This is a genomic window from Bacillus sp. LQ16 (assembly GCF_057784645.1).
In genome coordinates this window covers 3,018,316-3,075,986 of sequence record NZ_CM173491.1, presented here as the reverse complement: position 1 = coordinate 3,075,986, position 57,671 = coordinate 3,018,316, and the positions used below count along the sequence as shown (strand labels likewise).

51 protein-coding genes and 4 pseudogenes (2 of these 55 only partly in view) are annotated in these 57,671 nt (G+C 34.8%); 41 read left to right on the top strand and 14 right to left on the bottom strand.

Annotated features, from left to right (window positions below):
• Positions 1–388: the 3' portion of a quorum-quenching N-acyl homoserine lactonase AiiA gene (gene aiiA / locus AC3EMB_RS15465; RefSeq protein WP_440607091.1), read on the top strand. The gene continues 365 nt to the left of window position 1, outside the view; only the last 388 of its 753 coding nucleotides appear in the window; its start codon lies off the left edge, out of view; the stop codon is at positions 386–388.
• Between the two features lie 231 nt (positions 389–619).
• On the opposite strand, the gene AC3EMB_RS15460 is transcribed toward aiiA, so the two are convergent.
• Positions 620–2,050 carry an IS4 family transposase gene (locus tag AC3EMB_RS15460; protein WP_488517114.1) on the bottom strand — a complete coding sequence of 477 codons (1,431 nt, stop codon included), beginning with the start codon at positions 2,048–2,050 and terminating at the stop codon, positions 620–622.
• A gap of 233 nt (positions 2,051–2,283) precedes the next feature.
• On the opposite strand from AC3EMB_RS15460, the gene AC3EMB_RS15455 reads away from it, so the two are divergent.
• Positions 2,284–3,204, top strand: coding sequence for a Nif3-like dinuclear metal center hexameric protein (locus AC3EMB_RS15455; RefSeq protein ID WP_088119836.1), 921 nt, complete (start codon positions 2,284–2,286; stop codon positions 3,202–3,204).
• Between the two features lie 382 nt (positions 3,205–3,586).
• On the opposite strand, the gene AC3EMB_RS15450 is transcribed toward AC3EMB_RS15455, so the two are convergent.
• Positions 3,587–4,132: a dihydrofolate reductase family protein gene (locus AC3EMB_RS15450; RefSeq protein WP_488517113.1), complete on the bottom strand. Its 546-nt coding sequence runs from the start codon at positions 4,130–4,132 to the stop codon at positions 3,587–3,589.
• Positions 4,133–4,481: 349 nt separating this feature from the next.
• Here AC3EMB_RS15450 and AC3EMB_RS15445 point away from each other — a divergent pair, with 349 nt between their 5' ends.
• From AC3EMB_RS15445 to menA, 6 genes are all read left to right on the top strand, one after another.
• Positions 4,482–4,991: a DinB family protein gene (locus AC3EMB_RS15445; RefSeq protein ID WP_053564035.1), complete on the top strand. Its 510-nt coding sequence runs from the start codon at positions 4,482–4,484 to the stop codon at positions 4,989–4,991.
• Positions 4,992–5,503: 512 nt separating this feature from the next.
• Positions 5,504–5,809 (top strand): arsenical resistance operon transcriptional regulator ArsR, encoded by a 306-nt coding sequence (gene arsR / locus AC3EMB_RS15440; RefSeq protein ID WP_000046016.1) that lies wholly within the window; start codon positions 5,504–5,506, stop codon positions 5,807–5,809.
• A 60-nt stretch (positions 5,810–5,869) separates the two neighbouring features.
• The gene (locus tag AC3EMB_RS15435; RefSeq protein ID WP_089171391.1) at positions 5,870–6,307 is read left to right on the top strand and encodes an ArsI/CadI family heavy metal resistance metalloenzyme; all 438 of its coding nucleotides are present in this window, start codon (positions 5,870–5,872) and stop codon (positions 6,305–6,307) included.
• Positions 6,308–6,325: 18 nt separating this feature from the next.
• Positions 6,326–7,366: an ACR3 family arsenite efflux transporter gene (arsB, locus tag AC3EMB_RS15430; protein ID WP_089171390.1), complete on the top strand. Its 1,041-nt coding sequence runs from the start codon at positions 6,326–6,328 to the stop codon at positions 7,364–7,366.
• A gap of 25 nt (positions 7,367–7,391) precedes the next feature.
• Positions 7,392–7,796: an arsenate reductase (thioredoxin) gene (gene arsC, locus AC3EMB_RS15425; RefSeq protein ID WP_089171389.1), complete on the top strand. Its 405-nt coding sequence runs from the start codon at positions 7,392–7,394 to the stop codon at positions 7,794–7,796.
• Positions 7,797–8,075: 279 nt separating this feature from the next.
• Entirely contained in the window at positions 8,076–8,987 is a 912-nt protein-coding gene (gene menA, locus AC3EMB_RS15420; protein ID WP_000526090.1) for a 1,4-dihydroxy-2-naphthoate polyprenyltransferase, read from the top strand.
• Positions 8,988–9,066: 79 nt separating this feature from the next.
• Here menA and satA read toward each other — a convergent pair whose 3' ends face one another.
• The gene (gene satA, locus AC3EMB_RS15415; RefSeq protein ID WP_001054996.1) at positions 9,067–9,624 is read right to left on the bottom strand and encodes a streptothricin N-acetyltransferase SatA; all 558 of its coding nucleotides are present in this window, start codon (positions 9,622–9,624) and stop codon (positions 9,067–9,069) included.
• A 395-nt stretch (positions 9,625–10,019) separates the two neighbouring features.
• Here satA and AC3EMB_RS15410 point away from each other — a divergent pair, with 395 nt between their 5' ends.
• The 6 genes from AC3EMB_RS15410 (at position 10,020) to AC3EMB_RS15385 (ending at position 18,495) form a co-directional block, all read left to right on the top strand.
• On the top strand, positions 10,020–10,862 hold the full coding sequence (locus AC3EMB_RS15410; protein WP_029442723.1) for a polysaccharide deacetylase family protein: 843 nt from the start codon (positions 10,020–10,022) through the stop codon (positions 10,860–10,862).
• Positions 10,863–11,228: 366 nt separating this feature from the next.
• Positions 11,229–11,591, top strand: a complete 363-nt coding sequence (locus AC3EMB_RS15405; protein ID WP_000798161.1) for a Na-translocating system protein MpsC family protein — start codon at positions 11,229–11,231, stop codon at positions 11,589–11,591.
• A 648-nt stretch (positions 11,592–12,239) separates the two neighbouring features.
• Positions 12,240–13,772: an NADH dehydrogenase subunit 5 gene (locus AC3EMB_RS15400; RefSeq protein ID WP_488517112.1), complete on the top strand. Its 1,533-nt coding sequence runs from the start codon at positions 12,240–12,242 to the stop codon at positions 13,770–13,772.
• A complete protein-coding gene (locus AC3EMB_RS15395) occupies positions 13,772–16,378 on the top strand; it encodes a DUF2309 domain-containing protein (RefSeq protein WP_488517111.1) in 2,607 nt (868 codons plus the stop codon). The genes AC3EMB_RS15400 and AC3EMB_RS15395 overlap by 1 nt, the downstream gene beginning before the upstream one ends.
• A gap of 79 nt (positions 16,379–16,457) precedes the next feature.
• Complete coding sequence (locus tag AC3EMB_RS15390; protein WP_089171383.1) at positions 16,458–16,979, top strand: carbonic anhydrase; 522 nt, start codon at positions 16,458–16,460, stop codon at positions 16,977–16,979.
• A 298-nt stretch (positions 16,980–17,277) separates the two neighbouring features.
• Positions 17,278–18,495 carry an NAD(P)/FAD-dependent oxidoreductase gene (locus AC3EMB_RS15385; RefSeq protein WP_089171382.1) on the top strand — a complete coding sequence of 406 codons (1,218 nt, stop codon included), beginning with the start codon at positions 17,278–17,280 and terminating at the stop codon, positions 18,493–18,495.
• A gap of 138 nt (positions 18,496–18,633) precedes the next feature.
• On the opposite strand, the gene AC3EMB_RS15380 is transcribed toward AC3EMB_RS15385, so the two are convergent.
• The gene (locus AC3EMB_RS15380) at positions 18,634–19,203 is read right to left on the bottom strand and encodes a DUF3841 domain-containing protein (RefSeq protein ID WP_340783368.1); all 570 of its coding nucleotides are present in this window, start codon (positions 19,201–19,203) and stop codon (positions 18,634–18,636) included.
• 213 nt (positions 19,204–19,416) lie between these two features.
• On the opposite strand from AC3EMB_RS15380, the gene AC3EMB_RS15375 reads away from it, so the two are divergent.
• The 3 genes from AC3EMB_RS15375 to AC3EMB_RS15365 all read left to right on the top strand — a co-directional run bounded on the left by AC3EMB_RS15375 (position 19,417) and on the right by AC3EMB_RS15365 (position 22,228).
• A complete protein-coding gene (locus tag AC3EMB_RS15375; protein WP_097960957.1) occupies positions 19,417–20,847 on the top strand; it encodes a cryptochrome/photolyase family protein in 1,431 nt (476 codons plus the stop codon).
• A 111-nt stretch (positions 20,848–20,958) separates the two neighbouring features.
• The gene (locus AC3EMB_RS15370) at positions 20,959–21,414 is read left to right on the top strand and encodes a TspO/MBR family protein (protein WP_000749744.1); all 456 of its coding nucleotides are present in this window, start codon (positions 20,959–20,961) and stop codon (positions 21,412–21,414) included.
• A gap of 103 nt (positions 21,415–21,517) precedes the next feature.
• Positions 21,518–22,228, top strand: coding sequence for an alpha/beta hydrolase (locus AC3EMB_RS15365; RefSeq protein WP_000758849.1), 711 nt, complete (start codon positions 21,518–21,520; stop codon positions 22,226–22,228).
• 87 nt (positions 22,229–22,315) lie between these two features.
• Here AC3EMB_RS15365 and AC3EMB_RS15360 read toward each other — a convergent pair whose 3' ends face one another.
• Complete coding sequence (locus AC3EMB_RS15360) at positions 22,316–22,681, bottom strand: YxeA family protein (RefSeq protein WP_001225224.1); 366 nt, start codon at positions 22,679–22,681, stop codon at positions 22,316–22,318.
• 457 nt (positions 22,682–23,138) lie between these two features.
• Here AC3EMB_RS15360 and AC3EMB_RS15355 point away from each other — a divergent pair, with 457 nt between their 5' ends.
• The 6 genes and pseudogenes from AC3EMB_RS15355 to AC3EMB_RS15330 all read left to right on the top strand — a co-directional run.
• Positions 23,139–24,686, top strand: a complete 1,548-nt coding sequence (locus AC3EMB_RS15355) for a spore germination protein (protein WP_053564049.1) — start codon at positions 23,139–23,141, stop codon at positions 24,684–24,686.
• Between the two features lie 4 nt (positions 24,687–24,690).
• Positions 24,691–25,794 carry a GerAB/ArcD/ProY family transporter gene (locus AC3EMB_RS15350; protein WP_003270936.1) on the top strand — a complete coding sequence of 368 codons (1,104 nt, stop codon included), beginning with the start codon at positions 24,691–24,693 and terminating at the stop codon, positions 25,792–25,794.
• Positions 25,791–26,894 carry a Ger(x)C family spore germination protein gene (locus AC3EMB_RS15345; protein WP_053564050.1) on the top strand — a complete coding sequence of 368 codons (1,104 nt, stop codon included), beginning with the start codon at positions 25,791–25,793 and terminating at the stop codon, positions 26,892–26,894. Before AC3EMB_RS15350 ends, AC3EMB_RS15345 begins: the two co-directional genes overlap by 4 nt.
• 319 nt (positions 26,895–27,213) lie before the next feature.
• Positions 27,214–27,336: a flavoprotein gene (locus AC3EMB_RS15340; RefSeq protein ID WP_000564622.1), complete on the top strand. Its 123-nt coding sequence runs from the start codon at positions 27,214–27,216 to the stop codon at positions 27,334–27,336.
• A 402-nt stretch (positions 27,337–27,738) separates the two neighbouring features.
• Positions 27,739–28,059, top strand: a complete 321-nt coding sequence (locus tag AC3EMB_RS15335) for a hypothetical protein (RefSeq protein WP_089171378.1) — start codon at positions 27,739–27,741, stop codon at positions 28,057–28,059.
• Between the two features lie 101 nt (positions 28,060–28,160).
• Positions 28,161–28,448 (top strand): annotated as a pseudogene (locus AC3EMB_RS15330) (alpha/beta hydrolase); the annotation flags it as partial.
• A gap of 127 nt (positions 28,449–28,575) precedes the next feature.
• Here AC3EMB_RS15330 and AC3EMB_RS15325 read toward each other — a convergent pair.
• A pseudogene (locus tag AC3EMB_RS15325) lies at positions 28,576–28,653 on the bottom strand (acyl dehydratase); the annotation flags it as partial.
• Positions 28,654–28,791: 138 nt separating this feature from the next.
• Between AC3EMB_RS15325 and AC3EMB_RS15320 the strand changes: the two are divergent.
• The 6 genes from AC3EMB_RS15320 to AC3EMB_RS15295 all read left to right on the top strand — a co-directional run bounded on the left by AC3EMB_RS15320 (position 28,792) and on the right by AC3EMB_RS15295 (position 33,975).
• Complete coding sequence (locus AC3EMB_RS15320) at positions 28,792–29,178, top strand: YflT domain-containing protein (protein WP_340783379.1); 387 nt, start codon at positions 28,792–28,794, stop codon at positions 29,176–29,178.
• A gap of 85 nt (positions 29,179–29,263) precedes the next feature.
• The gene (locus tag AC3EMB_RS15315; protein ID WP_000683216.1) at positions 29,264–29,665 is read left to right on the top strand and encodes a hypothetical protein; all 402 of its coding nucleotides are present in this window, start codon (positions 29,264–29,266) and stop codon (positions 29,663–29,665) included.
• 35 nt (positions 29,666–29,700) lie between these two features.
• Positions 29,701–30,726, top strand: coding sequence for a ParM/StbA family protein (locus AC3EMB_RS15310; protein WP_488517110.1), 1,026 nt, complete (start codon positions 29,701–29,703; stop codon positions 30,724–30,726).
• A 295-nt stretch (positions 30,727–31,021) separates the two neighbouring features.
• A complete protein-coding gene (locus tag AC3EMB_RS15305) occupies positions 31,022–31,972 on the top strand; it encodes a magnesium transporter CorA family protein (protein WP_340783383.1) in 951 nt (316 codons plus the stop codon).
• A gap of 461 nt (positions 31,973–32,433) precedes the next feature.
• The gene (locus AC3EMB_RS15300; RefSeq protein ID WP_016122794.1) at positions 32,434–32,877 is read left to right on the top strand and encodes a MarR family winged helix-turn-helix transcriptional regulator; all 444 of its coding nucleotides are present in this window, start codon (positions 32,434–32,436) and stop codon (positions 32,875–32,877) included.
• A 219-nt stretch (positions 32,878–33,096) separates the two neighbouring features.
• Positions 33,097–33,975 carry a LysR family transcriptional regulator gene (locus tag AC3EMB_RS15295; RefSeq protein ID WP_000423186.1) on the top strand — a complete coding sequence of 293 codons (879 nt, stop codon included), beginning with the start codon at positions 33,097–33,099 and terminating at the stop codon, positions 33,973–33,975.
• A gap of 305 nt (positions 33,976–34,280) precedes the next feature.
• Here the strand turns inward: AC3EMB_RS15295 and AC3EMB_RS15290 are convergent, their stop codons facing one another.
• The 4 genes from AC3EMB_RS15290 to ycaC form a co-directional block, all read right to left on the bottom strand.
• A complete protein-coding gene (locus AC3EMB_RS15290; RefSeq protein ID WP_023522384.1) occupies positions 34,281–36,116 on the bottom strand; it encodes an amidohydrolase in 1,836 nt (611 codons plus the stop codon).
• A gap of 13 nt (positions 36,117–36,129) precedes the next feature.
• Entirely contained in the window at positions 36,130–36,723 is a 594-nt protein-coding gene (locus tag AC3EMB_RS15285; RefSeq protein ID WP_454431448.1) for an antibiotic biosynthesis monooxygenase, read from the bottom strand.
• Positions 36,720–37,364, bottom strand: coding sequence for a hydrolase (locus AC3EMB_RS15280; RefSeq protein WP_000067162.1), 645 nt, complete (start codon positions 37,362–37,364; stop codon positions 36,720–36,722). The genes AC3EMB_RS15285 and AC3EMB_RS15280 overlap by 4 nt, the downstream gene beginning before the upstream one ends.
• A 117-nt stretch (positions 37,365–37,481) precedes the next feature.
• On the bottom strand, positions 37,482–38,126 hold the full coding sequence (ycaC, locus tag AC3EMB_RS15275; protein ID WP_000131213.1) for an isochorismate family cysteine hydrolase YcaC: 645 nt from the start codon (positions 38,124–38,126) through the stop codon (positions 37,482–37,484).
• A 502-nt stretch (positions 38,127–38,628) separates the two neighbouring features.
• Between ycaC and AC3EMB_RS15270 the strand changes: the two genes are divergently transcribed.
• The 6 genes and pseudogenes from AC3EMB_RS15270 to AC3EMB_RS15245 all read left to right on the top strand — a co-directional run bounded on the left by AC3EMB_RS15270 (position 38,629) and on the right by AC3EMB_RS15245 (position 45,864).
• Positions 38,629–39,465: a bromoperoxidase gene (locus AC3EMB_RS15270; protein WP_001074311.1), complete on the top strand. Its 837-nt coding sequence runs from the start codon at positions 38,629–38,631 to the stop codon at positions 39,463–39,465.
• A 409-nt stretch (positions 39,466–39,874) separates the two neighbouring features.
• Positions 39,875–41,464, top strand: a complete 1,590-nt coding sequence (locus AC3EMB_RS15265) for a bifunctional metallophosphatase/5'-nucleotidase (protein WP_488517109.1) — start codon at positions 39,875–39,877, stop codon at positions 41,462–41,464.
• Positions 41,465–41,562: 98 nt separating this feature from the next.
• A pseudogene (locus AC3EMB_RS15260) lies at positions 41,563–41,838 on the top strand (erythromycin esterase family protein); the annotation flags it as partial.
• A gap of 507 nt (positions 41,839–42,345) precedes the next feature.
• Positions 42,346–43,503, top strand: coding sequence for a serine hydrolase domain-containing protein (locus AC3EMB_RS15255; RefSeq protein WP_454429560.1), 1,158 nt, complete (start codon positions 42,346–42,348; stop codon positions 43,501–43,503).
• 757 nt (positions 43,504–44,260) lie between these two features.
• Positions 44,261–45,526 carry a Y-family DNA polymerase gene (locus AC3EMB_RS15250; RefSeq protein ID WP_454429561.1) on the top strand — a complete coding sequence of 422 codons (1,266 nt, stop codon included), beginning with the start codon at positions 44,261–44,263 and terminating at the stop codon, positions 45,524–45,526.
• Positions 45,523–45,864 (top strand): YolD-like family protein, encoded by a 342-nt coding sequence (locus AC3EMB_RS15245; protein ID WP_078400233.1) that lies wholly within the window; start codon positions 45,523–45,525, stop codon positions 45,862–45,864. Before AC3EMB_RS15250 ends, AC3EMB_RS15245 begins: the two co-directional genes overlap by 4 nt.
• Positions 45,865–45,942: 78 nt before the next feature.
• On the opposite strand, the gene AC3EMB_RS15240 is transcribed toward AC3EMB_RS15245, so the two are convergent.
• Complete coding sequence (locus tag AC3EMB_RS15240) at positions 45,943–47,076, bottom strand: zinc-dependent alcohol dehydrogenase (protein ID WP_454429562.1); 1,134 nt, start codon at positions 47,074–47,076, stop codon at positions 45,943–45,945.
• Between the two features lie 265 nt (positions 47,077–47,341).
• Between AC3EMB_RS15240 and sasP the strand changes: the two genes are divergently transcribed.
• Entirely contained in the window at positions 47,342–47,554 is a 213-nt protein-coding gene (gene sasP / locus AC3EMB_RS15235) for a small acid-soluble spore protein, SasP family (RefSeq protein ID WP_000002841.1), read from the top strand.
• A 352-nt stretch (positions 47,555–47,906) separates the two neighbouring features.
• Here sasP and AC3EMB_RS15230 read toward each other — a convergent pair.
• Positions 47,907–48,212: pseudogene (locus AC3EMB_RS15230) on the bottom strand (MBL fold metallo-hydrolase); the annotation flags it as partial.
• A gap of 352 nt (positions 48,213–48,564) precedes the next feature.
• Here AC3EMB_RS15230 and ppsA point away from each other — a divergent pair.
• Both ppsA and AC3EMB_RS15220 read left to right on the top strand, forming a co-directional pair.
• Positions 48,565–51,165, top strand: coding sequence for a phosphoenolpyruvate synthase (ppsA, locus tag AC3EMB_RS15225; protein WP_488517108.1), 2,601 nt, complete (start codon positions 48,565–48,567; stop codon positions 51,163–51,165).
• A gap of 294 nt (positions 51,166–51,459) precedes the next feature.
• The gene (locus AC3EMB_RS15220) at positions 51,460–53,847 is read left to right on the top strand and encodes an immune inhibitor A domain-containing protein (RefSeq protein ID WP_488517107.1); all 2,388 of its coding nucleotides are present in this window, start codon (positions 51,460–51,462) and stop codon (positions 53,845–53,847) included.
• 103 nt (positions 53,848–53,950) lie between these two features.
• Here AC3EMB_RS15220 and AC3EMB_RS15215 read toward each other — a convergent pair whose 3' ends face one another.
• Positions 53,951–54,568, bottom strand: a complete 618-nt coding sequence (locus AC3EMB_RS15215) for a TetR/AcrR family transcriptional regulator (RefSeq protein ID WP_001205675.1) — start codon at positions 54,566–54,568, stop codon at positions 53,951–53,953.
• A gap of 171 nt (positions 54,569–54,739) precedes the next feature.
• Here AC3EMB_RS15215 and AC3EMB_RS15210 point away from each other — a divergent pair, with 171 nt between their 5' ends.
• On the top strand, positions 54,740–55,921 hold the full coding sequence (locus AC3EMB_RS15210) for a YhgE/Pip domain-containing protein (protein ID WP_488517106.1): 1,182 nt from the start codon (positions 54,740–54,742) through the stop codon (positions 55,919–55,921).
• A 105-nt stretch (positions 55,922–56,026) separates the two neighbouring features.
• Here AC3EMB_RS15210 and AC3EMB_RS15205 read toward each other — a convergent pair whose 3' ends face one another.
• The gene (locus AC3EMB_RS15205) at positions 56,027–56,533 is read right to left on the bottom strand and encodes a GNAT family N-acetyltransferase (RefSeq protein ID WP_089171362.1); all 507 of its coding nucleotides are present in this window, start codon (positions 56,531–56,533) and stop codon (positions 56,027–56,029) included.
• Positions 56,534–56,842: 309 nt separating this feature from the next.
• Between AC3EMB_RS15205 and AC3EMB_RS15200 the strand changes: the two genes are divergently transcribed.
• Both AC3EMB_RS15200 and AC3EMB_RS15195 read left to right on the top strand, forming a co-directional pair.
• A complete protein-coding gene (locus tag AC3EMB_RS15200; RefSeq protein ID WP_000282830.1) occupies positions 56,843–57,277 on the top strand; it encodes a ferritin-like domain-containing protein in 435 nt (144 codons plus the stop codon).
• Positions 57,278–57,487: 210 nt separating this feature from the next.
• Positions 57,488–57,671, top strand: the beginning of a protein-coding gene (locus tag AC3EMB_RS15195; protein ID WP_098127579.1) for a DUF2691 family protein. The gene runs 284 nt beyond the window's last position; the window shows 184 of its 468 coding nt (coding positions 1–184); the start codon lies at positions 57,488–57,490; its stop codon lies beyond the right edge, outside the window.

The following is a 57,671-nucleotide window of genomic DNA, read 5'->3' as shown; positions in this document are numbered from 1 at the left end:
TGTACAGCGTGCTGAATATGAGGTAGCACTCCACAGAGAGGAATATTTGAAAGAATGTATATTGCCGAATTTAAACTATAAAATCATTGAAGGGGATTATGAAGTAGTGCCAGGTGTGCAATTAATATATACACCGGGACATACGCCAGGGCATCAGTCATTATTAATTGAGACGGAAAAATCAGGTCCAGTGTTGCTAACTATTGATGCATCATATACGAAAGAAAACTTTGAAAATGAAGTACCGTTTGCTGGATTTGATTCGGATTTAGCTTTATCTTCAATAAAACGTTTAAAAGATGTTGTTAAGAAAGAAAATCCGATTATTTTCTTTGGACATGATATGGAGCAAGAAAAGGGCTGTAAAGTATTCCTAGATTATTTGTGATATAGCATATAAAAAGTCATGGGCTCGTTTGAGGTGCCCCCTGAAAGTTAGCTCATGACTTTTTGTTTTGGGTTGTTATAAAATTCTTAAGTTGATGGGCATGGGGTCCCGCCACATGCCCATCAAGCTAACCAAGTAACTTACTAGATATGGAACGATCCTTGGTTCAAAACTAATAATTGATAGAAAAGTAGGCATACTAAAGAAGCCTATTAAAATCTGATTTTTTCGCTAGGCAGCTTGTCTATGCTTCACCGTTGTTTTATACACAATCCCTAGAATATCAAAGACGGTCATTTTCTTATACCGATGACATTTACGACCGTTCTTTTTGAGCAGTAGATAAAGACGATGCAAAATTTTCAAAAGTTCTTCTGTGCCACCGGCTATCGCTTGAAACAGTAACGGAAAGTAATCTTTAATCATATAAATCGCTTTGTATTCACTCAGCTCCTGCTTTGTTTTTTCAAGCAGAAACTGTCGCATTTGAAACATCGTAGAAGAACAGAGGAGAATGCCGATGAGTTGTCCATATAAATGGCACTCTAGGCGTTCTCTTTTAATATTTTTACATTCATCAATTTCAAAAAATGACTTCCACGTTTTAAACAAAATTTCAATCTGCCAACGAAGTGAATACAGTGAGTGCACGTAGTTCATTGGTACTCCTTCTAGAGACGTGTTCGTGATATATACATTCATACCCATTAAACGTTTACTTTTATCCTTCATGACAATGCCTTTTTTCTTTTCACGTATCGCTTGGTTTTTCAGGCGTGTTTGCGTTTGATCATCGGTTAAACGATGGATAATGACACGTGCTGGAAGCTTCTGATTTTGTCCAATGTATGCCTCGGAAATTTCTATTGTTTCACCAGGGATTAGGCTCGACATTATTTGTGTCATATCAAGCTGTATGTATTCTGTTTGCTTTTTTAACGTGCCGTTGTTGAAGTATTCTGGCTCAGGATTCTTGATATAAATGCGTGTATTCAGCTTCAACCGCGAGATATAGTAAGCCTCTTTATCATGAATAGTTTGTAAGTCTCCTAAATCGAAGTAACCAAGATCACGTAAACACAAATCGCCCGCCTCGACGGTTTCAAGGCAGATGGTACCGTATGTTTTATCATTATTCTTTCCTGGACCAAGCTGCACGTTAAGAAATTGACCACTAAGTAAATCATATTCCAATTGGATTTTCACGCCTGCCGTATTACTACTTCCACCTGAACCTTGATAGTCAGTGGCGAAATGGTCAGGCAGTTGAAACACTGTTGCATCTAAAATACGGATACGATTGAAAGTAGAGATCATGTGTGCAGAAAGTGAGTGATTTGAACAGAATTTTTGTTTGAGAAGAGAAGTAAAGACTTCTCGAAGAAATGCGACAGCTGCTGGATTAAAGCGTTGATTCAGTCCTTCTGAGCTCATAAGTACCCCAGTGGAAACTTCTAACTGACTACACAATTGTGTAAGTGATGTGCTAGCAATTTCTTGACTAAGCCATACGCAAAGGGCAATGAGTTCTTTTGCTTGATACTTACTAGATCGCTGCACAAAGCCAACTTGTTTGGCAATATCTTGTAGGACCACTGGAGATAAAAAGTATTGTAGCTCTTGAGCGAAAAGATTCAATCTATTTAAAATGATAGGATTCATCAAAACGCCATCCTTTCTTATAAACTGTTTACAATAAGCATAGCGTTTTTTCATTTTGAAGGTATGATTTTAACTTTGCTTGAAGGGAATGTGGAGGGACCACTTTAAACAACAGGAGTGATTTTTTCATGAAGAAAAATGGATTTTTATGTTAAAATATTTAAAAGAATATAATAATTTTTATTTTTCTAACCGTTTGTATTGAATTATAAAATTTTTGGGGGAATAATTTTATGGTTAAACTAAGTGAAATAGTGTCTAAACTGGACATTGAACTTGATATAAAATCATTTGGGAAGGATTCGGCTTTCAGTCAATTCATACCAATGGTCTATGAACCTTTAAAGTTTGACTGGAAATCAGTTTTTGAAAAAGACTTTGTGGAATTATTTAATGGTCTAATGTTAAAAGGAGATGCAAATGTAAAGAAAATTTTTCTTGCCGTCTTCCCTACAGATGAAGTGTTGGAACGTTTTATAGAAGAAAGTAATAGCGGAGACTTACTTTTTATGCACCATCCCTTATTGATGGAATGTGGAGATCCAAAAGGAGTATGGGGCAAAGGTTTTGTTCCTATAAAAGAAAAATACATTAAACAAATAAAAGAAAAGGAATTATCATTCTATACATGCCATGTACCGATGGATTATCATGCCAATTTAGGTACAAGTGTAGCTATTGCTAAACAATTAAATGCAGAAATTATTGATGGGTTTTTAACAAGTTCTATAAATAATGAAGACCTAGTTCTAATTTGTAACATTGAAGAAAAGAGTACAAGTGAACTAACTTCTCACTTAAAAGAAATATTCGATATTCCATATGTTGATTTTGAAGGTAAGAACATAAATAACGTAAAGAAAATAGCTATCGTTGCAGGTTGTGGCGACAAAGTAAGTTGGATGGAGGAAGCTGAAAAAAGAGGAGTTCAAGCCTATATCACTGGCGAAATCCATTGCCATATTGATAACGAATATGGTAAACAAAGATACAAACAAATGATGGATTATGTTTCTAATACTTCGATGTCTTTAATCGGCGTTTCCCATTCAGCATCAGAATATCTGGTCCATAAAACATTGATGAAGGAATGGTTTGAGAATAACTTTGATATTGAAACAGTTTTAATTCCACAGGAAAAATGGTGGTTATAAAGTTATTAAGTGATATTTAAAAGAGCTTGGGAATTCAAGCTCTTTTTTGCGAATTTAGCTGAGAATTACATCGTGAAAACTAGATGTTTTAGTCTGTGCTTATTGCTGAAGTTTTAGGTTTAGCACCCCAAAAATGAAAAAAACAAGCGGAATTTTCATAAATAATTGTAAAAAAGTAAAATTCTCGTTATGGGGGTGTCTTAAAATCTTAGCTTGATGGGCATGGGGTCCCGCCAACAAGACGCGAATTTTGCACGCTAAGCAAAAAAACAATAAGCTGTCTACATGGACAGCTTATTTACATTATTCTCGTTATTGGAAGTTATTTTTAACTTTTCCTGATCTGAAAGAGTCAATCTTTTTTTATATAATTTATCAATAATTATTCTTTTTTCTCCGGTTGATAGGAAAGAATAACGACACCTGAACCAGTCGTTCTTGTTTCGATCAGTTTTAAAGCCTTTGTATCGTTTCCGGTTTTAAAGAGATGCTTTCCGCTTCCCACGATAACAGGATTGACCATAAAATGATATTCATCAATGAGGTCGTGTTGCATCAATGTCTGTATAAGCTCACCACTACCATAAATTAAAAGGTTCTGACCGGGCTGTTCCTTCAGTTTCGATATTTCTTCTACAATATTACCCTTGATAAGATTTGCATTCCATTCGGTTTTTTCCAAAGTTGTTGAAGCAACAAATTTAGGTATGCTGTTCATCTTATCAGCAAAACCCTCTTCATCAGTCATAGAAGGCCAGGCAGCTGCAAAACCTTGATAGGTTACTCGCCCTAGTAGAAGCGCTTCACTTTCAAACAGTAAATCGGATTGAAACTTTGCTACTTCTTCATTGAAGTATGGAGCAGTCCAAGCTGGTTCCTCCATGACACCATCTAGTGAGAGGTACATCGATACAATTATTTTTCCCATTTTGTTCTCCTTTAGTTTTAAATTGAGATTTTTACATATTGGTAACACAATTATTAATTCTCCAGCTAAAGAAATTCTCCCTTTTTAATAGTTTCGACAAAATGTGTTTATGTATGTTTCGGAATAATCTTATATATTAATAACTTTGAAACATTGTATAACAACTAATTTTTATGCGTTATTGATTAGCATTGCTTATTGTGCTAACGAATTAGGATAATGTGGCGACCGACCAACTAAATAGTTGCTTATCCTCAATTATTAGAAGGAACGTTCTATCATTTCGCGAATTTATTAGACATAGACGAGTGCTATAATTTTCTATATCTACATAAAGAGGTGACTACGCATGAATCAAAGACCGTCAGAAGAAGAATACGCCGGGAGCTCCGGCGAATATATCCGTTTGGTGCTAGGCGGTAACATCATCGACATTCTGCTCGCCCAGGAAAAGCAAATGACCGAGTTCCTGGCATCGTTGACCGAAAGCCAGGCCGCGTATCGGTATGCGGAAGGGAAATGGACGCTGAAAGAAGTCGTGGGCCACATCGCAGATGCGGAACGCGTCATGACCTACCGCCTGCTTCGGTTCGCAAGAGGGGACCAGACGCCTCTGACCGGTTTCGATCAGGAATTGTTCATGCCTCCTTTCGGAAGCTGGACAACTGCGCAATTGGCCGAAGACTACCGGGCCGTACGGCAATCAACAATCACATTGCTGCGCGGGCTACCGGCGGAGGCGTGGACTCGCAAGGGCACAGCCAACAACCTAAGCATTACGGCGCGCGCCCTCGCGTACGGCATCGCAGGACACGAACTTCATCACATGGGGGTCATCCGAAATCGGTACTTGAGTTAATCGTCGGCTGAGGTCTTTGGAATGGAACAAACACCGCTCATACAACCTTAGATACCGTTCTTATTGGGGTCCCGCCCCACAACGATCAACTTAAGGATTTAGACTATTTTTGAAATTAAAAGCACGTTACATTCTCTTATGTTAATGAGAAAGGGTGACGTGCTTTTTATGAATATGCACCAAAAACAAGAGTTATATCGATTTTTCTCATTTTGGGGTAGTTGTTTTTCTTAGATTGAGGGTGGATGGGGCATTACTCTATAATTATCAAGTTAAAATTTAAAATAGTTATAGAGACTCCATTTCTCGGAAATATTGTAACTATTAAGTTGTAAAAAGAACCATAGTTTTTCATTTTTGAAAAGGCTATGGTCTTTTTTAATTGTAATAAAGATATGATGTGAGGAAGTTTTTGTTAATCAAAAAAAATTGATTAATAAGTTGCATAAAGAACTAAACAGCGTATATACTATAAATATCAAAAAAAGTTGATGAAAGGAGAGTGAACTACAATGGCACAAGATTTTCAGCTCTATGAGAAAAAGTTTAAAGCGTTGGCTGATCAAAAGCGTTTAGAGATTATGTATGAACTTTGTCAGCGAGGCCAGACGTGTGTATGTGATTTAACAGAGATTTTTGAAATGACGCAATCCAAGTTGTCCTATCATTTGAAGATTTTATTAGAGGCAGGTTTAATTGTAAAAGAAACAAAAGGTACGTGGAGTTATTATGATTTAAATGATGCGGAAGTGAATAATTTATTATCAGAAGAATTGTGCTGTATCTTTAGAAAAACAGGAAAAGGTAGTTGTTGTTAAAATTTTGAGTTATTAATCAAAAAAAATTGATTAATGATATATAAAGAGGAGGAATAAGGTATGAGATATGTTCACGTCGGTATAAACGTTACGAATTTAGAGAAGTCTATTGAATTTTATGAAAAGGTATTCGGTGTATCACCAGTTAAGGTGAAAACGGATTATGCAAAATTTTTATTAGAAAACCCAGGTCTTAATTTCACGCTGAACGTGCGAGATGAAGTGAATGGAAATCAGGTAAATCATTTTGGTTTCCAAGTGGATACAGCTGAAGAAATTACATTACATAAAGAACGATTAGAAAAAGAAGGTTTCTTCGCGCGTGATGAGATGGATACGACTTGTTGCTATGCGGTGCAAGATAAGTTTTGGATAACAGATCCTGATGGTAACGAGTGGGAGTTCTTTTATACGAAAGCAGATAGTGATGTTCACAAAATAGAAGAGTCATCTTGTTGCACGACTTCTAATGAGATAGCTAAAAATTCTTGTTGTTAATAGGAGATGGAAAATAAAATGAAGCGTTTATCTTTTCTAGACCGATATTTAACACTATGGATTTTTCTAGCGATGGCTGTTGGGATTGGTTTAGGGTTTGTGTTCCCTAGTGTAGTAGACGGACTGAATACATTACAGGTTGGAACGACGTCTATTCCGCTTGCTGTTGGTTTAATTGTAATGATGTATCCACCGTTAGCGAAAGTTCGCTATGAGGAAATGGGCCGAGTATTTAAAGATGTAAAAGTGTTAGTGCTATCTTTAGTACAAAATTGGATTATTGGTCCGGTACTTATGTTTGTGTTAGCAATTATTTTTCTTCCTGATAAACCAGAATACATGGTTGGTCTCATTATGATTGGGTTAGCACGTTGTATTGCAATGGTCATTGTTTGGAACGATCTTGCTGGTGGTGATAAAGAGTATGCGGCAGGTTTAGTTGCTTTTAATTCGGTATTCCAAATGCTCTTTTTCTCAGTTTATGCATACGTATTTGTAACTATAATTCCAGAATGGTTAGGGATTGAAGGTGCTATTGTCGATATTACAATGATAGAAGTAGCAAAATCAGTATTTATCTATTTGGGAATTCCTTTTATAGCAGGTATGTTGACACGCTTTGTACTAGTTAAGTTAAAAGGAAGACAGTGGTATGAAAAGGTGTTTATACCTAAAATTAGTCCACTTACATTACTTGCATTGCTATTTACGATCATCGTTATGTTCTCTTTAAAAGGAGAGATGATTGTTAGCGTGCCACTAGATGTGGTAAGAATAGCGATTCCGTTATTAATCTATTTTATTGTAATGTTTTTTGTTTCTTTCTTTATGGGAAGAAAAATTGGTGCAAACTATCCGGTGACGACAACATTAGCATTTACAGCAGGTAGTAATAACTTTGAGTTAGCAATTGCTGTAGCAGTTGGTGTGTTTGGTATTCATTCGGGCGCAGCATTCGCTGCTGTTATCGGTCCTTTAGTTGAAGTACCTGTAATGATTGCACTTGTAAACGTCGCTTTTTGGTTTAAGCGTAAATATTTTAAAGATCAACTAATATAATTTAAAAACAAAGGCGGAAAACAACATGGAAAACAAAAAAACAATCTATTTCTTATGTACAGGAAATTCATGCCGAAGCCAAATGGCAGAAGCGTGGGGTAAACAATATTTAGGAGATAAGTGGAATATATATTCTGCAGGAATCGAGGCACACGGAGTAAATCCAAATGCTATTAAAGCAATGAACGAAGTAAATATCGACATAACAAATCAAACATCAGATATAATTGATGCAAACATTTTAAATAGTGCTGATTTAGTCGTTACACTTTGTAGTCATGCAGATGCTGTCTGTCCATCTACTCCGCCGCATGTGAATCGTGTTCACTGGGAATTTGATGATCCAGCAGGAAAAGAGTGGTCTGAATTTCAACGTGTTCGTGATGAAATCGGTGAACGTATAAAGCGATTTTCTGAAACAGGGGAATAAATAAAGGTAAGAGCCAATCTTCTATTGTGTTGGAGATTGGCTCTTTTTTATTATGTATTTCATTTACTTATCGCATCGCTTTAAAACCACTCTTAGGAGTAATACAGAATATTATGTGAAGATGGTAAAGTTTCATTTTATAAATTTTACTTTATTAAAAGTTGATTTGTTAGAAAGGATAATCATTTATTGCTATAATGAATGGATGCGTGGCAGGAAATAGATAGAAAGATACTGCTAGTAATTTATACTTCAAATGTAGGGAGATTGAACAGAGTTATGGGGAATGAAAAGGAAATTAGTTCCGCTAAATTAATATGGAAGATGACGCGCCCGCATACATTAACGGCGACGTTTTCTCCTGTAATTTTAGGGACAGTGGCATCACTTTATGTTGCCAAAATTGATTGGCTTTTATTTATTGCGATGATGCTTGCATGTTTAGCGCTGCAAATAGCAACGAACTTATTTAATGAGTACTATGATTTCAAACGTGGATTAGACACTGCTGAATCTGTTGGCATCGGTGGCGGAATTGTCCGTCATGGATTGAAGCCAAAAAATGTGTTAACAGTTGCGCTTTTATTATATGTCGTAGCAGCTTTTATTGGCATTTATATTTGTATGAATAGTAGTTGGTGGTTAGTGGTTATTGGTTTAATTGGGATGGCAGTTGGCTATTTATATACAGGCGGTCCATTACCAATTGCGTACACCCCGTTTGGAGAATTAGTTTCTGGGTTGTTAATGGGGACATGTTTTGTACTCATTGCTTTCTTTATTCAAACGAATACTGTAACGATTGAAAGTGTATTGATTTCCATTCCAATTGGAATTTTAGTAGGTGCAATCAATATGTCAAATAACATCCGAGATATCGAAGAAGATATTAAAGGTGGAAGAAAGACATTAGTAATCCTCCTTGGGAGAGAAAAAGCTGTGGTAACACTAGCGGTAGCCTTTTTCATTGCGTATTTATGGATTGCCGTAATTGTATTAATGGGTTATATAAGCCCTTGGGCATTAGTTATGTTCTTAGGTTTGAGAAAGCCAATTTCTGCGATTCAAAGTTTCCAAAAAGGGGCAAAGGATCCTGGATATATGCGCATCGCAATGAAATCAACAGCGATGACAAATACGATTTTCGGCTTCTTGTTGTCAGCAGGATTATTAATTAGTTATTTGTTTTAAATAACTTAACCCCAATTTCTTGATTTTAATATAGAGAAATTGGGGTTTTATTTTGAGTTTTTTACGTTATAAACTATTATCATTTGAAATGTATATACCAATAAATTGCAACTTCATCACTTGTCTTATCCAAACCTTTATAAACAAGAAAATCAAACCCACCAATTACAAATCCACATTTTTCATAAAATTTACATGCTGCGACATTATTATTTTGCGTTTCAAGCATGATACCTGGCATATTTCCTTTTTTTGCCCACTGCTTTGCTTGATCAACTAATTTTTTGCCAACTCCGATTGTACGATATTTTTTATCTACCGTTATATCCTCTATGTAAGCATAGTGGTTCCAATTCTTTTTCAATACCATTAATCCAATGATTTGGTTATGTAACAGAGCTATGTAAATGACTTGATTAGGTTTATTTATATATTCATTGTAAGCCAGTTCTTCATTATCATCTTGATTTTGTAAATAACTTTTTTCATAACTTGGAACGTCTTCTACTGTATATTCTATGCGTCTATTTCCTTTGGAAAGAGAAAGAATTAACCGAGCATTCACTATAAAACTGTCATCAATCTCCGGGAGATTATCTAAATCATTTGTTTCTAACTCTCTAATTACAAGGTTCATCGGAGTACCTCCACATAATAATATTTCTTCTAGTTCTTCATTTGGTTCAAATGAATTCCAATTACAAAATTATAATAGAATTTCAATAGTACGGCCATCTCTGTATTTTATCTTTATACCGGTATGCTATTATCTTGATGTGAAAATGTTATTTAGAAAGAGTAGTATTTTTTATTTTGGATGTATATCCAGTTTTCAAATTTAACTGTAGTAGAGAAACAAATATTTTTTTAAAGAGTGGATGTAATAGGCTATTCTTTAACTAATTTCGACATTATCTGCATTTTATCTTCACCTTCCTCTATTAATCTATTTATTGTAAATATCAGCTGAAGTTAATGTTTAGCTGCATAAATAATGAATATGAAAATGAGTAGGGAAAGGATCGAAACATAATGAAAGAATCACAAAATAAGAAAAAAACAAGTGTAGTAACTAAGGCAATACTATATCTAGGAGTTGTTTTAGCAACGACCTTTTTCACGTTCTTTTTAATAGGGAAATGGAACTCTATCCCAGCGAAAGGGGTAGCTAATGAAAATATTAGGCTAGCTAATACGCAACAACAAGGAAAGAAAGAGGACACATCGCTGGCAAAACAGAAAAGAGCTGATGGAAAACCAGTAGGAAAGGTTGTTTATTTAACATTTGATGACGGTCCTAGCGAATTAACTGGCAAATTTTTAGATGTACTAAAAGAGCAACATGTTGCTTCGACATTTTTTATGCAAGGTAGCAATTTACAGAATACTGGTTTTCAGGAAAATGTAAAACGAGCAGTAAAAGAAGGACATTATATTGGTGCACATAGTATGACACATAATAGTGATAAGCTATACAAAAAAGGACAATTTGTAACGGAGATGAAAGAAACGTTAGCTCTTATTCATAATATTACAGGTACAACTCCTAAACTAGTTCGTCCCCCATACGGATCTGCACCAGGATTAAAGGGGCAGGACATTCGTAACAAAATTGTAGAAGCAGGAATAAAAGTTTGGGATTGGACGATAGATTCAAATGATTGGAAATTAAAAGGTAACCCACAGCAAATTATAGAAAATGTAAAGCGTACAACAACAGAAGATGTGGAAGTAGTTCTAATGCATGAAAAACCACAGACATTACAAGCGCTTCCGGAAATTATTAAATTTTATAAGGAAAAAGGATATGAATTCGGGGTATACAATGAAGCGGATCATTTTCAACTAAACTTCCAGAAAGATCAACGTCTATAGTATAAACATAATTATTTTAAAAAGGTGTTTTCCATTACTAAATCCATAACTAAGCCAAAAGTCGATTTCTTATTTTATAAAGAAATCGGCTTTTTCGTTTGTATATTACGTTACAAGAGTTTCCTTATTTTCTCCGGAATGTCCTTTTAGAAATCTATGCAACAGAGTCTTTATAGTAAGAGTATTTTGTTTTGGATAATCAAAAAAACGTATATTGCAATATAAAAATTCACTTTAATACTAAAGGATACATGAGAACGATTCCTATAAATTCTTCTCAATAATTGAAAATAAAATCAATCCAGATTATTATATTGTTATTGTAATTATAAATGTAATTACATTTTATTGAAGGAGGATACAAAGATGAAAAACTCAAAAGGCTCTATTGAATCAGAGATAAGCAAAGCAATTACTCACTGGGAAAAGGACTACCTAGGACGCGGGTCTATATCCGTTAAGACAGATATATTAAGGGATATGATTATCGTAAATCTACAAGGTATTTTAACGCCGGCTGAATATACGGTTTGCGAAACAAAAGACGGTATGCTAACGATAAAGAAAAATCGTTCGGAGCTAGTTGAATCTGGAATTGAAGATTTGAAAGAGATTATACTAGAATTAACTGAAGAAAAAGTGAAAAGCTTTCATACGGATATAAGCTCCCGCACTGGTGAACGAGTAATGATTTTTAAATTGTTTCATAATCTTGAGGAAAAATTTTAAAAATAAAAAACATCTTAAGGTTAGTGGAAGATAAACTAAAAATGTAGTGAGAGAGTTAAGAAACCTTAAATTTTTGCACTTTATTTAAATTTATTAACATAATAATAATTAAAAACTTGAAATTATTTACGTATACTGAATTTTAATTGGAATAACGTTCAAAAAAACTGATAAATAAATTGACAAACTGCTTAATATAGTTTATCTTATAATTGTTTTAAAAAATTAATAGATGCTTATTTTAACTGTTTGCTATAATTAAGGCTTTAGCATTTTTTTAATATGTAATATTGACTAAATGAAAAAGTTTCTTAATTGAAAGATAGCGCATAACATAAATTGATATATTGATTGCATAATCTAGGAGATCAGAGATATACTGTTATTTTTAATAGGAGTAATACATACATTACTATCCTCTATAAAATGGGAGCTCTTCAAAAAACTTTATTGAAGTTAGTTGAAGTGAAACCGACAATCTCCATAATTCAATGATGATATAAAATCATTGAATTATGGAAGTTGTCGGTTTTTTTTATGGGAAAAAACGATGCACTAAAAAGAGTGAATGAAAATTGAAATTTAAAAAACTATCGTAATTAAAAGGAATTTTTATAGGCTATTTTCGCTTAGAAGGGAGTATTTAACATGTTAATTTCGCTGAGTTCATCAACACTGTTAACTTTATTTTTTATGGCGCTTAGTGCTTCTTGGCTAAGTGGATTATTGTTTTTACATGCAAGGGTACCTTTACGTTTTGTTCATATCCATATTGGTATCGCTGCTTTACCTTCATTGGTTTCTTTACTCGCACTTGTTAATAACAATGGAGATAGAGTTGTGGGGCCTTGGCATCTAGATACTTTAGCTTGGTTAATGGCTTTCTTTGTTCTTACAATTGGTTTAATCATTCAGCGTTTCTCTGTACGTTACTTAATGGGGGATCACTCATATCGAAAATACTTTGCACTTTTTACATTTACTACAGGTGTATCTTCGGTTGCATGGTTAAGTGATGATCTTCGCTTAATGCTCATTTGTTGGGGAGCAACGCTTATAGGATTGGTTCTACTTATAGGGCTAAATAAAGGGTGGAAAGTAGTTAGTGAAGCAACTAAAATCTCTGGCTATTTATTTACAATAAGTTGGATTGCCTTACTATCAGCTATCATTTGGCTTTTTCAAGTAACAGGACAGTGGCAGTTAACATCAGTTTTAACGAATGAAAATGTAGCGCTACATGGAACATTGGAGCGAACAGGAATTAACTTATTAATTATATTAGCTGTGATGATTCCAGCAGCACAATGGCCTTTTCAAAGATGGTTAATTGAGTCTGCTGTTGCTCCAACTCCTGTTTCTGCTACTATGCATGCGGGTTTAGTAAATGCTGGCGGTATCATGTTAACTAGATTTTCACCTCTTTTTCATGATGATATTGCACAAATAATTTTACTAATTTTCTCTAGTATTTCTGTCTTAATAGGTGCAGGAATTAGTTTAGTCCAAGTTGATTATAAACGTCAGCTAGTAGGTTCAACTATTGCACAAATGGGATTTATGCTTATTCAATGTGCATTAGGCGCCTATTTAGCGGCTGTTATTCATTTAATTTTACATGGTTTGTTTAAAGCTACACTGTTTTTACAAGCTGGTTCTTCCGTGCAACGTTTTGGGGTAGTGAATCAGTCTAATGAAAAGATATCCAATTTATGGATTATAGTTGGGCGTGTTTTAGGATTATTTATAGCAATTACTTTCTGGTTTATGTCTTCTGGAGAGGGGTATCAACTAGTTAGTGCGTTAATCTTAGGATGGTCACTATACTTTTCATGGAAACAGCTTGTTGTTTTTGGAGAGGGAAGAATGGGACGAATTGCTGGCTTAATTGTTTTGATTGGATTTTCTCTCATTTACTTTACTGTTCATAATTCTCTTTATAAATGGTTGCATACTGATATTTATCAAAGTGTTCAACCTTCAGCTCCAGCCGTTATCTTTGTTATATGTATTTTACTATTTAGTAGTGTTATTAGTACTTTCGTTACTCGTCATCAATCTTCTGCTTTATTCGCTGTACTTTATCTTTGGTTAGTTCGAGTAGGTGAGGCGAGAAGAAAGTCAGTAGAAAGTCACCCAAGCTATCTGAAACATTATGTATCAAAGGGAGGTAATTCGTGATGAGCATACCGTCAATATTAAAGAAAGATACAAACATTGATATGCAAGAAAATAATATAAATGATTTAGTTGCATCTGCTAGCCGAGTTATTGCACCACTTTGGCCTATCTCGACGTTTGCAGCTCACCACCCTTGGATGGGACTTGAAAAGCAATCATTTGAACAAGTCGCAAATTGGTTAAAAGAAGCTCGTAATGTGGATATTTATCCTAGTGCCTCCATGATTCATTCGGCAAAAGCAAAAGGTGAGATTGAGGAATCATTTTTACAAATGAGTTTGTCTCGTTGGCTGGATTCACAATCTTTTAATATTCCGCGAGAGAAAGCAGAGCGATTTTGCCAAGCAGCTTTAAAGTTAGAAAAATTACCTTCTAGTCTATTATCATCGCCAGAAGTAAATAAATTGGCAGAAGAAATGAGTTATATAAATACAGCAAGTATGAAAGCGTATGTTATGCAGCCAATAAGTTCGCTTATAGAGAATCAAAATAGTGAAAACCTATCTGATGTTCTTAATTATCATATCATTAAATGGTGTAAATTATATCTTGATGACTCCGGATCAAGTTGGACGATGCCAAATCGAGAGAAAGGTTTTTATCGTGCATGGCAACACCTTATTAAATTTGATCCAGCGCTCAGTAAAAATGAGCGTAAAGTTTTAAAAGATTGGCCACAAGATGCCGAAGTAGCTTTAGCGAGAGCATTATCTGAACTAGGAATTTCTGAATCTAACATACAATCTTACCTTGAAGGGCACTTGCTTTCTTTGCCTGGGTGGGCAGGAATGATACGATGGCGCTCACAACAATCAATTCAGGAACAGGAACTTCTCATAGAATATTTAGCAGTTCGAATTTCTATGGAGCTGGCTATTGCAAAACCTTATTTACCTTTAAAAAATCAAAAGGTTGAGAAAAAAGTTTCGATCGTCCCACTTATAGCTTCTTGGATCTATTGGGGGAATATTTCAACACGGGAATGGTTACAAATGCCTGCTGCTGAACAAAGTGAATTATTAGTATTCGCTTATCGTTTTGATGAAAATATTCGCAGAAAACTTTGGCTGGAAGCTTGGGAACAAACGCATGCAGAGCAATTAAGGGAGAAGATTGCTTCTACACAACGTGCAACCGATGATAAAAAGCGTGTATTAGCTCAATTAGCATTCTGTATTGATGTACGTTCAGAACCGTTTCGTCGCCATCTTGAAAAATTAGGTCCGTTTGAAACATTTGGGATAGCTGGTTTCTTTGGATTACCAATTGCAACTAGTGAACTAGGTAGCAATAACAACCATCCTTCTTTGCCAGTTATACTCAAACCGAAACATCAAATAAAAGAGCTCACAAATGAAAATGAACTTAAATCTTATGAGCAACGTAAGAGGGTAGGCAGTTCGGTACGTTATACATTTAAAACGATGAAACAGAACGTACTGACAAGTATGGCGCTACCTGAGTTAAGTGGTCCTTTACTTGGTCTACAGATGGTGACAAGAAGTTTTGTCCCAAGAGGAGTTGGTGGTTTCATTCGTAACCTTCGTAAAACTATGTTACAAAAACCTGATACAACATTCTCGCTTAATCATGTTCATGACACAAAGGGTGAGATACCTATCGGTTTTACTAAAGAAGAAAAAGTGAACTATGTGCGTCAAGCTTTAAAAATGGTGGGACTGACAGAAAAATTTGCTCCTTTAGTTGTAATGTGCGGACATAGTAGTCAAAGTACGAACAATCCTTATGCTGCAGCGCTTGAGTGTGGTGCGTGTGGCGGAGCAGCGGGAGGGTTTAATGCAAGAGTTTTCGCTACTTTATGTAATCTTCCAGAAGTGAGAGAGGCGTTGTCTGCTGAAGGTATTAAAATTCCTGAGGACACCATTTTTGCAGCAGCTGAACATAAAACAACAGTGGATGAATTGGAATGGATTTACGTCCCAGAACTTTCGGAAACTGCGCAAGAAGCATTTGATTGTATCGAGTCGATTATGCCAAATGTGAGCCAACATGCAAATAGAGAGCGTTTAACGCAATTACCAAATTTTAAAACGAAAATAAAAAATGCGAGTAAAGAGGCACATCGATTTGCAGAAGATTGGAGTGAAATACGTCCAGAATGGGGATTAGCTCGTAATGCATCTTTTATTATCGGGCAACGAGAATTAACTCAGGATTGTGACTTAGACGGTAGGGCTTTCCTCCATAATTATGATTGGAAACAGGATGAAAGTGGCGATATATTAGCTAACATTATTGCAGGACCAGGAACAGTAGCTCAGTGGATAAATCTACAATATTACGCTTCAACTGTAGCTCCTCATTATTATGGTAGTGGAAACAAAACAACCCAAACCGTAACGGCGGGTCTCGGTGTTATGCAGGGAAATGCAAGTGATTTGTTGCCGGGCTTACCTTGGCAATCCGTTATGCAGTCAGATAGTGAGACGTATCATTCACCACTTCGTTTACTAATTGTAATTCAAGGGCCTAGTCAATATATAGAACGTTTGCTAAATAATGATTTCACATTTCGAGAAAAAGTTCAAAATGGATGGGTTAGACTTGCAAGTGTTGATCCAGAGGGACGCTGGAAAAACTGGTAACAATCATGCAATGCATAATCAACTATTGTTACTAGCTTAAAAGTTTCATAAATACAATAATGAAGAAGGAGTGCTCCATATGAATTCAAAGAATAAAAAAGTTTTATTGTTAACAGACATTGAACATGGAATAGAGCCTATTATCCAACAAGTAACTAACATTCAACAAGAAAACATGTTGACTATACACAGCTACGATTCTGTAATTGTACATCCTTATGGAGATATAATGAGATCTATTATTATTGCTATTTATCAAGAAAATGTTGAAGAAATTTTTGTTGTAGGAATAGAGGATAAAGAAACTGATGTAGTTAATCTACAAATTCAACGTGATTCCATAAAAAATAACAGGGAACTAGACTATCTCTTTGAAAATTGCATGCCTGAATTTTCAAGTGGTAGCCTTGATGAATGGCTAAGTGGAAAAGAAAATGTTAGTGAAAATATTGAGAAGAGTATAGATATGATTTGTCATCATCCACTAGTACCGTCTGATGTTAAAGTTCATGGTTTCAAGATTGATAGAACAGGGGAAAAAGAAACGGTTGTTAAAGTTTCTGTTAATAAAGTAGTGAAACAAATGCATTCTTATGTGTAAGTTATCGATAGATAAGCAACTTTTATTTGGTAGATACTATAATATGTTAAATATTGGAGTTATTTCCTTTAAAAAGAGTAAAAGAAATCTTCTATAAATGGAGATCTTTTTCTCTTTTTATAATAAAAATAAAAAATTATTTGACGTTTTTTCGAAAAAATTTTTAAGACAAGGCTTTTAGGTTTATGAAAACCTTTATTCATGATAGCAAGATAATTTTGATAAGAAGTATATAGTAAGAATGATTTGGAGATACCGATGGGGATATAACTATTTTATTTAGGACGGTGCAATTAAAATGGATTTACAGAAAGGGAAATTATATTGGAACACGACTTTTTCTAATACACCTTCTTATCCTCGTTTGGACGAAGATATAAAATGTGACGTACTAATAATAGGAGCAGGAAGTTCGGGTGCTCAATCAGCATACTATTTGAGTGAATCAGATTTAAATATTGTTATCGTTGATAAAAGAAAGGTAGGACATGGAAGTAACCTTACAAATACAGCACTTATTCAATATTTAGGTGATAAGATGTTTTTTGAACTTGTAAATACATTTGGGGAAGAGTATGCAGTTAAGCATATGAAATTATGTGAACAAGCTATTAATGATATTGAATATGCTGATCAAAACTTGCCTTATTGCTCTGACTTTAAACGACGTGACAGCTTATATTATGCAAGTTATGAAGAGGATATAAAGAAATTAGAAAAGGAACTGTATTATTTACATAAGCATGATTTTAAAGCGGCTTGGTTATCAGAAAAACAAATTGGACAGAGATATCCATTTAAAAAACGTGCAGCTATTTATACGTATAATGATGGTGAAATAAATCCTTATAAATTTACACATAGTTTATTAGAACAAGCCTCTAATAAAGGAGTTCACATTTATGAAGATACAGAGATTGTTGGCAAAAAGTTAGAGAAAGAATGTGCTATCTTTTATACAAAGGAGGGCAATTCTATTACTGCCAATAAAGTAATTGTGGCTGCAGGATATGAAGGATTGGAATTTAAAAAGGAAAAGAACGCTACACTGATTAGCTCATATGCAATTGTTACTAATCCTGTGGAAGATTTATCTTCTTGGTATAAACGCACTCTCATTTGGGAAACTGCGAGACCATATATTTATATGAGAACTACTGCAGATAATAGGATTATTATAGGTGGATTAGATGAAGATACAAACATTGCTCAAGAAAGAGATTCAAAATTAATCCATAAAAAAGAGAAATTAGTGAATGAATTTAATAAGCTCTTTCCCAATATAACAGTTGAACCTGAATTTTATTTAAGTGCTTTTTATGGTGGTACTCATGATGGTTTACCTATAATTGGAATGTATGAAGAGTTTCCAAATTGTCACTTTATCTATGCGTATGGAGATAATGGATTAGTTTATAGTATGGTACTTTCTAAAATTGTTCGAGATATAATTATTAACAGTTCAAGTCCAGATTTGAATTTATATTTACAAACTAGACCAAAACTAAATGAGTAAACTGCATGTATACAAAATCATAGTAGTAAGGAGCTTATTTAGGGTTCCATTATAAAAAAACGCTATTTTAAATGTATTAGTTTCATGTGACTATTTGTTATGTTTATGAATGCTTAAATAAAGCATTCATAAACAATATTATTTGTTAAATCCATTCATTTTACTAAGTTCAGTTATTTGTATAATCCATTCTTTTTTTAGGTAGGGTAGAGTTGCTTGGATATGATGATATTCCCATTCTTCCTCAATGGTAAGGTAAAGATTAAATAAGTATTTTTCTTCATCATTTGTTACACTTGCTTTAGGATTGCCAGTAAGTTTAAAATAAATGTCGCACCATCCGCTATAGTTTGTTAACATGAATAAAAAATTAGGACATGTGAATTCGATGAGGTATATTTCTTTCTCTAATTGAATATCTGATAGTAATTCTCTTGCAGTCTCATAAGTAGGCTTCTTTTGGCAACCATTGCATGAATGCCATGCCCAAATGGGTAAATCTATAATAAAGTCAATACCTTTCTGTTTCATGTGTCTTACAATGTATTTATATGCTGTGCAATCTTCTTTACTAACAAAAATAGGATCGGCTATAAGCTTACCTTCATTCAAAAGTGTATTTATGGCATTTTGGTTTTGAAAAGTCCATAGGATTGTTGAATCTATAGATGTATTTAAGTTTGATTGTTTATAAAATTGTTTTTTCATCTTTCTCTCCATTTTCTTTTTTATTTTATAAGAGTTTAAGATAAGTACAAAGTGCATTATATTTTTATCTTTATTAAGAGTTGGAAAAATCCATTAAAGATAGAAGAGTTTGTTTGCAATTACAAAAAATGATTCTTATAATCATTTAAAAATAACAGAAGTATTTGTTCTAATAAAGAATGAATTGTGCTTTAAGAATTAGAAAGGATAGCCATGCAAAATAAAATTATTGTTATGTTTCAAAAAGATTTTCGTTTATATGATAACCCAGCTCTATTTGAGGCTGTTCAGTCTGGTGAGGTTCTTCCTGTATATATACAAGATGAAACTTTTTCAATAGGAAGTGCGTCAAAGTGGTGGTTGCACCATGCTGTAATAGATGTAAAGAAGCAACTTGAGGCATTGGGCTCTACTTTAATAATTCGTAAAGGACGTACGGAGGAAGAAATACTTTCTCTCATAGAGCAATTAGATATAACGGCTGTATATTGGAATATTTGTTATGATCTGGACAGATTACAATCTAATCAAAAAATGAAAATGATGTTAGAGGATAAAGGTATTATCTGTAAAGAATTTAATTCGCATTTATTATTAGAACCGTGGGTTATTAAAAAGAAAGATAACACTGAATATAAGGTGTTTACGCCTTTTTACAATGCATTTCAAAAGCAGGTAATACCTAAACCTATTAGCAGAGTGCAGAGTATAAAGTGGGGAAACTCTTTACCAGCAAGCTTATCTGTTTCAGAATTACACTTGTTGCCGACTATACCGTGGACATCTCATATGGAAGTAATATGGGATCCGACAGAAGAAGGGGCATATAAAACATTCAAGAAATTTTTCTCTAGCAAATTAGTCTCTTATAGTGAAGGAAGAGATTTTCCAGATCAAAATGTCCATTCGATGTTGGCACCGTATCTTTCATTTGGTCAAATATCAGTAAAGCTAATGTTTCATTACTTAATAAATAAAAGTACCGAAAGACAATGTAGTCTTTTTGAAAAACAAGTTAATAGCTTTATACGTCAATTAATTTGGCGAGAGTTTTCTTATTATTTACTATATCATTATCCATTTACAGTATATAGACCTCTTAATAAGAGCTTTGAAAATTTCCCGTGGGATAAGGAAGAGGAGTTATTAAGAGTATGGCAAAAGGGGAAAACGGGTTATCCGTTTATTGATGCGGGAATGCGAGAACTATGGCAAACAGGTTTTATGCATAACCGGGCAAGAATGGCTGTAGCCTCTTTTCTTGTAAAGCATTTGTTAATTCCGTGGCAAGAAGGAGCAAAATGGTTTATGGATACACTACTAGATGCTGATATTGCAAATAATACAATGGGATGGCAATGGGTTGCTGGAAGCGGAGCAGATGCATCACCGTACTTTCGTATTTTTAACCCCATCACACAAGGAGAAAAGTTTGATAAAAATGGAGAGTATATAAGAAGATGGGTACCAGAACTAAGATATATCCCAAACAAATATATACATAAACCTTGGGAAGCACCTGAGCATATTTTACAAAAATCCAATATAAAACTTGGGGATACATATCCTTATCCGATTGTTGATCATAAGGCAGCACGAGAGAGAGCCCTTTGTGCATATAAAAGTATGAAAGAATTTGTATGAAATAGGTTAAACAATATGTATTTGGAATTTAAATATTAGAATTTTATTCATTACAAGGACATACTAATCATATAAAGTTTCTATAATCTTCTAGTAAAAAGGAGAATGTTTATGAAAAAATCTAGTATTATAGTATTTTTACTAACATATGGTTTGTTTTATGTTTCTAGTGTTTTATTCCCTATTGATCGTACTTGGTATGATGCGTTAGAAAAGCCGTCTTGGACACCTCCTGGTATGACAATCGGAATGATATGGGCTGTATTATTTGGACTTATTGCATTATCAGTTGCAATTATTTACAACAACTATGGATTCAAGCCAAAAACATTTTGGTTTTTATTCCTTTTAAATTATATATTCAATCAAGCGTTCAGCTACTTTCAATTTAGCCAAAAGAATTTGTTTTTAGCAACAGTAGATTGTTTACTAGTCGCTATTACTACGTTACTTCTCATTATGTTTTCTTCCAATTTATCTAAAGTATCGGCATGGTTGCTAATCCCATATTTTTTATGGGCTACATTTGCTACATATTTATCTTGGACAATTTATAGTATAAATTAAAGACGTAAATGAAAACTTGAGCACAATGAAAATGCTCGAGTTTTTATGTTTATTAATGATAATCTAAAGTATAGAATATACACATCTTAGGGAGGTCATATATGTGAAGAAATGGATAAAAATTGTTCTGTACTCTTTACTAGGTATTTTACTCATCGGAAGTATTACTTTTTTAACTTGGTCTCAGTTTACTTATAAACCAACGAAAGAGGCTTTGTCTTTAGTAGATGATAAAAAAGATGAAGATTATATAGCTTTTGGAGAGAAAGATGCTAAAATAGGGGTTATTTTTTATCAAGGAGCTAAAGTAGAAGCCGAGGCTTATAGTTACTTAGGGGAAGCACTTGCAAAAGATGGGCATTTTGTAGTAATGCCTAAGTTACCATTAAACTTAGCGATACTTGGAATAAATGAGGTAGATAGTGTAATTGAAAAGTACCCTGAAGTTCAAAAATGGTATGTTGCTGGGCATTCAATGGGCGGAGCTATGATTTCTAGGTATGCCTTTCAACATGAAGAAAAGGTAGACGGAATTATTTTCTTAGGTTCTTATCCTGCAGATGATTTCTCTGCCAAATCGATTCCAATGTTATCAATTTACGGGGAAGTAGATGCTTTAGCAACTGTAGAAAAAATAGAGAACAATAAAAAGTTAATGTCAAAGAATAATACTATGCACATGATAAAAGGGGGGAATCATGCTAATTTTGGCATGTACGGTGAGCAAAAAGGTGATAATGCGAGTTTAATTACGCCAAAAGCACAACGAGATGAAACAGTGAAAGTAATTGAAGAATGGTTATTGAAACAATGATAACGAATTTAATAAATCTACCGAAAGAATTCTCCCAGCGGTAGATGGAAGAGAGAATAAAGAGCCAACTCGTATGAATTGGCTCTTTTATTTATTTGCTATCTCCAATTGTCCCCTTATTTTCTCCGGAATATCCTCTTTAGAAATAATATCGTAAGAATACACATACTTTCCTTTTACATGAATTTTTAAGTAAGTTTTTCTTATAAAATCATTAGGCGTGTTCGTTCCAACATTATATTCTTTTTCATTGCTTAATTCATCAACAGCTTTTAGTGAGTACATAGCTTTTCCTTTTTGATGATAATCCGGAACACCATATCCTTTCGCAACGGCATATACATTTTTTTCTTCAGCAATCGGATTAAATCTGTCTAAATCCCCGCGTAATATGAAAGGTAGTAAGTATATAGGAAGGCCTATTCCTAATATGCAAATTACAAATTTTCTCATTATCGTTTCTCCTCTTGTTCATTTACATGCTTCAGTATAGAAAAAAATTCTTATGAATAAAGGGAGATTTTCTTAAGTTTTTCTTAAAAAGAGTTTAAAGGTTATTTTAACCAAACATTATGTCACTAGAACATATAGAAGAGAAAAGAAAAACTATCACCAACATGTTAAACATGTATCTTTATAGGGTAGCGAGTATTGGGGAATTTACACAATTTAGATTCTGAAATTTTACGATTAGTAGTTGTTAGGGAAGAGAGAGGGTTTAGAGTTTCAGATGTGTGTCAGTTACAATTGAAAAGTTACATCAACAACAAAAAGGAATACATAAGTAAAAAAGACAGCAAGAAATGTATCTAATGTCTTAAAAGTGTAATTGTAGGAACTATTAGGATATTTTTCCTTAATATATGCATACTAAACATACTATAAAAGGTACATAGAAAGTGAGGGAATCATGGCTAAATTTTTGAGGCGTTTAAAATATAGAGACAACCCTAAGTCATGTTCAATACGAGACAATACTCATTTTCAGGAAAAAAATATTGAAGACTCCCTCTTAGACGCTGATTTATCCAAAAACATAGCTCATATTCAGAATATATTTCGTCAAGCGCCTGATTTAGTAATTCGGCAGTTTCAAATAACAGTAGGTGGATTAGAAGCAGCCTTAGTATACTTATCTGGATTAACAGATAAAGAATTGATTCAAAATCATGTTCTCAGTCCTTTGATGAATATTGATTTTGATACTAATAGAGAACTTCCAATTCCGTTAGGACAAATTAAGATTATTAATACATTAAGTCAGATTGAAAATGCTATTTTTGGGGGAGATAGTGTTTTATTAATTCACAGTCGAACAACAGCACATCAATTGGATACAAAAGGGTGGCCACAAAGAAGTGTTGAGGACGCACATAACGAAATAGCTCTAAAAGGAGCACATCAAGCTTTCATAGAAACTGGAAGTCAAAATATCGCAATGATTCGAAGATATATTCCTCATCGTGAATTAGCGATAAAAGAAATAATAATTGGTGTACGGAGCAAAACCAAAATTTCTATTTTATATTTGAAAGATGTAGCTTCTGAAGATGTGCTGAAGGAATTAGAAACACGAATTCAAAATATTACAATCGACGCTGTGGCTAGTAATGGCGAACTTATAGAATTCATTGAAGATCACCCTTACTCACCGTTTCCACAATTTATATTAACTGAAAGACCTGATTTGGCTGTATCTCACATTCTACAGGGTAGATTTGTAACTGTAATGGATCATTCACCTAATGTGTTAATTACTCCAACAAATTTTATTTCCTTTTTTCAAGGAGTCGATGACTACGGTACAAGGTGGTTAGTTGCTTCGTCTATTCGATTGCTTCGTTTTGTCGCCTTTATGGTTGCTTTATTTCTGCCTGCGAGTTATGTTGCGTTTATTTCCTTTAATTTTGAAGTTATTCCTGTAGAGCTATATTTATCTATTGCTGAATCAAGAACGCGCGTACCCTTTTCTCCAGTTATGGAAGCGTTACTTATGGAAATAACATTGGAAACGATGAGAGAAGGGGCTTTACGGATACCTACTCCGATTGGTCAGACAGTTGGAATTGTAGGTGGTATTGTCATCGGCCAGGCGGCTGTTCAGGCGGGAATTGTAAGCAATATTATGATTATTGTTGTTGCTGTTACCGCCATCTCTTCTTTTGTTATCCCTAACTATGATATGGGAGCGGCAGTAAGACTTTTACGCTTTCCAATGATGCTAGCAGCTGCCTTATTTGGAATTGTAGGACTTGTTATCGGGTGGATGACTTTAATTGGGCATCTAAGTAGTCTTAAATCGCTAGGTACTTCTTACGGAACACCATTAGCACCCTTTCGTTTTGCAGATATGAAAGATGTTTTTGTACGCTTTCCTTTATGGACAATAAGAAGGCGTCCTAAGGGGAATGGAACCGATCAAACTATTCGACAAGGAAAGAATCGTAATAAAAGGTGAAATTATGAAAAAGTATGCCTATAATGAAATCACTCTTATGCAGTATATTATTTTAATTAATGGAGTGCAGGTGGGCACTGGCGTTTTATCGCTTCCACGTGTGCTTGCAGAAAAGGCTGGAACAGATGGATGGATAGCTATATTGATTGGTTGGATTTTCTCCACAATATCAGGTGTGTTTATAGTGAAAACAGCTGCAAGATATCCTGAGGATACAATTTATGATATTCTTATACGATTGTTTGGAAAAATAGTAGGGAAAGCATTCGTTGTTATTTACATGATGTACTTCGCTTTTTATTCTTGTATCGTTCTTATAAACGCTATGCTTTACCTTAAGGGATGGCTTCTCCCGAAAACGCCTGACTATATCGTTATCTTTTTGTTTTCGATTCCTACCTATTTTGTTGCACGTAACGGTCCTAGTATTTTAGGACGGTACGCCGAACTTTTTTTTTATATGGCGCTTTGGATTCCGATATTTTTTTTAATCCCTCTTATAGGGAATGGAAGCTGGATGCCTTTCTTTCCGCTTTTAAAAGAAGGGTGGAAACCGATATTAACCGCTGTACCAAGCACTGTTTATGCTTATTTAGGGTTTGATATTGCTTTCTTTTTATATCCATTTTTACAAAAAAAACAGTATGCAGTCCATGGAATGGTTATAGCAAACACCTTAACGATGTTATTTTATTTATTTGCTACTATTGTTTGCTTTGCCTATTTTAGCCCTGATAGCATTACGCAATATAATCAACCGGTAATAAATTTACTGAAAGTAATTGAATTTCGTTTTTTAGAACGTTTTGACATGATTTTATTGGCTGTTTACTTAACCATTGTTTCCACATCATGGATCCCTGCCCTATACTGTTCTGTATTTTGTTCAAGCCAATTACTTGGAAAACAAGATCACAGCTCTCATGTAGTTGTTCTCTTATTGCTTATTATCGGATTCACATTTTGGACTCATCCTAGTTGGAATGAATCTGAAATTTGGCAACAGGTATTATCGAATACTGGATTAGGAGTAACATATATATTACCTATTATTTTATGGCTGTATTGCTGTCTATATGAGAAGTTTCGCCGGAGGAGAATACATTGAAAAGAAAAGTACTATGTTGTATTTTGTTATTGGTGTTCTTGATGACTGGATGCTTCGATCAAAGAAATGTTGAAGATGTTTCTCTTACTCTTATTCTTGGTATCGATTTAGATCCTAATGATAATTTATTAGTGTATATATCAAGCCCTGTTTTCAATAAAGAAGCAAAAATAAAAGAAGAAACTACTGGTGTGAAATCTGCTACGGTTCGAAAAGCAAGAGACCAATTTGATGCTACGGTTATGGCACTTACCGCCGGAAGTAAAACACAGGTTATTTTAGTTGGAAAAAGGCTACTGAAACAAAAAAACTGGGAAATTTACCTTGATCCATTTTACCGTGATCCCAAAAATACAGTTACCGCAAGGGTTGTCGCTGTAGATGGACCTGTTTCAGACGTCATCTTCTATAGTCCAAAAGATAAACCAAGGCTTCCTATATATTTAACAAAACTAGTTGATACCGCTTTTTTAAGAAATATCACGGTGAAAACAACACTTCAAGAATTATATGAACAAAGAGCAGACAAAGGGCTAACAGCAAATATTACTGAACTGAAAAAAAAGAATAAAATATGGGTGACAGGTACAGCCTTATTGGATGAAAAAGGAAAGTATAAATTAACACTGAAACCTGATGAAAACAAACTCTTACGCATTTTGCAACAAGGAACTGCAGGGGAGTTACCATTTACAGTTCCAATTAAGCTAAATTCAGATAGTCAAGATAAAGATTTGATAAGTTTTACTGCCTATGGTATTAAAGTAAAGACAAAGGCAAGATATGATGATCATTTTATATTTAATGTAGATGTAAAGATGAGAATCGGTATTACAGAACGACTTTTTTCGTTTAACACTAGAAAGGACGCAGCAAAATTACAAAAGGCGATTGAAACTAAGCTAGAAGCTGATTTCAAGCAATTAATACAAAAAATACAAACCGCCAAAATTGATCCTATTGGGCTTGGAGGATATGCAAGAACATACACATATCCGAAATGGAAAAAAATACAAAATAATTGGGGTAACGAATTAGCAAAAGGCGATGTAAACGTCAAGGTTAAGATTAAAATTGGTGGAATGGGTACGATTAAGTAACATGAATTCAACTGTGATTCGTACTAAGATTGCAAGTACTGTCTACTTTAGAAGGAGAGATACCTTTAATAGGAATACCGCCACATCGCTATCTGGGCTTTTCCGTTATAGGTAACATTTTTCAATGCGTAAATAAGAAGGTTCTAGTGTAAAAACTTCAGAGCAATTGCGCCAGAATCACTATTGGATCAGTTTAGATCCATAATAAAAAAAGATTCGATATTCTGAAGTTAAAAGTAAAAAATGAAATTATGAAAGGTAAATTTCAAATAATGCTAATGTTTTATAAAGACATTGTATACGAAGGGATGTACCATTTATGATTGACGAGAAAACAATACAAATTGTGCAGTCAACGGCTCCAGTATTAAAAGAACACAGTATAGAAAAGGAATTGATTCATTATGAATCATTTAGCCCATTTGCAATTTTAGGTGAGTAACTAATACCGGATAGGGTTATAGTCATAATAATGTAAGTAAATAGTTTTTTTGCGATACTTCAATAGTGAAGTATCGTTTTCTTTGTATAACTAAAGCCCAACTATGGATTCTGATGTAATGTTGAAAAAGGATCACAAGTAATGAGTGGTCTGTTCTAATACTAAGTAACTATGATGAAATTGAATCTAAAAAGTATTATGCTAATAAAATAGCGAAAAAATTTTGGAAAAGCAAAAAATAATAGAGCTTAGATTTGCAATAATAAATGTTTTTTTCATTAGATAATTACTTTACCAATAATCGGGATGTTTGCGGATACATTTATTTTTGGGATACATAATTATATTTAGAGAATACCCAGTTACAGTATTTGAATTTTTAATAAGAAGGGATGCGAAGGAATGAACTCACAGAGACAAGGCTATGCAGGCTGGTGGCAAGGCGGACACGGTGGTTGGCCGGGTGGACACGGTGGTTGGCAAGGCGGTTGGCAAGGTGGACACGGTGGTTGGCAAGGTGGACACGGTGGTTGGCCGGGCGGACACGGTGGTTGGCAAGGTGGACACGGTGGTTGGCAAGGTGGACACGGTGGTTGGCAAGGCGGACACGGTGGTTGGCAAGGCGGACATGGTGGCTGGCAAGGCGGACATGGTGGCTGGCAAGGTGGACATGGTGGTTGGCCGGGCGGACATGGTGGTTGGCAAGGCGGACATGGATATTAAAAAGATACTATAAAATCATTTTTTTATGCAAAGTTTGTATATTTTCATTTGTATAGTAAGGATATAGTGAAAACAGCAAAAAAATCCTGTGAAGTAAGGGTTCTATCCATAAAATTAAAGCAGTGGAAATGTCAAAAGAACAAAAGACACCGCTTTTTATTATTCAAGGAGAACGAGACTATCAAATTCAATCAAAAATTGAAATTCCTCTTTGGAAAGAACAATTAAAAGAACGAGATAATGTAGATTATCGACTATATCCAAAGTTAAATCATTTCTTTACAGAGGGGGATGGGGGAATAAGTAAGCCAGATGAATATTATAGTCCTACTAATATCCCTGAGTATGTTTTAAATGATATTGTTACTTGGGGGCAAGGCAAATCGTAATTAAATTAGCAACCATATGTTTTAATAAAGACTTTCTTTCCGTAATCAAAATAGAAATATTTTTATTAGGTTATATGTTTTTTAAAAGCACTCTTTGAAAAGGAGTGCTTTTTTATTTTTCTATGATTTCTATAAAACAATGGGCTTGCCTTCCAAACAAATCGTTATTTGTAGCGCTTTTATCAAAGCAAAGTTCTTGTGACATTTCTTTGATATTAAAAACATGAATAACCTATTGTGTGAAATTTTTTGAAAATTTAGGTTTAACATCTTTAAAATAGGTGTATTACATATTACATAACAACTAAATAAAAAATAAAAAATCTAAAGGAGGAAAGATACCATGCATACGAATGAAAGAAAAACGGTAGTTTATGAATATCAAAATGAACAGGAAGTAGTTATGAAAGTAAAAGAGCTAGAATTGCAAGGGGTTCGCCACGATGATATTTATGTTTTAGCACATGAAAAACATATAACAAAAAGGATTGCGGATGATACAGACACAAATACGATTGGAGTAAAAGAACAAGGATTGGGAACAAGTATTATCAACTTTTTCTCCAAAAAAGGGGACGAACTTCGAAATCAAATGGAAGAAATGGGGTTGTCGAAGGAGGAAGCTAACTTATATGAAGAAAAACTAGATCAAGGGAAGATTTTACTCCTAGTAACAGCTGAAGTACCAATGGCGAATGTTAGGCAGCCGCAAAACTATCATTCTCTGTAATAGATTGCAACATCTGATAAATAGGTAAGGTAATTATTTTAGGTTGTAGCATTGAAGAAAATAAAAATAGAAAAGGATGAGAAAAATGAAACATACAATATTTAAATATGCTGTGATTGGAATTACGACCGGAGTCATAGTCTCCCTATTAAAAAAAGAAAATCGGAAAGCTATACAAACAAAAGGAAAAAGCGTAAAAGAAAAACTACAAGAAGGAAACATAAAGGAAACATTGGAGAAGGTAACTGAGACAAGTAAACAATTTTCTGTAACTGCAGCTAATGTTGCAAAACAAACATTACCACAACTGCTTACAGCCACACCAGTTGTCATTTCTACCATTAAAGACTTAACAGAAAACGAAAATAATAAAAAGAAAACAGGTGAAAAGGATTACGAAATAAATGAAAATAGTAAGAACTTAGACGGGGAAAAAACGAAAAATGAAAAGAAATATGTGAAAGAAGGGAAAGAAGAGAGTGCCTAGATTTAACTCTAAAAATAGAAAGTGAGGAAAAAAGTATGAAATCTCTGTATGCAATTGATGTAGGAATTGGCTTTACCAAAAGGGCATATCGACAGGCTGTAGATTCTGAGATGACAATCAAGAGTGAAGCTTCCACACTAGCCCCTGTACCTAATCATGCTGAAAGTGAAGATTTAACAAAGGTAAGTTTTATAGACTTAGACTTTGCATACTACATGGGAAATGAAGCACATCAATCTGACGCTTCATTTCTTCCTCCATTTGACGATGAAATAGAAAATTATTATGAAAGCGAACGATTTAAACAACAAATATTTGGTTGCATTGCAAAGGATTATAAAGAAAATGTCGTGTTATCTCTAGTTGTTACCGGGCTTCCCATCACTTGTTTTGGTAGTCAGCATGAGCAATTACAACGTGCACTAAAAAAAGAAACTTCCGTGCAAATTGATGGGAAATTTATTCATATTACGGTGGAAAATGCTTTGATTCTTCAGCAACCGGTCGCTTTACATGCCTATTTCTTAAAAGAGGGAATCATTCAGGAACGAGATCGCATCTTAATTATTGATGGTGGATTTCGTACATTAGAAATGACAGATATGAAACAGAATCTCATTTTAAATCATTATGAGACGGAACTAGGATGTAGCAAGCCTTTGAAAAATATTAAGAATATCGTGCAGAATTATGAGGGTGAAAGTAATCAATTGCATATTAACGACATGCCAAACATATTAGAAAAAGGATATGAATGTCGAGAAGAAAATCATGAGACAAGTCAGGTTCATACTTTGATTCAAAAAGAGTTGGATGCACACTTCCAAGACGTCATACGTGTATTACAAGAACAATTTACGTTAGAGCAGTATGATACTATTATTTGGACAGGAGGAATAGTAGATCTCCACAAAAAACGAATTGAAAAAATGCAAGGTGAAATTTCTTCTTTCCGTATTGTAGACGCTTCGAAAGAGGCTGCACTTCATGGATACTACATTATTGGGAGTCAAGTATTTGACGACATCACCAATCACTCTGCATATGAATCCAAATTATAATAACGACTGAAATGGAGTTCGTTGAATAGACGTGCCAAATTATGTAGCTTCTTTTCCACATATAAATAAGAAAAGATGACAAGTGCTTGTATAGAGGAAATGTTTAAAATTTAGAATCCAAATAACTAATATATAGGGGGTCTTCCTTGTAATAGAAGAAGACCTCCTATGCCATTTAGTTTGTAATTTAGAAGATCTAAAAATTTTTCCTCCAAGACATGAATACCTACATATAAATTTCATATTACGGATATTATTCGATCAAACATCAAACTATTCAGAAAGGAAGAATAAGATGGAATGCATAAAAATGCCGAAATGGAATTGGTATCATGTGAAAACTAGTGAACTTGAAAAACTTTCTTCTATAATCCCTCCTGATGTAACATCTTATTTCTCTCAATTTGTAAAAAAAATAAGTTCTCCTTGTGAAAATGGATTATATGTTTATACGTTTTCACCAAGTCAAACTTGTGTATATGGTTCGTTTTTATATGATCAAGATAAAAAGGACGCCAAAATCCAAAAGTTTCTTCATTATTTCGTAGCGCATGGAATACTGATAACGGTCCAGGAAAAAGAGGAAGAGGATTTACAAAAATTACTACATAATTTCCCTATAGGTATAAAAAATTGTAATAGTTCCGCTGAAGGATTATGTGCTATCTTATCAATGTTTATATCTCACTATTTGCGAAAGGTTGACTACTTTGAAAACAATTTCAGAAATGTATTATGGGATTTTTATCATCATAATAACATAGCAGTTTTAGAAAGGATTTATCATATTCGTCATGAATTATTTATGAACACACATGTGTTTCGCTTAATACAAGAAGTGTTACAAGGCCTAAAAGAAGCTTGGTTAGAAAAACTAACAAACACCCTTTGTTATAAACAAACACACGTAAAATTAGAGCGTGGATTACAACTTGTTAAAGAGTACCAAGAAGAATTAGACACGATGATTCATTTACAAGAAGTTGTTTCTTCTCATCGTGGGAATGAAATTATGAAAGCTCTTACTGTATTAACTGCTGTGAGTACGCCTTTGACAGCCTTAGGAGCATTATGGGGTATGAATTTTAAATACATGCCTGAACTAGAATGGAAATATAGCTATTTAATCGCTCTCTTATTTATTATTTTCACAACAGCGGGTATGTATATGTATATGCGATTCAAAGGATGGACAGGTGACTTATTACGAGTAAAGAAAAAGAAATCTTTTTTTAAATCTAATTAATCCTGTTTATAAAAAATATGATAGATATATGGTTTGTAATATTTATTAATTGAGATAGCACCATATCCCCATCAAGTTAAAGTTTTGATGTCCTCGCAATGATAAAAATGGTGAATATTTATATGAAAGATTAGAGCCCTCCTTCTTGTAGGAGGGCTCTAATCTTTGTTAAAAAACTATATCATATACTTGGGGGGCAGACTCATCATCTGAAATTCGTCCGAATTCAATTTAGAATATGGCAAAAGAGAACTTGCGATTAAAAACAAGCTCTCTTTAAAAGAAATAACGTAATTGAGATACTTATATATTAACAATTGTTTTCTTCTAATTCCATATGTCATATGTTGAGAAATAAATTATAAATGGATTGATAAAGCTAAAATGAATGATTGACATAATATTTTGACGATAATATAATGAATCTCGAATTCAAGATAACTTGTAAAGGATTGGTAATTATGAGCGTGATTAACGATGAGAGCTTATCTTTAAAGTTATTTGTTATATTATCTAGGGCAATACAGTCAATTACTAAGCGTATTGAAGAGGATATAAAAAGTTATGGACTTAATCCAACTGAATTTGCAGTGCTTGAGCTACTGTATAGTAAAGGCGATCAGCCTATACAAAAAATTGGAGACAAAATATTACTTGCAAGTAGTAGTATCACGTATGTAGTGGATAAGTTGGAAAAGAAGAGGTTCTTAATACGAAAACCATGTCCTAAAGACCGCCGTGTCACGTATGCGTCAATTACTTCAGAAGGTATTGAACTAATGGATATTATTTTTCCTCAGCATAAAGAGGCGATTCAGCAAATATTTGGTGGTTTGGACTATATTGAGAAAAAAATGATAATCGAAAAGTTGAAAAAATTAGGGTATTATGCACTAGAACTATAAATCTTTAGAAATATATCTCGAATTAGTAATGTCCTAATTAAATATAATTTAAATAAATAGGAGGAAAAATTAATAAATGGTAGTAAATTTATTATAATACAAAATGAATAAAGCGTATAATTTCAATCGGTATAATATGAAATAAAGTTGTTATGTTAACGTATACATATCGTCCTTTAAATTATAAATCTTTCATAAAGCGGAGAGTGGGTATCAAGAATGGAATTACGTCATTTAGAGTATTTTATTCAAGTTTGTAATAATAATAGTTTCACTAAAGCTGCGGAAGTTCTAGGTATTTCACAGCCGACTTTAAGTCAACAAATACGAGTTTTAGAAGGTGAACTTGATACACCCTTGTTTCATCGAGTTGGAAGAGGTATCAAAATGACAGAAGCGGGTAAGCTGCTATTTGATAAAGGAAAATTTATCATGCAACAATTTGATGACGTTTATAATGAAATTTTTGAATTAAAGGGTGTAAAAAGAGGTGTGATTACTATAGGAGGTCTATTAGAGGATCTCACTTATTTAACACCTTATATTATGAAGTTTCAACAACATTATCCCAACATTGTAGTAAAGATTATAGAATCCGAAGTTGCTGTAAATCAAATCGTTGACAAAAATATTGATTTCGGGATTACACGTAGTGCTCAAATTCCAGACACATTAACAAACACCCTTTTGTATAGTGAAGAGCTCGTCCTTGTAATTCCAAAAAATCATCCTTTGAATGATAAATCATTTGTTTCTTTTCGAGAATTAGTGGGGCTCAGTAGAGTAATGGTTTCATGTAGTTGTCGTGAATCTATTAAGATATATTGTGAGAGTTTAGGGTTATCTTTATCTGAAGCAAATATAGAAACAAAATCTTCTATTTCTCTATTGAGCCTTGTATACAATGGACATGGGGTTGCCATAATACCTCTTTCACTGGTTAACTTTGTTAATAATGATACTTTGAGCATAGTTCGTATTACTGATCCAACACCAAGTCAAGATATTAATCTTATACACTTTGATGATAAATTTTTAAGTTTTGCAGCACGCATCTTTATGCAGAAGTTAAATGATTCTCAAAAAGTATCAGTGTAATAGAAATAATAATGATTCTAGTGTAACAATTGAAAAAATTAAAATCTATATTAAAGTCAAAGGACAGTGGGGTTATATGTGTGGTGTAGTCGATCAAAAAGGGGGATACCATTGACTTTTAATTAAGGAAAAAAGACAGAGTTTGCAAGGAGAGAAGGCTATCAAAAACAAGTTAAGTTAATCAATCAATTCTTTGGTCTTATCGCATAGTAACAGATTCCATGTAGGGATATACACTGCTATTTTGAATCTACATATCCTTATTGTAGAAAGAAAACCACCGGCATTATACCGGTGGTTTTGATTTAGAAAGCAAAGCAAGTACAACCAATCCCCCATTTAGTTCCATCTTTTCCTATTACGGTATGAGTGTGTTGATGGAGAGGGTTACTACAACTATGTAACTTGTTATCATGGGAATCGTGAGAAAGTATAGTGTTGGCTAGGTTAGCACCACCATAACCATAAACGCCCGTCGGTGACCAATCAGGTGATGCTGGCGGCAATTCAGGTGATAAGTTTTTAAATTCATCATTTCCATAAACAACCTGCCCACCCATAATGGTGAGTAATGATTCAAGGTCTTTGATTTCTTCTTCTGGCACAGTAAAGTAGTCAGCAGATAATACAGCAATATCAGCAAACTGACCTACTGCCAGGGTTCCCTTTTTACCTTCATCACCAGAGAACCACGCACTTCCTTTTGAATATAATTCCAGGGCTACTTTTCTATCAAGTTTATTTTTTTCATCGTATATGGAAAGCCCACCAATGGTTTTTCCGGCAACCATCCAGTAAAGAGCGACCCAAGGGTTATAGCTGGAAACCCTTGTTGCATCACTACCGGCGCCAACAGGTATACCAAGATCTAACATACGATAAATCGGAGGAGTATGCTTTGCAGCTTCCTTTCCGTATAAGTCAACAAAGTATTCACCTTGAAAAGCCATGCGGTCTTGGATGGCAATACCGCCATTTAAAGCCTTAACACGTTCCATACTACGATCTGAGATTGTTTCTGCATGATCAAACCACCAGCGTAGCCCATTAAAAGGAATTTCTCTGTTAACTTCCTCAAATACATTTAAGAAACGTGTGATTGACTCGTCATAAGTTGCATGTAAACGGAATGGCCAACGGTTTTCCACCAATAGAGAAATTACTTTCTTTAAGTCGGCTTCCATTACTGTAGCTAGTTCGGGCCGTGGCATTTGAAATTTTTCAAAATCGGCTGCCGAGAATACTAACATTTCTCCGGCACCATTCATTTTATACTTATCATTTCCTTGACCAGGAGAAACAATTTTTGCCCATGAAGCAAAGTCTTCATATTCATGATTAGGATTTTGCGTAAATAGATTATAAGCAATACGCAAAGTTAATTGTTCCTTCTCGGCTAAATGTTCAACAACTTTGTAGTCATCAGGGTAATTTTGGAAACCACCACCTGCGTCGATGGCGCTTGTAATACCTAATCTATTTAATTCACGCATAAAATGGCGAGTTGAGTTAATCTGGTCGTCAAGATTAAGTACTGGAGCTTTACCCAAACTTGAATAAAGAATAGAAGCGTTAGGGTTAGCAATTAAAAGGCCCGTTGGATTACCTCTTTTATCCCGCTGAATTAAACAGCCTGGAGGGTCTGGGGTATCTTTCGTGTATCCCAGTGCACGTAGCCCTGCACGATTTACAAGTGCTCTATCGTAAAGATGTAGCACAAAGACAGGCGTGTCTTCAGAAACAGCATTAATCTCTTCTAATGTTGGCATCCGTCTCTCTTTAAATTGAAATTCAGACCAACCTCCAACTACTCTTACCCACTGAGGAGCAGGTGTACGCCTTGCCTGTTCTTTGAGCATTTCTAGAGCAATAAAAAGTGATGGCACGCCTTCCCAACGTAATTCCATATTATAATGCAGACCACCACGAATAACGTGTATATGAGAGTCATTCAGGCCTGGAATAGCTCTCTTTCTTTTTAGGTCTATTTTTTTTGTTTTTTCCGTGGCACTATTAAGAATCTCATCTCCACCTACTGCAGTGACTAAACCATCAGTTATGGCGATAGCAGATACCTCAGGCTGAGAAGGGTCAAGGGTAGTAATTTTTCCGTTATATAAGATCATATCCGGTAAATTCATATTCACACCTCGTCTACTTTCTATTATTTTGTAACCATGGATGAAATAATTTACCGAAAATCGGCATGACTACCCATGATAGCAAGGACACTATACATACAGAAACAAAAAAAGCTGACATAATAGGATTCATATGTTTTATAATAGGTCCTATCACTTTAGGAACTAACATGCTAAGAGGCCATACACCCAGAAGGGTAACGATAGACATTTTCCATTTTGGAGGTGGAACTGGCGTTTTCGGAGTAACAAACCAATAAGCCAAACTGCTTTCAGTTTTGTAAGTTGGATTAGTGGCTTGAAATTGCTCGGCCGTTTTTAACAAATCCCGGCGAACATCTGATTCTTGCCAAGCACGTAGATGCTCATACGTATCAAAGCGAAAAATAACAGTATACTCTCTGGATTCGTTACTTGGGACTATTAGATTTACACCTAAATGTCCTGGGAATTTAGTAGCCGCAGCCTCAATTTCATGTCTCCATGTTTCAAACTGTTTTTCTCTACCTTCTTGAATTTCCCATGTAACAATCGTTGTTACTGGATTGCCAGCATCCATCGTGTTCCCTGTATAAGTCTCTTCGACAGCTACTTCTTCTTGTTTCATATTTTCCTGCTTGGAAGCGCGCCATGCACCATAGTATATGCGTATTCTACACCTTGACCATAAGCACCAGTGTGTTCCTTTACAATCTCCATTACAGCATCATAAGTGTCTTTGTGTGCCCAGTCACGTTGGTATTCAAGTAAAACTTGAATTGCTGTCACTGGAATTGCACCAGCTTGTTCTACACGACGCATAGCAGCGTTATGTGCTGTCAAACTAGTACCACCTGAAGCATCATCAACTGCATATACCTCATAGCCAGCTTTAATTGCTTCAAGCACAGGGAATGCAAGGCAAACTTCAGTCCAAAGTGCTGCAAATATTAATTTCTTTCTACCGGTTGCTTTAACTGCCTCAACAAATTTCGGATCTTCCCAAGAGTTCATTGAACTACGTTCTATAATTTCATGGTTTGGGAATATATCAAGAATTTGTGGCCAAAAATAACCAGAAAAGCTGCGTGTTTCAACTGTAGTAAGAATAGTAGGTACGTTAAAAGTTTTTGCTGATTTAGCAAGCAGCATAACGTTATTAATCAATGTTTGTCTATCAATACTTGCAACTCCAAAAGTCATTTGAGGTTGAAAATCAATTAAAATTAATGCACTGTTCTCCGGATTTAACAATTCTAAATTACTCATAATAAAACGCTCCTTTTTCAATTGTTTATTGAAAGTAATGTATCTTCTGTCAATTAAAGCTCTGCTATACTATCTACTTTAAAAAAGGTGATTTAAAGCTATTTCCTTGAGATACATTTATGCATTTTGTTTACTAAGATCTCGCTGCGCGCCCATATAGCTTCCAATTATATTTTGATAGCCTGGAAGATTGCTAGCAAGCAAATTGCCAAAACCTTCGACATCGTTGCGCCAATCGCGTTGTAATTCGCAAGCTACGCTAAACCAGTTCATAAGTTGCACACCACTATGTGCCATACGAGTATTTGCAGCATCTGCAACTTGTTTACTGAAAGTTCCTGAAGCATCAGTAACAGCAAATACTTCATATCCAGCTTTTATAGCGGAAAGTGCAGGGAAAGCAACACAAACGTCCGTAACTACGCCGGCGATGATAAGTTGCTTTTTTCCAGTTTCTTCGATTGCTTTTACAAAATCATCATTATCCCATGCGTTAATTTGTCCAGGTCGAGCTATTTTTGGTGCATGAGGAAAGAGATCAACCAATTCTTGCATTAAAGGTCCGTTAGGTCCGTTTTCAAAACTTGTTGTTAAAATAACTGGTAAATCAAAAAACTTAGCAGTATGAGCAAGAGCTAAAACATTGTTCTTGAATTCATCAACACCATAGTCACGTACTAGTCCGGACATAAGACCAGTTTGATGATCTACTAAAAGAACGACAGCATCATCTTTGTTAATACGAGAATAGAGATCAGTCATTATGTATTCCTCCTAAAAATTAAGTAATCGAAGAAAGTTTAAATAGTCAAATACTATCATAAGTTTCTTCGTTTATAACTAAGCTGACCAATAATATTGGTCATAGCAGCATTCACAGAACATGAAGTGCTATACAAATTTATAGTATTTGAAAACTGATTCATTAATCAATTCTAAATTATCTATAATTTGTATAGGTCGTAACTATAGTTGTTTTCACTATAAAATAGATTGGTTTTACCTATACATCCTATAGATAGAACAATATTGATAGTCACCTATTTTTGTTATTACAATTGAATATGAGTAATGTTCAGTAATTATTTTATGATGAAAAAGGTATTAGAGGGGGGATTGTTCCAAAAGGAGAAAATGAATGCATTGGAACAATAGAGTTTCATACTTAGAGTTCACAACATAAACGTGCATGAATAGATTGTGAGATTCATCCGGATTATTGAAGAAAAGGATACATATTAGAATACTTTTTGGAGGTAGAAGCATGGCTAAAATTACTGTGGGAACCGAAAATCAAGCACCAATTGAGATATATTATGAGGATCATGGCACAGGAAAACCAGTTGTACTAATTCATGGTTGGCCGTTAAGCGGTCGATCTTGGGAATACCAAGTTCCAGCTCTTGTTGAGGCTGGATACAGAGTTATAACGTATGATCGTCGAGGGTTTGGAAAATCATCTCAGCCGTGGGAAGGGTATGAATATGATACCTTTACTTCTGATTTACATCAACTATTAGAACATTTAGAGCTTCAAAATGTCACACTTGTTGGTTTTTCTATGGGTGGAGGCGAGGTAGCCCGGTATATTAGTACGTATGGAACAGATCGTATTGAAAAGGCTGTTTTTGCTGGAGCAGTACCTCCATATTTATACAAATCAGAGGATCATCCTGAAGGGGCATTAGATGATGCAACAATTGAAGCATTCAAAAGTGGTGTGATAAATGACCGCCTTGCATTTCTTGATGAATTTACTAAGGGATTTTTCGCGGCTGGTAATCGAACAGATTTAGTTAGTGAGCCATTCCGTTTATATAATTGGGATATTGCAGCCAGTGCATCACCTAAAGGAACACTTGATTGTATTACCGCCTTTAGTAAGACAGATTTTAGAAAAGACTTGGAGAAGTTTAATATACCTACTCTTATTATTCACGGTGATTCTGATGCAACTGTACCATATGAATATAGTGGGAAATTAACACATGAAGCAATTCCTAATTCTAAAGTAGCCTTAATAAAGGGTGGTCCACATGGGCTAAATGCAACGCATGCTAAAGAATTTAATGAAGCACTCCTATTATTTTTAAATGACTGATTACAACTATATAATTGTTAATTGATAAATTATAAACAAGTAAAAAATAAAGCTTTATAAAAGATGCTCTTGGATAAATCCAGGAGCATCTTTTTAAATGGTGATATTGAGATGTTAGGTTGATAAATCCCTATTAATTTTGGATTGAATACTCTTCTTAACAGCTAAAATATATTGATTAGGGTTTTTTAGATTTCTTAGAAGTATTGTTATATTACTATCAAGATAATATTTTGAATAATCCTCAAAACAAAGAAATATACATTTTTTTGAGGAAGAAATATCTTGTCAGAAAACAATAAAATCTTATTAATTTTTATAATTGGTAGAATTTTTGTGGAAATAATTCTCTTAATATATTAAAATAACATCGTATTATGTCAGATTTTAATTAGGGGAGAGAAATTTTATGTTGAAAAAAATCATTCCAGTTGCTTTAGCATTAAGTACAGTTACTTTTACTAGTGTATTTGCTGCGCCTTCAATCCAAGCGAATACAGAACAAAACCGCTACATAGATGTACAAATGCTCGGTATTAACGATTTTCATGGGCAACTAGATACTGTAAAAAAAATTAACAATAAAGATGCAGGGGGAATTGAGTACTTAGGGGCTTATTTACGTGATCGTGAAAAACAAAATCCAAATACATTAAAAGTACATGCCGGCGATGTTGTTGGAGCAAGTACTCCTGTTTCAGCATTATTACAAGACGAACCTACGATTGAATTTCTAAATGATTTGAAATTCGATGTTGGAACGATAGGAAATCATGAATTTGATGAAGGTGTTGAAGAAATGAACCGCCTTATTTATGGTGGACACCATGAGAAAACAGGAAATTTTAAAGGAGCAAAATTCCCATATGTTGCTGCAAATTTCTATAATAAATCCACCGGTCGTTTATTTTTACCACCATTCACTATAAAAAAGGTACAAGGAGTTCCTGTTGGATTTATCGGAGTCGTAACAACGGATGTTCCTAACCTTGTTATGCCTACTATGCTAAAGAATGTAGAAATTACAGATGAAGTTGAAGCTATTAACAAATCCGTAAAGCAATTAAAAAAACTAGGCGTTAAATCTATCGTTGTTCTTGCACATAACGGAGGTATTACAGATGGGAACGGCGTAACAAATGGTGATATCGTCCGATTAGCAAATGAGACTGATCCAGAAGTCGATGTTATTTTTGGTGGGCATAGCCACACTTATGTAAATGGAACTGTTAATAATAAACTTGTCGTACAAGCAAATTCTTATGGTATGGCTTTTGCTGATGTTGATGTAAAGATTGATCGTAAGACACAAGATATTGTTGAGAAAAAAACAGAAATTGTTACAACTTATCATGAAGGCATGGAGCCTGATAAAAAAATAAAGAAGAAGATGGAGAAATATCAAGCAAAAATCGCGCCTCTTGTTAATGAAGTTGTAGGTAAGTCTATTGCTCCACTAGATCGCAAACAAAATACAGCTGGTGAATCTACTCTCGGAAATTTAGTTGCTGATGCCCAGCGTACAACAATGCAATCCCAAATTGCACTTATGAATCCTGGTGGTATTCGTAATGACTTAGATGCTGGTGATATTACATGGGGAGAGATATATGGTATTCAACCATTCGGAAATCAATTAATAAAAGTAAATTTAACAGGTCAAGACATTCGTGATATTTTAAATCAACAATGGCAAAAAGATATAACAAGAATGCTTCAAATTTCAGGGATCCAATACACTTGGGATGCGAACAAGCCTAATGGAGAAAAAGTAACAAGTATTCGCCTAACAAATGGAGAAGAAATTAATCCTTCTAAAACTTACAGCGTCGTTGCGAACGCATTTCTAGCGTCAGGTGGAGATGGATTTGTATCCTTTAAAAACGGTAAAGATGCTGAAACAGGACCAACTGATTTTGAAGCATTAGTAGATTATATAAAAAAATCAAAAGAACCAATTCAGTCTATTATTGATGGAAGAATTCAAAAAATAAATTAGTTTTTTATTAATCTCAAAAACAAATAGATTACCTATACTTTTTAGTGTACAGGTAATCTATTTTTTTGATTTGAAATAAAGTCTTACTGTGGCCAATTAATAGTGATGGTGAATTCGGCCCATACGGAACATTAAAATCGGATGATCCAAACAGTTATAACTACATTTTTGGACAGGTGAAAAAAGATCAATTTTTTATTGATTTACGTAAGGCGAACGGCGTGACAAAAACTTGGTTAAACGAACAACATCCAATTTTCGCTGGAATAAGTACCGAAGGGCCTGATATACCAAAAACTATTGATATATCATTAGGTAAAGCGTTTGATATACTCGTTCAAATTCAAAAAGTGAGTCCATCTCAACTACATTAATAAATTTAGAATAATGTGCCTTAATGACAACTTGAGAAGTGTTTCATATAATACTATGAAATTTGTTTTATATAGTAAGAAGAATAATCGTATTAGAAAAAATCAGCAATTTAACCTGTTAAGAGTAAAATGAATCTTCAATATGCAAAGCGCCAAAAACACTGAAGCGAAAAGCATCGGTGTTTTTGGCGCTTTCGGGCACAGATGCTACTTCAACCCTAGTGTACAAGTGATTTTGAATGTAAGGAATTTGTAAGGAATAGGTAAGAAAAAAGAGATTTTCATTGTGTAGGATAAAAATATAAGGAGGCGTGAAGGGGGGGAACAATTACGGCCTACATATAAAACAAACAATCAGTAACAAGAGTGTTTTGTGAAAATAATAAGTACAATGATTGCAAATGCATTGTTGCCTTTTCATCATTTGGAGAATGGATAGCTGTGTGGTTCGTATATGACACTTCTATCAACTATCTATACAATTTTAATAGAAGAGAGGAATTCTTTATGAAAACACGCAGTAAAATTACATGTGCAAGTCTAGCACTTTTAATAGGTGGAAGTTCCCTGTTATACATAACACCAACATCAGTTGTAAAAGCAGAACCTACGCAAAATGTATCTAGTTCGTTACAAACAAGTACGCAAAGCGATCGTAATTCCGTTAAGAAAGCAATACGAGATGAACTGCAACTTGGATACCCGGGAATACTCGCTCAAATTTCTAAGGGTGGTAAAACTTGGAGTTATACCGCTGGGATAGCGGATATGAGAACTAAGAAACCAATGAAAGCAGATTTTCGCTTTCGCATTGGCAGTGTGACGAAAACGTTCATTGCAACAGTTCTACTTCAATTATCTGGAGAGAACCGTTTGAATCTAGACGACTCCATTGAAAAATGGTTACCTGGTGTTATTCAAGGAAACGGATATGATGGTAACCAGATTACTATCCGGCAAATATTGAATCATACAAGTGGTATTGCTGATTATATAAATTCAAAAGACTTCGATATTATGGATACAAAAAAATCGTATACGGCTGAAGAATTCGTCAAAATGGGGATTTCTCTTCCCCCAGATTTTGCACCAGGAAAGGGTTGGTCTTATTCAAACACAGGTTACGTATTACTGGGGATTCTTATTGAAAAAGTAACTGGCAACAGTTATGCGGAAGAGGTTGAAAACCGAATTATTGAACCGCTTGATTTGTCAAATACATTTCTACCTGGTAATTCAAGTGTGATTCCAGGCACCAAGCATGCCCGTGGCTATTTGCAACTAGACGGAGCGAGTGAGCTAAAAGACGTTACTTATATTAACCCAGGTAGCTCAGATGGAGATATGATTTCTACTGCTGATGATTTAAACAAATTCTTCTCTTACTTACTAGGTGGTAAATTACTGAAGGAACAGCAGTTAAAACAAATGCTTACTACAGTTCCTACAAATAGAGAGGGAACCGGATATGGTCTTGGAATCCTTGAAATTAAGCTTCCGAACGGTGTCTCGGTATGGGGACACAGAGGTGGCGTTCTAGGGTTTTCCACTTTTGCTGGTGGAACACTTGGAGGCAAACATACACTTGCTATCAATTCGAACAGTTTTAACATTAATAATCCAGAGTCTTTTAAAAACGTTTTAATTGCTGAATTTAGCAAGTAGGCAAAAAGGAAAAACAGAAAAATTTTGTCATTTGTAATTTCAATCGGAATGGATTACCGCTTGAAATGAGTATAGAAGGCGTTAAGTATCTAGGAATAATCAAACCAATCATGAGAGATGGCTAAGTAAAAGGATTGGTTTATATATTGTATTCTCTCTAGCCGATTAAAGAAGTAACAGATATAATGAGTGATTATTATGTATATATTATTGCATTTGTGTTTGTATCGTCACTGATTATAAATTTGTATAAGGTGCGAAGTCTAATTTAAGACTTCGCACCTTTGCTGTTTAACAGCTTTTATTACTAAGCTATTAATAATAGCAAAAAGGAGAATGTAACTAGTTATGCAGATGAATCTTGGCACAGGTGCTATAGGAGATTTTGCTGAAAATAAATTTAGAAGAATATATGAATTAGAGACATGAAAGCTGAAATGAATTTTAGTATTTTTTATGTTCATCAGTTACTTGAAATTCTAGCTGTTTTGTATACAGAGTTTTTCCAACCGTGATTGATAGCGCGTAAATATCATTCTTAATTATATGTAGTATGCATTGAGTGAGATTTTTTAGAACTAAATACAGTGTCATCTCCTAATGGTGAAAACAGTATTTGAATATTGTAGGGCTCTTAAGTGTTTTTAGATTTTTAAAGCCCGGTCATTTTAACCAAAATTTTCATAGAAATACCTTTAAAAAGAACATTAGTTCGTATATAATAAGAACAAATGTTCTTTTGTTAGGAGTGATAACCTTGTATGATTATTCTCTTTTACCGAATCGTATTATTCTTTGTGTAGACCTTCGTAGCTTTTATGCAAGCGTATCATGTATTAAAAAAGGACTTGATCCAAGATATACAAAATTGGCTGTCGTAGGGGATGTGAATCAGAGCGGATCAATTGTATTAGCAGCAACACCGCCATTAAAAGCGTTAGGAATAAAGAAGATGGCTCGTTTGTACGAAATACCGAAGCGACCAGATATTATTATTGTGAATCCAATTATGCATACGTATATGAAATGTTCAACTTTCATAACGGGTTTGGCTTTGCAGTATGTCGCACCGGAAGATTTTCATCAATATAGTATCGATGAATTTTTTATGGATATGACTGCAAGTATTCATTTGTTTGCCAGTAATCCGCGCGAATTCGCATTAAAGTTTAAGCGAGAAATATATGAACGTACAAGGATTGAAAGTACGATTGGTATTGGGCCTAATTTATTATTAAGTAAAGTAGCGATGGATGTGGAAGCGAAAAAGAATAGGGATGGAATAGCGCAGTGGACGTATGACGATATACCCGAGAAGTTATGGAGTATTAGACCGCTCAGTAAATTTTGGGGTATATCGTATAAAACAGAAATGAAATTGAATCGAAAAGGTATACATACCATTGGAGAATTAGCTCAGTATCCTTTGAAATATTTAAAGCAATCATTCGGTGTAATAGGAGAAGAATTACATCTACATAGTAACGGAATTGATTTTAGTAGAATAGCAGAAAAATACGTTCCAGCGACAACATCTATAGCGAAAAGCCAAATATTATTGCGTGATTATTCGGTAGAAGAGTTCATAGTTATTTTATTAGAGCATATAGAAGAGGTTTGTTATAGGCTGAGACGAGAAAAGAAATGCGCGCAAACAATTCATTTTTCAGTTGGATATAGCAAGAAATACGGTGGGGGAATAAAAAAGGCACATACGTTAAATAGAGCAACAAACTTAACGATGGATATTTATAATGTTTGTACATATTTTTTATATGAGCGCCATACAGGAGAGCCGATTCGATCAGTAAGTGTTTCATTAACAAACCTTATTAATGAAGGGGAAGAGCAAATTTCGCTTTTCGATAACATTATACAAAGAGAAAAAGAAATACGATTAACGAAAGTTATGGACGAAATTCGAACACGATTTGGTAAGAACAGTATTTTACGTGGGATTTCTTACACAAGCGTCGCAACAGCAAGATATAGAAACACATTATTAGGAGGGCACAAATCGTGAAGAATGCTAATATGCCAAAAGGAAGAGGTATGGTAAAGTGGCAACCGTTTGCCAGTATGCCGGAGCAGTTCGCAGTTATTAAAGAAATGATAAAGGAGCAAACGAAAGCCTCGCGTCCAATTGTAACACAAGATGCAAAAGAAATGATTGAAAATAAGCTATTAACTTCATTTTTAGGTGAGGAAGAGGTTTTACTTACATATTATAAAGATGGTTATTTATATAAAAATTACATAACAGTAGTGGATATTAATCCATTAATGGAGACGATTACTTGTACCGATGCTTTTCATAATCAAAGAATGTTAAAGTTTGGTGATGTAATTGAGGTTGATTAGAATACTTTTCTATGCAGTAGGTTTATTTTTAGCAGTCTACTGCATAGAAAAATAAAAGGTTCAGTCACATAACAATTTTCAAGGTTTTAAAATAACTTTAATACAATCATCTTCACGATTATTAAAAATCTGATAACCGTAGCTCGCTTCTTCAAGGGGAATTTTGTGTGTAATAATCTCTTTTGGATCAAATTCTTTATTTGTTATTTTTTCAAATAGTTCCGGCATAAAATGAATGACAGGTGCTTGTCCCATTTTAAGATTAATATTTCTAACCCAAAATGCCCCGAGTGGAAAGGCGTTATAATTGCCACCATAAACGCCGGTCATTTGAACCGTTCCATATTTTCTTACGGCTTTCGTAGCGATTTGAATAGGACCGAGAGTTCCACCTTGTAATTTTAATTTTTGTTCCAGAAATTCTAGAGGCGATTTTTTTCCATCCATCCCCACACAATCAATAACTACATCAGCACCACCATGTGTAATTTCCTTTAAATGTTCTCCCATATCGGGGAATTTTGTAAACTCAAATACCTCAACATTGTTAATCTTTTTTGCATAATTCATCCGATAATCTAAGTAATCCACTGCAATTACACGTTTAGCACCTTGCATCCAAGCAAATTTTTGTGTCATTAATCCAACAGGTCCACAACCAAGGACGATAACAGTATCACCTGGCTTAACGCCTGAGTTTATTACACTCCAATAAGCTGTTGGTAAAACATCTGATAAAAATAATAGGGATTCATCTTCAAGTTCGCATGATTCCGGTATAACAAATGGAGTGAAATTACCAAATGGAACTTTTAAATATTCTGCTTGTCCTCCTGGATGATTACCAAATTTCTCTGTATAACCAAAGTATCCACCAGAATCGTAATGAGGGTTTGAGTTATCACATTGACTTTCCATTTCATGTTGGCAATAGAAACAATGTCCACAAGAAACGTTGAAGGGGATGACAACACGATCGCCTTTTTTCACTCTAGTGACATCTGGCCCGACTTCTTCAACGATTCCCATTGGTTCATGGCCGATAATGTATCCTTGAGGTAAGGGCATGTTGCCTTGATATAAATGTAAATCAGAACCACAAATAGCGGTTGAAGTAATTCTTACAATAATATCATCTTTTTTTTCTAATTTTGCATCATCCACTTGTTTAACCTGTACTTGGTTTGGTCCTTGATAGGTTACAGCTTTCATCTCATATCTCCTTTTGAATTATGTCTCAAAACATAATTTTATTTAATCTCTTGGTGAAATAGAAATCTTTCTTTTATTTACTGAAGGGAATTAGAAAGTATACATAGTGTTGTTATGAAAGTATGTTATATCAGTTATTCTTTCTTATATGTTTTGCCCTACTTTAAGAAAAAAATCAATTTTTATCCATAATACATTTACCATAAAAAGGATAATTGTTTTTTCATAATTTGTAGCATATTAACAACATCGGAGGTGAAACAATATGGCAAACAATAATAGTGGAAGTCGTAATGAATTATTAGTTCGAGGCGCTGAACAAGCTCTTGATCAAATGAAATATGAAATTGCACAAGAGTTTGGTGTACAACTTGGTGCAGATACAACAGCTCGTTCAAACGGATCTGTTGGTGGTGAAATTACAAAACGTTTAGTAGCAATGGCAGAACAACAACTTGGTGGTAGAGCTAACCGCTAAGTAAATTGGCATAAAATATAGCAAATATGTAAATCAATTTCTTTTGTGTATTCATAAAAATAAAAGCCCTTATATTAAACAGATCCTCACTCAAAGATTATTGATAATCTTCTTTCATAATCTTTGAGTCTTTTATTTGTAAACTACTTTCCTAAACAATAAACACGCAGTGTTGGAAAGGTGTTTTCCATGTATAGTAGAAAATCTTTTGCAGGAAAAAGCATACTTAAAAATTTGATTTCAATATTGAAATCAATATTTATTATGATATTTTCGAAAGGTAGGAATTTAAAAATGGGTATATTAAGTGGAAATCCTCACAATGAACCTTTACATTACGGAGAAGTGTTTGATACTTGATGAGTTCAATTATTCCCCCAACATGATCAAAATGGCCGTGAGTTAAAATAATTGCTTTTGGGCGACTAGTGGTACCAAATCGATCTTTAGCGATAGAGATAATTTCAGCTGCACATTTAGGTATTCCAGCATCAACTAAAACAAATTCATTGGTCTCAGGATTTCCAACAAAGCATATATTGACGATTTGAATCGTGTAACAAAATAAGTCTGGTAATACTTCGATGCCGTGACCACTTTCAATTGAAGTCGCTGGAATAAACTTGTAATCATTTCCATAATCCATTTCATTGTCCAATTTTTCTCCACCTTAATATATTTTAATACGACATTATAGTTCCCTAATCTTGAAAATTCATTTTGGCGAATTTATGGCTTAATAAAAGGTATATAAGGATATTAAAATGTGGGTTTATATAAAAAATACATAACAAAGGTCGATAGAAATCCATTATGTCTAATGATTGCTTTTCATAATCAAAGAATGTTTAAGTTTGGTGATGTAATTGAAGTGAATTAGAGAGGGAAATAGGAGTGATGATCTCTTCCTAACTTAATTATATCATGTAATTTACGTTCGAAATAGACTGTTTCTTCTCATTTACTACTGTTACAATCAAGAGCACATGAATAGTAAGGAGAGGTGCCAAATGAGTTCTTTCGTCCTCGATTTTCAGGAAATAGAAAAAATGCAGCTTTTTCTCGTTGGTGGAAAAGGATTGAATTTAGGGGAGTTATCCAATATTCAAGGGATACAAGTGCCAGAAGGATTTTGTGTTACAACGGTAGGGTATGAACAGGCCATCGGAAAAAAGGGAGCGTTTCAAACTTTATTGAATCAATTAGCAATGCTAAAAATTGAGGAACGAGATCAAATTGGTGAAATTAGTAAGAAGATTAGAGAAGTCATTATGGCGGTGGAAATTCCAGTTGATGTAGTGGAATCAGTAGCTCATTATCTCTCGCACTTTGGCGATGAACATGCATATGCAGTGCGTTCGAGTGCTACTGCTGAAGATTTACCGTATGCCTCGTTTGCTGGTCAACAAGATACGTATTTAAATGTTATTGGAAAAGAAAACATTTTGCAGCATATTAAAAAATGCTGGGCTTCTTTATTTACAGATCGAGCGGTTATATACCGAATGCAAAATGGTTTTGATCATAATCAAGTTTCTATATGTGTTGTCGTTCAAAAAATGGTTTTCCCTGAGGTTTCAGGGATTTTATTTACTGCGGATCCGATTACTTCGAATAGGAAGGTGTTATCAATCGATGCCAGCTTTGGACTTGGCGAGGCGCTAGTATCTGGATTGGTTTCTGCCGATAATTATAAGGTAAAAGAAGACGAAATCGTCGAAAAGGTCATCGCAACGAAAAAATTAGCTATCTATGGACGAAAAGAAGGCGGAACAGAGACAAAGAAAATTTCTCCTAATCAGCAAAAAGTTCAAACACTTACTGAACAACAAATTTTACAACTAGCACGCATCGGAAGACAAATCGAAGCTTATTTTGGTTGTCCGCAAGATATTGAATGGTGCTTAGTTGATGATACATTTTATATAGTCCAAAGTAGGCCGATTACGACTTTATATCCAATTCCAGAAGTAAATGATGGAGAAAATCACGTGTATGTATCGGTTGGTCACCAGCAAATGATGACTGATCCTTTGAAGCCATTAGGAATGTCTTTATTTCAATTAACATCTTTCGGACCAAGGTTTCAAGCTGGGGGAAGGCTGTTTGTTGATGTTGCACAAAGATTGGCTTCACCTGCAAGTAGGGAGTTTTTATTAAATACAATAGGTGAGTCGGAGCCGCTTATTAAAGATGCATTAATGACTGTAATAGAGCGAGATAATTTTATCAAATTGTTACCGGATGATGAAAAAGAAAATAGTAAGAGAATGCCGCCTGCAGGCTCACAACCACAAATCGAAAATGATCCAGCAATCGTTACGGATTTAATAAAGAATAGTGAAGCATCGATCGAAGAGTTAAAACAAAACATTCAAATGAAATCAGGATCAGATGTACTTAGTTTTATTTTAGAAGATATCCAGCAATTAAAGAAAATATTATTTCATCCGCAAAGTATGGCTGTAATTATGGCAGGTATGAATGCTTTATCATGGATCAATGAAAAAATAGAACAATGGCTAGGGGAAAAGAATGCAGCAGATGTACTTTCACAATCTGTACAACATAATATTACGTCAGAAATGGGGCTAGCGTTATTAGATGTGGCAGATGTGATCCGGCCGTATCCGGAAGTCATTGCGTATTTACAGCATGTAGAAGATGACAGATTTTTAGATGAATTAATTCAGTTTAAAGGCGGGGAAAAAGTTCGGGATGCAATCGATGCCTTTCTAAATAAATATGGAATGAGATGCAGCGGAGAAATTGACATTACGAAAACTCGCTGGAGTGAACAGCCAGCTACAATTATACCGATGATTTTAAATCATATAAGGGACTTTGAATATGGTGCTAGTAAATGGAAGTTTGAAGAAGGGCTGCAGGAAGCTTTGAAAAAAGAAGCAGAGCTGTTAGAGCGATTGCAGCACTTGCCGGATGGGGAACAAAAAGTAGAAGAGACGAAGAGAATGATTTGTAACCTCCGTAATTTCATTGGTTATCGTGAATATCCGAAATACGGCATGATTCATCGTTATTTCATATATAAGCAGGCATTACTGAAAGAAGCAGAGAAACTTGTGAAAAATAATGTTCTGGATGAAATAGAAGATATATACTATCTAACTTTTGAAGAACTTCACGAAGTCGTCCGCACAAATAAACTAGATTACAAGATTATTCATAAACAAAAAAATGCGTACAAATTATATGAAAAACTAACACCTCCGCGTGTTATCACGTCTGATGGAGAAATCATTACAGGTAAGTACAAACGTGAAAATCTCCCGGCTGAAGCAATTGTAGGTTTGCCTGTTTCTTCTGGAGTGGTTGAGGGGAGAGCACGTGTTATTTTAAACATGGAAGACGCGAATTTGGAAGATGGAGATATATTAGTTACGGCATTTACTGATCCTGGCTGGACACCTTTGTTTGTTTCTATAAAAGGGTTAGTCACTGAAGTCGGCGGGCTTATGACGCACGGAGCAGTGATTGCACGTGAGTATGGCCTGCCAGCAGTTGTTGGAGTAGAGAACGCTACGAAACTAATAAAAGATGGGCAACGAATTCGGGTACATGGAACAGAAGGATATATTGAAGTGCTATAGTTGTATTTTAGATAAATAAAGAAATCGTCCACTAAATATAGTGGACGATTTCTTTATGATTTTAATTGAAACGGAAGAATGAAATAAAAAGGAGCATATGATATACAGAGATTTTAATAGTTTTATCAACTTTCATCAATATTTTCTGAAATATTGATGAATCAGAATGTATGTTCATCTAAAACAAAGGATTTTTTCAAAAATATTACAAATTCAGACAATGCATTGATAATTATCTGAATTTTCCGTAATATATAAACGTTGTATCGTATTTAATATTGGGGAGGAATAGGGATGAAGAAAAAGCCTTTTAAAGTGCTGTCTACGCTTGCGGCGGCAGCTGTGCTTAGTTGCACATTTGGGTATGGGGGTCAATCTGTTTATGCGGCAACGTCGTCTAATGGAGGAACTTTAAGTCCGATTGATGAAAATTTAATTCAAGAGGAGCGTTTAGCAGATGCGCTCAAGAAGCGCGGTGTAATTAGTGAATCTACGTCGAAAGAAGACACATTAAAAGCTGTTGAAAAATACGTAGAGAAGAAAAAAGGAGAAAATGCGGGAAAAGAACCAGCAACGGGGGATAGTGTTACGAGAGAAGCTGCTGACTTTTTGAAAAAAGTTAAAGATGCAAAAGCAGATGAGAAAGAAAAAGCAGATCAACCTGCTAGTGGTCCAGTAGCGGGACAAGAGCCGATTAAAGGGGGATTAAACGGCAAAGTACCAACTACTTCAGCGAAGCAAAAACAATATAACGGTGATGTTCGTAAAGATAAAGTTCTCGTATTGCTAGTAGAGTTTGCTGACTTTAAGCATAACAATATTGATCAAGTACCAGGTTATATGTATTCAAATGATTTTAATCCAGAACATTATCAAAAAATGTTATTTGGTAATGAGCCATTTACACTCTTTGACGGTTCAAAAGTACCAACATTTAAACAATATTATGAAGAGCAATCTGGTGGTAGTTATACAGTAGATGGCACAGTAACAAAGTGGTTGACAGTTCCTGGTAATGCGGCAGATTATGGCGCAGATGCAGGAGATGGCGGTCATGATAATCTGGGACCGAAAGGACCTCGTGATTTTGTAAAAGAGGCATTAAATGCGGCTGTAGAAAGCGGTATTGATTTATCTGAATTTGACGAATACGATCAATATGACAATAATGGTAATGGCAATAAAAATGAACCAGATGGTCTAATCGATCACTTAATGGTCATTCACGCTGGAGTTGGGCAAGATGGGGGCGGTGGTAGACTAGGTGATGATGCAATTTGGTCACATCGTTGGCACCTTGGAACACCATATCCAATTGAAGGAACAAAAGCAAAAGTTGATAACTGGGGCGGTAAGATGGCAGCATACGACTACACAATTGAGCCAGAAGACGGAGCAGTTGGTGTATTCGCACATGAATTTGGTCATGATTTAGGTCTTCCAGATGAGTATGATACGAAGTACACAGGAGCAGGTGAGCCAATTAACTCCTGGTCTGTTATGAGTGGCGGTAGCTGGGCTGGTAAGATTGCAGGAACAACGCCACCGAGTTTCTCTCCGCAAAACAAAGAGTTCTTTCAAAAGAACATAGGTGGAAACTGGGCCAATATTGTAGAGGTTGACTATAATAAATTAAATCGTGGTATTGGCTATGCGACGTATTTAGATCAAAGTGTAACGAAATCAAATCGTCCTGGACTGATTCGCGTTAACTTACCAGATAAAGAGGTGAAAGGTATTCAGCCTGCATTCGGTAAGAAGTACTACTATAGTACAAAAGGTGATAACCTTCATACAACATTAGAAACGCCAGTGTTTGATTTAACAAATGCAACAAACGCGAAGTTTGATTACAAATCAATGTATGAAATCGAAACGGATTATGACTTCCTTGAAGTACATGCAGTGAAAGAAGATGGCACGAAAACGTTAGTGGATCGAATTGGTGAAAAGAATGTGAAAAATGGTCTAGACACAACAGATGGTAAATGGGTAGATAAGTCTTATGATTTAAGCAAATTCAAAGGTCAAAAAGTAAAATTAGTATTCGAATACATTACAGATGGTGGTTTAGCGCCGACCGGTTTTACTTTTGATAATGCTACATTAACTGTAGATGGAAATGTTGTGTTCTCTGATGATGCAGAAGGCGAAACGAAATTTAAATTAAATGGTTTCGTTGTAGCAGACGGTTTTGATAAGAAAAAGCATAACTACTATTTAGAGTGGAGAAACTATGCTGGTGCTGATCAAGCGTTAAAATATAGCAATGGTGTACCGTATAATACAGGTCTTCTAGTATGGTATGCAGACTCTAGCTTTACAGATAATTGGGTTGGTTTACATCCAGGTGAAGGTTTCTTAGGAGTTGTTGACTCTCACCCAGAGGCAATTGTTGGAACGCTAAACGGAAAACCAACTGTTAAAAATAGTACACGATTCCAAATCGCAGATGCTGCGTTCTCCCTTAACCAAACGCCAGCATGGAAAGTCGTATCTCCAACACGCGGAACATATGATTACAAAGGATTACCAGGTGTAACGAAGTTTGATGACTCTAAATTGTATATAAATGATTTAATCCCAGATGCAGGACGTAAATTACCGAAATTTGGATTGAAATTTGAAGTAGTTGGACAAGCAGATGATAATTCTGCAGGTGCAGTTCGTTTATATCGTTAATAATGTAGAAGCTGTTGAAGGGGAGTCCTTTCAACAGCTTTTTTTACAGAAACATAAATTTCAAGTTATTAATAAAATGATAGAAATCACTAAGCAAGCGGGCTTATTTCTTTAAGCCAGCTGCATAAAAAGGTCCATGAACTGCGATTATTGATAAAATATGGGCAATTTCCCCAGGTGATTCTTTTTGCCCGCTATTTAACCATTGCTGGATGACACCTATATGTGCAGATGCCATATAAGAAGCTAAGTATTGGCTTGGAACAAGTAAACTCTCCTTATTAATGAGAGGACCGTTCGTATCTTCAAATAATGTTTTCCACATAAACTCTTTCAGTTTTGTTTGGAATGATAAATCTCCTTTTGGGCTAAGTACAGCTTTTATAAAACCACTATTTTCATTTAGAAATTCAAGAATAGAAGTGATAAGTAGAAACGGCATTGTTGGGGAAGGATTTGATCCAAGATCCGCAATCACTTCTGGAAATTTTTTTTTTGCAATGCTAGACATCTCATGCATAATTTCTTCTTGGCATTTTGTCATTAAATCAAATTTATCTTGATAGTGCGCATAGAAAGTACCTCGATTAATGTTTGCTTTCGTTGTAATATCTTTCACTGTAATGGCGTCAAAACCCTTTTCTTCAATTAGCTCCACCAATGCATTTCGTATGGCAGTTTTCGTACGAATGACGCGTAAATCTAAATTACTATCGCGCAAGGCATGTCCCTCCTTTATTTTTTCAACACATTTAGAAAATGTGTCTTATAACCGACACATTCGAGATTTTTGATTATTGAATAAGGCTTAACTCAAACATATAATTCAAAATATAAATAAACAACACGTTGTCCGCTTATTGTAACTGAAGTTAAAGGAGGAGAAAAGAGAATGTTGAAAAACAAACTGTTATTTTTATCACCAGTTATTGCACTACTTATTGTTTTTATTTTTTCATTAACATTATTCCCGACAGTTCAACCTCAGCCGAAAAACCTGCCAATTGCAATTGTAAATGAGGATCAAGGTGTAGAAATTCCAAATCAATCGAAAATGAATATGGGGCAAACAATTGTTGATATGGTGAAAAAATCATCGAAATCAGATGAAGAACCTGCGGTAAAGTGGGTAGAAGTGAAAAATAAGGAAGCAGTTCAAAAAGGGTTAAATAATAAAGAGTATTATGCAGCGTTAGTCATTCCGAAAGAATTTAGCGCAAAACAAGCATCGTTACGAACGCCACAGCCATCTTCACCTGAGATAGAAATATATATTAATCAGGGAATGAATACGGCTGCATCAACTATGGCAGGACAAATATTAAATGGCGTGGTTGATAATATGAACAATAATGTTCGTACGCAAATATTAGAAGGGTTGAAAGCAAAAGGAGCTACTGTAACAACAGATCAAGCTGAGAAATTAGTAACACCTATTGTAAAGAGCGTGAAAAATGTGAATGAGGTCGGCAAAAATAGTGCGAACGGTAATTCACCAATATCATTGTTCCAGCCGTTATGGATTGCAAGTTTAGCGAGCGCAGCGATTATTTTTATTGCGATTAGTAAAATACCGGTAAGTTCACGAAAAGAAAACTTTATATTGAAAGTAAAACAAATCGTAACAGGAGCTATTGCGGCACTTGTAATTGGATTTGGTCTTACATGGATTGCAGATGGGATGGTAGGATTAAATATTTCGAACTTCACGGATACAGCTCTATTCTTATCCATTACTTCTTTTAGTTTCTTCTTAATGATATCTGCGGTACTTTCATTAGTTGGGCTAAAAGGAATCGGTTTATTCGCTTTATTACTATTCTTCGGGGCACCGTTATTATCATTAGCACCTGAGATGTTGTCTCCGTTTTATCAAGACTGGGTTTACTCATGGTTACCAATGAAATTTATGATTGAAGGCCTAAGAGAAATCTTCTTCTTCGGAAAAGGGTTAAGCTGGAATACACCTGTTACTGTACTCGTTTGGATTGGTATAGTAAGTATGGTTACTATATTAGCAACTACATTCAAACGTAGTGTAGTAAAAGGGCATAAAACAGAATTGAACGCTTAAAAACAAGCCGTTTCACTAATTAGTGAAACGGCTTGTTTGTGATTTTTTCTCAATGTAAATGCCTGATTGTTGAAAAGTGTAGTGTTTAGAATTAAGTCGGAATCTTTAAAGATCGCGTACGTTCCAAACAATCTCACCACGTTCATCATCCCACGTACTGTGATGACGCTTAAATCCTATCTTTTCTAGTACCCGGAGGGAAGCGATATTCCAAGCGCCTACAGTCGACCAAAGTCTATGGCGCCCAGTAGCAATCGCAGCGTCCAGTACAACGGATGCCGCCTCAGTTGCATAACCTTTACCATGGGTGCTGCGAAACAACTCGTATGCAATCTCCGGCTCTTCAAGTGTGGAACGACCGATAATTAAGCCGCAGTATCCGATGAAATCGCCTTCGTCTCTCCTCCGAATAGTGAGAAGGGAAATGCCATTTTCGTCTGCCTTTTTGCGCATCTCAATAAGCCGGCTACGAACGGAGTCGAGGGTTGGCATGTCCACACCACGTTCGCCAATTAATTTTCTCATCCAAACTGAATCGGATTCCTCCCACATACTAAGCTCAAGTCTTTCGGTTTTCAGCTGGAAGGCCATAGGTTTAAATAAAGATGGCATAGTGGTACCTCCTAGTTATATGATTGGATTCATAATAGCTTCGCATCTCAACACCACATCTGGTTGGAAACCTGATTCATTCGCGAATTTATAGCCACAGCGTACAAAAAAATAGTGATATTTTATCCGCTATTTGTCGTGTAGTAAAATCCCCACTGAATATAGTTTCACTTTATGAATAAGCAATTCCTTTGCAAAATAGACCCTTTTCTCAAACTTTTCTTTCATTCTAAAGCTGTCCTGTTATATACACAGGCTCCTACTATTTCTAAATGCATAAAATGTTAAGCGAAAGTATGGAGGGATACGATGTATAATTCGAATTATTATGATTGGTATAGGCAGAATGATAAGTTGATTAGTGATATTGAAAAAGCTATAAATGGAGAGTATAGCGCTATAAGCTGCTATGCAAAATTAGCGAATATGGCTCCAAATCAAGTAGAACAAAAACAAATTCTTGAAATCCGTAATGATGAAATAAAGCATTTCCACAACTTTGTACAAATTTATACGAATTTAACTGGTAGGCAGCCAAAACCACAAATTACTGAAGACTGCCCAAATACGTATTTACAAGGATTAGAGTTCGCTATACAAGATGAACAAAAAACAGTAGATTTTTATTTGGAAATTTCAGATGAGACATCGGATGCACATCTGAAAGAGTTGTTACGGAGAATAGCTGCGGATGAACAAAATCATGCAGTATGGTTTTTATATTATTTCGTGAAGTCGAAGTGAGCATTAAGAATGAACGAATGATGTGGTGCATATATTAAAAAATATTTTAAAACGTAGTCCAACAATTGAATGAAATATTTAAATGTAAGCAAAAGGAAACCGTTTCGCTAGTAGTGGAGCGGTTTTTTATGATGTACATATGTATCGACAAAATATAGTAATTACATTTCATATATAATGTATGAAAATGAAGAAGTTAGGAGCAAGCATATGAAAAGAGGGATTACAGTAGATATTCTAGATGGATATGATAATTTACTTTGGAAAGTGTTAAAGCCAATTGATATTACTGCATTTGATTGGCAATCCATGGGAAGGGAGGAAGCTTATATAATAGTAGGGAATGAATTAGGTCCAGAATTATTTTCAGAAGATAACGAGATCATGGCAGGTT

Bases quoted from the DNA above. Each gene is read 5' to 3' on its own strand.
- AC3EMB_RS15460 (WP_488517114.1), bottom strand. From the start codon at position 2,050: ATGAATCCTATCATTTTAAATAGATTGAATCTTTTCGCTCAAGAGCTA.
- AC3EMB_RS15455 (WP_088119836.1), top strand. From the start codon at position 2,284: ATGGTTAAACTAAGTGAAATAGTGTCTAAACTGGACATTGAACTTGAT.
- AC3EMB_RS15450 (WP_488517113.1), bottom strand. From the start codon at position 4,132: ATGGGAAAAATAATTGTATCGATGTACCTCTCACTAGATGGTGTCATG.
- AC3EMB_RS15445 (WP_053564035.1), top strand. From the start codon at position 4,482: ATGAATCAAAGACCGTCAGAAGAAGAATACGCCGGGAGCTCCGGCGAA.
- arsR (WP_000046016.1), top strand. From the start codon at position 5,504: ATGGCACAAGATTTTCAGCTCTATGAGAAAAAGTTTAAAGCGTTGGCT.
- AC3EMB_RS15435 (WP_089171391.1), top strand. From the start codon at position 5,870: ATGAGATATGTTCACGTCGGTATAAACGTTACGAATTTAGAGAAGTCT.
- arsB (WP_089171390.1), top strand. From the start codon at position 6,326: ATGAAGCGTTTATCTTTTCTAGACCGATATTTAACACTATGGATTTTT.
- arsC (WP_089171389.1), top strand. From the start codon at position 7,392: ATGGAAAACAAAAAAACAATCTATTTCTTATGTACAGGAAATTCATGC.
- menA (WP_000526090.1), top strand. From the start codon at position 8,076: ATGGGGAATGAAAAGGAAATTAGTTCCGCTAAATTAATATGGAAGATG.
- satA (WP_001054996.1), bottom strand. From the start codon at position 9,624: ATGAACCTTGTAATTAGAGAGTTAGAAACAAATGATTTAGATAATCTC.
- AC3EMB_RS15410 (WP_029442723.1), top strand. From the start codon at position 10,020: ATGAAAGAATCACAAAATAAGAAAAAAACAAGTGTAGTAACTAAGGCA.
- AC3EMB_RS15405 (WP_000798161.1), top strand. From the start codon at position 11,229: ATGAAAAACTCAAAAGGCTCTATTGAATCAGAGATAAGCAAAGCAATT.
- AC3EMB_RS15400 (WP_488517112.1), top strand. From the start codon at position 12,240: ATGTTAATTTCGCTGAGTTCATCAACACTGTTAACTTTATTTTTTATG.
- AC3EMB_RS15395 (WP_488517111.1), top strand. From the start codon at position 13,772: ATGAGCATACCGTCAATATTAAAGAAAGATACAAACATTGATATGCAA.
- AC3EMB_RS15390 (WP_089171383.1), top strand. From the start codon at position 16,458: ATGAATTCAAAGAATAAAAAAGTTTTATTGTTAACAGACATTGAACAT.
- AC3EMB_RS15385 (WP_089171382.1), top strand. From the start codon at position 17,278: ATGGATTTACAGAAAGGGAAATTATATTGGAACACGACTTTTTCTAAT.
- AC3EMB_RS15380 (WP_340783368.1), bottom strand. From the start codon at position 19,203: ATGAAAAAACAATTTTATAAACAATCAAACTTAAATACATCTATAGAT.
- AC3EMB_RS15375 (WP_097960957.1), top strand. From the start codon at position 19,417: ATGCAAAATAAAATTATTGTTATGTTTCAAAAAGATTTTCGTTTATAT.
- AC3EMB_RS15370 (WP_000749744.1), top strand. From the start codon at position 20,959: ATGAAAAAATCTAGTATTATAGTATTTTTACTAACATATGGTTTGTTT.
- AC3EMB_RS15360 (WP_001225224.1), bottom strand. From the start codon at position 22,681: ATGAGAAAATTTGTAATTTGCATATTAGGAATAGGCCTTCCTATATAC.
- AC3EMB_RS15355 (WP_053564049.1), top strand. From the start codon at position 23,139: ATGGCTAAATTTTTGAGGCGTTTAAAATATAGAGACAACCCTAAGTCA.
- AC3EMB_RS15350 (WP_003270936.1), top strand. From the start codon at position 24,691: ATGAAAAAGTATGCCTATAATGAAATCACTCTTATGCAGTATATTATT.
- AC3EMB_RS15340 (WP_000564622.1), top strand. From the start codon at position 27,214: ATGATTGACGAGAAAACAATACAAATTGTGCAGTCAACGGCTCCAGTA.
- AC3EMB_RS15335 (WP_089171378.1), top strand. From the start codon at position 27,739: ATGAACTCACAGAGACAAGGCTATGCAGGCTGGTGGCAAGGCGGACAC.
- AC3EMB_RS15320 (WP_340783379.1), top strand. From the start codon at position 28,792: ATGCATACGAATGAAAGAAAAACGGTAGTTTATGAATATCAAAATGAA.
- AC3EMB_RS15315 (WP_000683216.1), top strand. From the start codon at position 29,264: ATGAAACATACAATATTTAAATATGCTGTGATTGGAATTACGACCGGA.
- AC3EMB_RS15310 (WP_488517110.1), top strand. From the start codon at position 29,701: ATGAAATCTCTGTATGCAATTGATGTAGGAATTGGCTTTACCAAAAGG.
- AC3EMB_RS15305 (WP_340783383.1), top strand. From the start codon at position 31,022: ATGGAATGCATAAAAATGCCGAAATGGAATTGGTATCATGTGAAAACT.
- AC3EMB_RS15300 (WP_016122794.1), top strand. From the start codon at position 32,434: ATGAGCGTGATTAACGATGAGAGCTTATCTTTAAAGTTATTTGTTATA.
- AC3EMB_RS15295 (WP_000423186.1), top strand. From the start codon at position 33,097: ATGGAATTACGTCATTTAGAGTATTTTATTCAAGTTTGTAATAATAAT.
- AC3EMB_RS15290 (WP_023522384.1), bottom strand. From the start codon at position 36,116: ATGAATTTACCGGATATGATCTTATATAACGGAAAAATTACTACCCTT.
- AC3EMB_RS15285 (WP_454431448.1), bottom strand. From the start codon at position 36,723: ATGAAACAAGAAGAAGTAGCTGTCGAAGAGACTTATACAGGGAACACG.
- AC3EMB_RS15280 (WP_000067162.1), bottom strand. From the start codon at position 37,364: ATGAGTAATTTAGAATTGTTAAATCCGGAGAACAGTGCATTAATTTTA.
- ycaC (WP_000131213.1), bottom strand. From the start codon at position 38,126: ATGACTGATCTCTATTCTCGTATTAACAAAGATGATGCTGTCGTTCTT.
- AC3EMB_RS15270 (WP_001074311.1), top strand. From the start codon at position 38,629: ATGGCTAAAATTACTGTGGGAACCGAAAATCAAGCACCAATTGAGATA.
- AC3EMB_RS15265 (WP_488517109.1), top strand. From the start codon at position 39,875: ATGTTGAAAAAAATCATTCCAGTTGCTTTAGCATTAAGTACAGTTACT.
- AC3EMB_RS15255 (WP_454429560.1), top strand. From the start codon at position 42,346: ATGAAAACACGCAGTAAAATTACATGTGCAAGTCTAGCACTTTTAATA.
- AC3EMB_RS15240 (WP_454429562.1), bottom strand. From the start codon at position 47,076: ATGAAAGCTGTAACCTATCAAGGACCAAACCAAGTACAGGTTAAACAA.
- sasP (WP_000002841.1), top strand. From the start codon at position 47,342: ATGGCAAACAATAATAGTGGAAGTCGTAATGAATTATTAGTTCGAGGC.
- ppsA (WP_488517108.1), top strand. From the start codon at position 48,565: ATGAGTTCTTTCGTCCTCGATTTTCAGGAAATAGAAAAAATGCAGCTT.
- AC3EMB_RS15220 (WP_488517107.1), top strand. From the start codon at position 51,460: ATGAAGAAAAAGCCTTTTAAAGTGCTGTCTACGCTTGCGGCGGCAGCT.
- AC3EMB_RS15210 (WP_488517106.1), top strand. From the start codon at position 54,740: ATGTTGAAAAACAAACTGTTATTTTTATCACCAGTTATTGCACTACTT.
- AC3EMB_RS15205 (WP_089171362.1), bottom strand. From the start codon at position 56,533: ATGCCATCTTTATTTAAACCTATGGCCTTCCAGCTGAAAACCGAAAGA.
- AC3EMB_RS15200 (WP_000282830.1), top strand. From the start codon at position 56,843: ATGTATAATTCGAATTATTATGATTGGTATAGGCAGAATGATAAGTTG.